This window comes from Skermanella rosea (assembly GCF_016806835.2).
Classification (GTDB): Bacteria; Pseudomonadota; Alphaproteobacteria; order Azospirillales; family Azospirillaceae; genus Skermanella; species Skermanella rosea.
On record NZ_CP086111.1, the window covers coordinates 1,031,456 to 1,088,206 of the forward strand.

Below are 56,751 nucleotides of genomic sequence, written 5' to 3' on the forward strand. Positions count from 1 at the left end.
TGGACGGTCGCGGCCGCCGGCGACGGCTTCCGGTTCGAGGGACCCGGCCGACGCGCCGACCTGCCGCTGCCGGCCCTGCCGGGCGCCCACCAGATCGTCAATGCCGGGGTGGCGCTGGCCTGCCTCTACCATCTGCCCGGCCCCCGGGTGCCCGACGCGGCGGTGGTGCGCGGACTGGCGGAGGTCTCCTGGCCCGGCCGGCTCCAGCGGCTGACGCGCGGCCCCCTGGTCGACCGGCTGCCCCCGGGATGGGAACTGTGGCTGGACGGCGGGCACAATGATTCCGCCGGCGAGGTCCTGGGCGCCCAGGCAGGCCGCTGGGCCACGACCGATGGCCTTCCCCTCAACCTGATCTTCGGCATGCTGGCGACCAAGGAGCCGGCCGACTTCCTGCGGCCGCTCGCTCCCCACGCGCCGCTGCTCCGCGCGGTCGCCGTTCCGGGCGAGGAGGCCTCCCTCCCTCCCCAGGCCGCGGCGGAGGCCGCGCGCGCCGCCGGCGTCGCCGACGCCAAGCCGGCCGCCGGCGTGGAGGAGGCCCTGGCCGAACTCATGGCGCGCGCCGCCGGGCCGACCCGGGTGATGATCTGCGGCTCCCTCTACCTCGCCGGCGCGGTCCTCGCCCGCCATGGATAGTTAACCACTGGTGAAGCCGTTCACTGCGCGGCGCCGCCGCCGCGGTTAGCTTCCCCTCCATGCACAGGCCAACGCCCAGCCATGGAGACCGGACATGAACAGCCCCTTCGCCCGCAGCCTCGCCGCCACCGCCGCAATCCTGCTCGCCCCGGCCTTGGCTTCGCCGGGCCACGGCGCCGAGGTCAGGATGTTCGACCGCCCGCCCACCGTTTCCGAGGTCCAGGAACTTCTCAGCGCCCCGGCGCCCCGCTACCGCAGCATCGAGATCGTCGGCGCCGCCGGCAAGGCGGTCCAGAACGCGGCCCCGGCGCCGGCCCCCGCCGCCTACTCGCCGCCGGTATCGGCACCGGTTCCGGAACCGGTCGTGGCATCCGCCCAGCAGGTCGTCCCGGCCGTCGCCGAAGCCCCTGTCCCCCGGGCCGAGGTCGCGGCGGGTCCGCCGGCTCCGTCCGCCCGCGACGTGGACGAGAAGGCCTTCGGCTTCCGCATCAACTTCGCCTTCGACTCCGCCGTCATCCCGGCCGAGTCCTTCGAATACATCGACACGGTCGGCCAGGTCATGCAGGACTCGCCGGAACTCCGCATCAAGGTCGAAGGGCACACCGACGCCTCCGGCAGCGACGCCTACAACCAGGCCCTCTCGGAGAAGCGGGCCCGCGCCGTCGCCGAGTACCTGGCCGCGAAGCACCGGATCCCCGGTTCCCGCATCCAGGCCGTCGGCATGGGCGAGGGCCACCCCCTCACCGGGAACGCCTATGACCGGACGAACCGCCGGGTCCAGTTCGCCCGCCTGGACTGAGATACCCGACCGGGCAGGATCGACCTATCCAGAAGACTCCCGACCCCAAGGGCATTTTAACTTTGTTCGCTCCTGTCCGACAATCGGACCAGCGCCCGCAAGGATCGACAGGAATCCGCCGCAGGAGTTGAAATGATCAATCGAGCTGCCGCACTCCTTCTCGCCTGCGTCGCTGCCGCGCCCGCCCTGGCCCAGGATGCCGGCCACGGTGCCGGTCATCACGACGCGGCCCCCGCGGTCCAGCCCGCCGCGCCGGCGAAGCGGATGCCCGCCCCCAAGGATGCCCGGGCCTACATCATCTGGCCGCCCAACGGCGCCGTGATCGAGGGCGGCAAGCTGTGGGTCCGCATGGGGCTCCAGAACTACGGCGTGGCCCCCGCCGGGGTGCGTCGGGACAATACCGGGCACCACCACCTGATCATCGACCGCGACCTGCCGCCGCTCGACGAGCCCATTCCCAACGACCGCAACCACCTGCATTTCGGCGGCGGCCAGACCGAGGCCCGCCTGGAGCTGCCGCCCGGCCAGCACACGCTCCAGACGCTGCTGGGCGATGCCGACCACGTGCCGCACGACCCGCCGGTGACGTCCAACAGGATCACGATCACGGTACGCTGAAAACCGGAAAGGCTCGCCATGAGATCGAACGCCCTGGTCGCCGTCATCGCATTAGGCCTGGTTTCCCTCATCGCCGTCACAGCCACCGCCGCGGAACGCCGACCGGCGCCCAAGGACGCCTATGCCTATATCGGGTGGCCCAACGACGGCGAGGTCGTGACCGGCCGCTTCAAGGTCTGGCTGGGCCTGCGCAACTTCGGCGTGGCGCCCTCGGGCATCGACCGTCCCAACACCGGGCACCACCACCTGATCATCGACCGGGACCTGCCGCCGCTGGACGAGCCGATCCCGAACGACCGGAACCATGTCCATCTCGGCGGCGGCCAGACGGAGACCTATCTGGAGTTGCCGCCCGGACGCCACACCATCCAGCTCCTCATGGGCGACTTCGACCATGTGCCGCACGACCCGCCCGTGACGTCCAAGCGGATCACCATCACGGTCCGCTGAAGGCTCCGTCCCGCAGCAGCCAGACGCGGACGGGAGTGCTCTTGCCGCGGAGCGCGATCTCGCCGACCGGCAGGCCCGCGATGCCGGGGCCGGCAGCCTGCCAGGTGGCCTCGCCGACGATCACCTGGCACCAGGGCGAGGTCGTCTCCGCCACTTCCTTGGCGTGGGCCTCCAGCCGGGCGGCGGTGTTGGCCGTGTCGCCCAGCAGCGAGTATTCCCGGTGCCGCTCCCCTCCCAGGCTGCCGACCACCAGGGGGCCGGTATGGATGCCGATCCGGATGATCACGGGCGGCAGCCCTTCCTCCCGCCAGGACCGGTTCAGGCCCTCCAGCTCGCGGCCCATGGCCAGGGCGCAGCCCATGGCGCGCGCCGCGTCGGCGTCGATCTCGGCCTGGGTGGTACGGGCGACCGGCGCGCCGAACACGGCCAGGACGGCGTCGCCGATGAAGCGCAGCACCACCCCGTCATGCTCCCCGACCAGCCGGGTCATGGCCTCCAGATAGGTGTCGAGCCAGCGGATCAACGCCTCGGGCGGCAGCGCCTCGCAGATCGTAGTGAAGCCCCGGATGTCCGAGAACAGGACCGTGGCGGTGAGCTGCTGGGGCTTCGGCCGCCCTCCCGCCATGAAGGTCGCCCGCTCCCGCCACATCTCCTCCGCGACCGGCTGGGAGACATGGGTGGCGAACAGCCGCATCAGGGTGCGCCGGTCCGCCCGTTCGCGGAGCGACCGGTGCGCCGCCATGCCGCCGATTCCCCCGGCCAGCGCCAGCGACGGGGCGAGCAGGGGGACCAGGGGCCCGCCCGCGGCGAACAGGGTGGCGGCCCCCGCCCACAGGGCCGCCGTCAGCGCGGCACCCGACGCGGCGAGCAGCCAGACCGGCAGCCCGGCCATGGCCAGCGCCACTCCGGCGGCGGCCAGCGCCAGGGTCAGCGCGCCTTCCCAGCCGGACGGCAGCCGCCCGCCGGCGCGCCTCTCCAGCATCTGGGCCAGGACATGGGCCTGGATCTCCACTCCAGGCATGCTGGCGCCGGTCCTGGACAGGGGCGTCCGATGGCGGTCCGTTCCCGACAGCACGGTGCCGACCAGGATCACCTTGCCGGCCAGCCAGCCCGGCGGCAGCAGGTGGACCAGTTCCGCCGGGTAGATCGGGAAGGGCGGCGTCGCGTCGTCCGGCCCGGCGCGCCAAGCGATTCGGAAAGGCTCGGCGGGCGGCTCCGCGCCCAGGGCGAGCGCCAGCCGCGCCGGGAAGCTGGGCGTCCCATCCTCCGCCGCCGGGACATGCCAGCGGACGGACCCGTCCAGCCTGTCCTTCGCCAAGTTGGCGTAGCCGTGCGGGATGCCGGACAGGAACGCGCTCAGGAAGGCGTGCTGCCGCTCGGTCAGGGTGGTCTTCTCCAGCGCCGAGATCGCCACCACCGGGACGCCGGGCTCGGCCAGCCGCCGGCGCAGGGCCTCGTCAAGCTCCGGCAGCGTGGGCTGGTCGAACAGGATGTCGATGCCGATGGCCCGCACGCCCGCCGCCTTGAGCCGGCCGACCAGGTCCGCCAGGAACCCGCGGTCCACCGGCGAGCGGCAGGCCAGCGCCGCGAAACTGTCCTCTCCCAGGGCCACCATGGCGATGCCGGCGTGCTGGGGCTCGGCGGGGGCGAAATGACCGATCAGCAGGTCGCCGAAGCTCTCGTCCGCCAGCTTCAGCGGCGGCGCGATCCGGACCAGCAGGAAGGAGGCGGCCGCGATGGCCAGGATGATCGCACCCGTGATCCAGGGCGGCGACAATCCCGCGGGCAGGGCACGGAACCGGCCTGCCGGCCCCCCGGCGCCAAGTCCGCGATCGGGCGTTCCGACCTCCTGCAAGCGACCTCACTCGACCCGCAGCACGATCTGGGCGACCACCAGCCGGGTCCGCTTGAGCCCGTCGAGTGTGGCTTCCAGCCGCTCGACCGCGTCGCCGTCCATCGGGCGGAACGCCTGCGCTTCGGCGGACAGCGAGGGCGGCAGGTCCTGGTCGGCGGCGAAGCACCGGACCTCGCCGTCGCCGCCCAGCTCCGACGCCGACAGGGGGAGCGGCATCCTGTCGCCCGGGAAGGTCAAGGGCGCGTGGCCTTTGACCAGCGATCCGTCGGACTGGTACGAGGGGAAGATCGGGATCAGGTCGTTCCGACGCCGCAAGTAGCAATACAGGTGCGCATCCCGGTTGGTCTGGAGCACCAGGCGGATCTGGTCGCCGCGCCGGTATGTCGGATAGAGCCCGCGGTCGGACGACAGGTACAGGTCCAGCGGGGCCAGCGCCTCGCCCATGGCGGTCAGCACGTACTCCGCCTGCCGGTTGCAGCCGGCCCGGACGAGGGCCACCGCCAGCGCGCCGACGTCGCCGGCCGCCGCCTCCCGGTCCTCGATCAGCCGGAGCACCAGCGCGTTGCTCCGGGTCCGGTCGCCGCTCGTCGCCAGCATCCGCGCCCCGTCGGCCAGCGGCGCCCGTGCCGGCCAGGGCTGCACCTCCATGCCCTCCGGCCAGGAGATCACCGTTTCCTCGCCGTCGGCGGCGTGCAGGATCGCCCGCTCGAAGGCCGGGTCCGCCGGCTTCCGGAGCTCCGGCGGCTGGCCGGCGGCGGCGCACCAGGTTCCCGGCAGCGACAGGTCGATCGGGGCCAGCCCGCCGGCCTGTCCGCCCGGGGCGGGATCGACGGAACGGGCGGCGCCCAGGTCGTTCTGGGCGAACCGGTCGCCGCCGAACAGGCCGGACAGGCGGCCCTGGACCGGCGTGCCGCCGGACAGCCGGTCCAGCGGTCCGTCATAGGGTCCCTTGACGGTGATCGTCCGGCCGCTGGCAAACAGGAACAGGGCGCTGGTCCCTTCCGGCAGAAGGACCGGCGCCCCGTCCTCGACCACCTGGCCCACGGTGAAGCCCGGGACGGTGGCGGAGACGACGATGGCCTGGTCGGCCGCGGCGGTTCCGGCGGCGGCGCAGAGCGAGAATGCCAGGGCCAGCCAGCCCGGCGGCCGCTTGGTTCGGGGGTGTCGGATCAGCATGGTAACCTCCGTGAATATCGCCCCATGCTGGCCGCTTCCCTGCATGCCCGCAGTAAACCAGGCGACACTTTCGCCCGGATTCAGTTCAGGTCGCGGGCGATCCGGAACCCGTTGGCAAGGTACCGGACGTCCTGGTCGTAGCTGAAGCGCCCGGTGACCGACAGAGAGTCCGCGTCGTTCCGCCAGGACCCGCCGCGCAGGACCCGCTTGCGGCAGTCGCCCTGGGTCCAGGCGCCGCCGTCGGCGGGGGCTCCCCGGTAGTCCTTGTTCCAGCAGTCGGCCACCCACTCGGCGACCCCGCCGTTCATGTCGTAGAGGCCCAGCGGGTTGGGCTTGAAGCTGCCCACCGGCAGGGGAGTCATCCGCTCGTACATGCCGCCGCAGTTCTCGCAGTTGGCGTTCGCCACGCCGACCGCGTCGCCCCACCAGTAGCGCCCGGCGGTGCCGCCGCGGGCGGCGTATTCCCACTCGGCCTCGCTGGGCAGGCGGTATCTCTGGCCGGTCTTCTTGGACAGCCAGATCGTATAGGCGAGGGCGTCGCGCCAGTGGACGTTATGGACCGGCGTCTCGTCGGTGGCGCCGGCCATGCGCGGCATGTCGCTGCATCCGCCGCCCTGGACGCAGGCGCGCCATTCCCCCACCGTGACCTCGAACATACCCAGGGCGAAGGGCTTGCTCAGGCTCACCTTGTGGCTCGGCTGCTCGCTGGGATCGCCGCGCGCGGACCCCATGGTGAAGCTGCCGGCCGGCAGGCGGACCATGATCGGGCATTCCGGGCAATCCTGGAAGCTGTTGGACTGGCCCTTGTTGCGGGTCGCCGGGGAGGCCGGCGGCTCGGCCGCCGCCAGTTGCCCGGCGGGTTTCGCCGGTTCCGGCTTCGGGGGCTCCTGCTTCGGCGGCTCCGCCGCCTTGGCCGGTTCCGGCTTGGCGGGCGCCGGCTTGGGCGGCTCGGCCGCGGCCATTTCCGACTTCGCCGGAGCGGCCGGCGCCGCGGCGGGGGGAGTGGGCTTGGCGGGGGCCAGGGCCGCCACCCGGTCGCGGGCCAGCGGCGCGTTCCTGCTGTCCGGGAAGAGCTGTAGGTAGGCGGCGAAGTCGGCCGCCTGGCCGCGCGTCCGGACCTGCTGCCACAGGACGTCTGCAAGCTCCTGCCCGGCCGGGGGCGTGCCGGCGGTGTCCAGCTCGATGCGGACCGAGGCGGTGGCCTTGCCGCCACGCCCGTCGTCCGCCAGGATCGCGAAGCTGCCGGCCTGGCCGGGAGCCGCCTGCCCGGGATCGTAGGTCAGGCCGGCGATGTCCGCGGCGGTCAGCTTCTCGCCCACGCGCACCGGCTGCGTCCCCTTGCGGACCGAGCCGCGGGACGGCACGGCCGCGACCGTCATCGTCAGCGCGTCGCCGTCCGGGTCGGTCGGCGCCTCGAGCCCTAGCTGCGGCAGCGCCATCCGGAAAGTGCTCTCGCCGGCGACCACCGGCGGGCGGTTCGACTGGTTGACCGTGATGGCGATCCTGCCGGGGGTGGTCCCGCCCTTGTTGTCCATGACGGTGAAGTCGAAGTTGCCGGCGGGGCCGACCGCGCCGACATCCGGCTTGTAGGTGACCTGCGACAGCTGCGCGATGCTGAGATAGTCGCCGATCAGCACCAGCCTTTCGCCGAGCCGGACCTGCCCGAACGCCGGAAGGCCCGAGACCTGGGCGAACACCTCGTCGCCGTCCGGATCCGCGATGCGGCCGATGCCGAGCTTGACGGCGTCCGACGTGTCGCCGATGACGATGGGCTTCAGGGCCGGCAGCTCCGGGTTCCGGTTCGGCGGGGTCGGGTTGAAATAGAACGCCGTGGCGCCCAGCGACCCGAAGATGAACGGCTCCTGCCGGCCCTGGGTGGCCTCCATGACGTTGTCGCGGACCCGGCGGAAGAACAGGCCCAGCTCCAGGCCCGGCACGTTCAGGTTCTGCAGGAGCGCCATGGTGTAGGGGCTGTGCTGGCCGGTGCCGTCCTCCGCCAGGGCGTCGGCCCGCGTCGCCAAGGCCACCAGCGTGTCGCTCGGGGTGTCGTCGACCCGGGACAGGCCGGCCGAAACGTCACGCTCCCGCAGCGCCCCGGCATTGCTCCGCGACAGCCGGTCGGCGAACGGGTTGTTCCGGCAGGCGTCCAGGATCAGCACTCCCAGCTTCCGCGCCTGGGCCAGTTCCCCCAGGATCAGGTTGAGCGGCATCGCCTCGTACACAAGGTCGCGCTCGCGCTCCAGCCGGGCGTCCGAGGGCAGCAGGTAGTTCTGGCCGCGCACCTGGAGGCCGTGGCCGGCATAGAAGATCACCGCCACGTCGGCCTCGGCGGCGCGGATGCCGAAATCGCGGAGGTGACTGGAAAAGCCCCGGTTGTCCAGGTCATAGGCTTCCTGGACCTCGAACTTCAGGTTCTTCAGGGCTGCGGCGATCGCGCGGGCATCGTTGGACGGATTGGGCAGGGCCGGGGCGAACTGGTAGGCGCCGATGCCGATCACCAGCGCGATGCGCTTGTCCGCATCGGCAGCGCGTGCCGGTCCCGCGCCGGACGGAACGGAGCAGGACAGGGCGATGACCAGCAGGCCAAGGAACCGCAGAACTCTCATCGGAGAAACGTCCCCACTGTCGCATTGTCCGCCGCCCGGCCGGGGCCTCGGGCCTGGCCGGCTGCGGCAGCCGACGGCAACATCCTTGATTTATTATAACCCCCCAATGCCGCTCCGGGACAAGCAGGAAATATAAGTATTCCGGGCGCCCGGCCAAACCGATCGGGTAGTAAGCTTTAGTGACGACTCGTTCTAGTCTTCATTGCAAGGGTATGTCCTCATGAGGATCCGTGCCGTTTTCTTGCCTGCCGTTGTGGGCGGGGTGAAGGCGTTCACAGACGACAGGAGCGCGGCGGCCTAGTGTACCGGACCGACATGGCGGACTCTCCGCCGGTCACTATCCCTCGGGGAGGTGCTTCTCAATGCGGACACCGACGGCAATCCTGATCGCCGGGGCTTTCCTGGCCTTATCCACGCCGGGCGGCGCCGGGGCGAAGGAGCTGAACCAGCGGACCCATCTGGAACCGCGGTTCAACGGCAAGATCCAGATGGAGATCGCCAAGAGCTGGCGCCGGCGCGGCGAACTCCAGGACCAGGACTTCACCCAGGGCACGACCCAGGGCGGCAAGCTGTCCTGCGGCAGCCAGGCCGTGGGCAACGTCTATGTTCCCCGGGGCGCCACGGCCCCGCGCGAGGTCGTCACGATCATCACCGGCGACGTGATCAACAACGTGGGACGCGGCGGATGCTGACCGGCTTTCCCTCCGCGATCCCCCTGTTCCGGCCGATCGCCCTGAGCCTTGCCCTGTCGGCGCTCGCGGTCGGCGTCGCGGCCGCTACCGTGGTCAAGGAGGGAGGGCCGCAGCTGGGGGCAAGGTCCGGCGGGGCCGTCCCGTTGGCCCCGGACGGCGCCGTCCGCCTGCAATGCTGGCAGCAGGGCAGCCGCATCATCGACGAGGGCGACCTGCGGGATGCGGCGGTGAACTATTTCGACGCGTCCAACAGCCTGCGCTTCCGCCGCGGCTCCGCGCCCGGCCGCATGGTGATGCTGCTGAGCCCCGCGCCGGAGACCACCTGCCTCCTGATCGAGGACGGCGAGTAGGCGACGGCGCAAGCCCGTTCATTCCTGGAGGAATATGATGATGAACCGGTACCGGCTGGCCACCGTCATGATGGCCTTCGCCCTGGCGGCGGGTCCCGCCTCGGCGCGGGATCGCGCGACGATCGACGAGAGCTTCGGCGCGGGCGCGCTCGACCTCCGCGGACTGGCGGCCCGCGTGCATGTCCGCCTCCATGATTCGGGTACCATCCGGCTCAGGGCGACCGGCCCCGCGTCCTGGATCGACGACCTGTCGCGGTATGCCAAGGACGGCGCGCTGGTGGTCACCGCCGCGCCGGTCCAGGGCTTCGGGGCCGGGTCGGCGGTGACCATCGCGACCGGCTTCGGCGCGCGGGCGGTCACCCGGGTCGGCGGCCTCACCATCAGGTCGGAGGGCACCGGCGACGGCGACCTGCCGGAGGTGGAACTGTGGGTTCCGGCGGGAACCCCGATGACCGCGACCGGGGCGGTCGGGGAGTGGGATATCGCCGACCTGAGGGCGCCGCTCGCGATCGAGGTCACCGCCGGGCAGGCCGCCGCAGGCGCCGTCACCGACGCCACGGTCAGGATCCTCGGCAGCGGCGCCGTGACGGTCGCCAGGGTGGACGGAGACCTGACAGCCGATCTCTCTGGCGCCGGCGATATCACCGTCGGCGGCGGCCGGGTGGACATGCTGACGGCCTCCATCGCCGGAACCGGCACCATCCGGGTCCAGGCTCCGGCGGACCGCGCCGATCTCAGCATCTCCGGTATCGGAACCATCGACGCCGACCGGATCGCGCGCAAGCCGTCGGTGCGGGTCAGCGGGGTCGGGACTGTCCGGACCGGCCTCAGGTGAGCGGCATCTTCAGCCGGAAATCACGGTAAAGCCGGTATTAACCATGATGGCGGTAGTGTCCCCGGACCAGCCGGAACAGCTTCCGGCACGCGTCCAGAGCACGAGACGTCATGACGATTTCCCCGGTTCCCCCGATCCCCCAGCATCCCCGTGCCGCGACCGTCCATCGCGGCATCCGCGGGCTCTACGCGGCCTTCTGGCGTCATGCGGAAGGCAGCAGGTCGCTGGTCGTCACATTCCTGAGCCTGCTGTTCCTGGCCCAGGCGGTGCGGCTGGCGATCCCCTATTTCTTCGGCGCGGCGGTCAATTCGCTCCAGGCGGCGGGCACCGCCGGAACCCAGGACGTGACGCTCGCCGGGTGGAACATGGCCCTGATGTTCGGCGCCTGCGTGCTCGGCTGGGCGATGCACGGGCCGGGGCGGGTGCTGGAACGCTTCATGGCGGTGCGCATCCGCGAGCGGTTCGCCGACTCGCTCTATGCCAAGGCGGTGTCACTGCCGCTCCGCTGGCACGAACGCCACCATTCCGGTGATACGATCCAGCGCATGGCGAAGGCGACGCAGGCGCTGTTCGGCTTCTCGCAGCACCAGTTCATCTATCTCCAGAATTCGGTCAGCCTGATCGGCCCGCTGGTGGCACTTTGCCTCGTGTCGGCCTGGACCGGGGCGGCGGCCGTGCTGGGCTATGCCCTGATCTTCGCGATCCTGGTCCGGTTCGACCGGATCATGGTCTTCCTGCTGAACGAGGAGAACCGGTTCGAGCGGCGCTACACCGCGGAGCTGATCGACTGCCTGGGCAACATCTCCACGGTCCTGACCCTCCGCCTCCAGGCGGCCACCCGCTCGGCGGTGGCTGCCCGGCTGACCTCCGTGTTCGCGCCGCTCCGCCGGAGCATCCTGTTCAACGAGGCGAAGTGGTGCGCGATCGACCTGCTCAACAACGCGATCCGCTGCGGTCTGGTGGCGCTCTATGCATGGCTCGCCTGGCGGAGCGACGGCGTGATCCTGCTCGGCACCGCCGTCATGGTCCACCAGTACTCCCAGCAGATCGGGAACGTCGTCGGCTCCATGGCGACCAACTGGCAGGACCTGGTGCGCTACCAGGCCGACATCGGCAGCGCGGACGAGATCCTGTCGGCCGAGAGCCGCCGGTCGGCCTCGGCCCTGCCGGTCCCGGCCGACTGGCGGGAGATCCGGATCGACGGCCTGACCTTCAGCCACGCCGCGCGCCACGAGGACCGGCCGACGCTGCGCGACGTCTCCCTGGTGCTGAAGCGCGGCGGCCGGATCGCCCTCATCGGCGAGAGCGGATCGGGCAAGAGCACCCTGCTGCGGGTCCTCGCCGGCCTCTACGAGGCGGACCGCGTGTCCATCGCCTTCGACGGCGAGGCCCGGCCCGACCTGGGCGACCTCGGCCCGGTCGCGACGCTGGTGCCCCAGGATCCGGAGATCTTCGAGGGATCGGTCGCCCAGAACATCACCATGGGTATCGCCTATCCGGCCGCCTCGGTCGAGCGGGCCTGCAGCCTCGCCTGCCTCGGCCCGGTGATCGACCGGCTTCCCGGGGGTCTCGCCACCGAGATCACCGAGCGCGGGCTGAACCTGTCGGGCGGGCAGAAGCAGCGGCTGGCGCTGGCGCGCGGCATCCTGGCGTCGCGCGACAGTTCGCTGATCATGCTGGACGAACCGACCAGCAGCATGGATCCGGCCACCGAGGCGCGGATCTACGACAACCTGCTGGCCGAGTTCCCCGACGCCTGCATCGCGTCCTCGATCCACCGGCTGCACCTGCTGACGCGCTTCGACACCATCGTCTGGATGGCCGACGGCGCGGTGGTCGACCTGGGATCGCTGGACGCGCTGCTGGAGCGTCAACCGGCTTTCCGCGTGCTATGGGAAAGCTACGCGGGAACCCGGGCCGGAAGCGGCCCGGCGGACTGCGGCCCGGCCGGTCACTCCGGGCTGGTGCTGGCCGCCTGACCGTTCCTGGCGGCCTGGCGCGAGCGGCGCCATTCGGTCCAGCGCCGCTCGCCGCGGATCATCAAGGCCGAGGTCGGGCGGCGCAGGAACGGCACGTCCAGGGCGAGCAGGAGCACGCCCAGGGGAACCATCCAGAAGCCCAGGATCGGCAGGAAGCCCACCAGGCCGCCGAGGATGAAGAGGACGCCGGCCGGTATCCGGATCCAGCGGGCGTCGGGCTTGCGCAGGCCGCCGACCGGCCGGGCGATCCAGCCGGGCAGGCGGCGTTGAAGGCGCTCGAAACTGCGGTCGAGCCGCCGTTGGTCTGAGTTGATCATGATGCGCCCTGAACTGGGGTGCCGCGGGCCGTTTTTGAAGACCCGACCCTAACAGGTCACCGGTGCCACGGTTCCTGACATTCCGGTTTGCCCCCGCCCGCCGGCGCAGCTAGATAGCCGGCAGGCGGGGCAGGGGGTCGTTCATGCAGCCGGACATCATCGACGCCGCTCGCGGCCTGATCGCCGCCAAGCGGTACCGGGCGGCGCGCCGCCTGCTCGCCTCCCGGCCCGACCTGCCGCCCCGCGGCTTGGCCCTGCTCGGGACGGCCCATCTCGGCATGAAGGATTTCCAGCCGGCGCTGCTCCACCTGCGCCGCGCCGCCGAGCTCGATCCCGACGACATCGGGATCCGCGTCCAGCTCGCGCGGGCCTGCACCGCCGCCGGCCTGCCCCATGTCGCGGTCGCCCTGATGGAGCCGCTGGCGACGGCGCCGCCGGTCCTCGCCGACGCGTGGGAGGCGCTGGCCGCGGCCTACCGGCTGGATGCCCGCTATGCGGACGCCGTCCGCCTGTCGGTTCGGGCCGCTTCGGCCGGCGGGCAGACCGGGCAATTGCTGTACGAGGAGGCCATGTGCCGCCACGCGCTGGGCGACCCCGCCGCGGCGCTGGCCGCCTGGGACAGGCTGCTGGACCGCCAGCCCGGCCTCGCGGCCGGCTGGTTCCAGAGCCATGCCGCGGCGCTCCAGGCCCTGTCGCTCGACGACGCGGTCGACCGCCTGCGCCGGGCGACCGCCTGCCACGGCGCCAACGGCAAATACTGGGCCTTCCTGGCCGCCTATGCGCTGCTCGACGGCAGGGACGGCGATGCCGTCGCGATCCTGGACGGGCCGCTCCGCGACCGCCCGCATCACCATGCGCCGGTGGACGGTGTCCGCGCGCTGCTGCCGCGCCTCGCCGCCGATTTCCGCCTGTTCGGCTGCGGCGCCGACCTGCTCCGGCACGGCGTCGGCCTCGCGGCTGGCGAGGGGCTGGTGCTGGAGTTCGGCGTCCGTCGCGGAACCTCGATCGGCCATATCGCCGAGGCCGCCGGCCAGGAAGTCCACGGTTTCGACTCGTTCGAGGGGCTGCCGGAGGACTGGGGCAGCCAGCGCCGGGGCAGCTTCACCACCGGCCTGGAACTGCCACCCGTGGGAAGCAACGTAAAGCTTCACGCCGGCTGGTTCGACGACACCCTGCCGCCGTTCCTGGCCGCCCATGGCGCGCCCGTGCGCTTCGCCAACATCGACTGCGACATCTACTCCTCGACCCGCACCGTCCTGACGGCGCTGGCCGGCCGGCTGGCGCCGGGCACGATCCTGGTGTTCGACGAGTTCATCGGGAACCGCACCTGGCGCGAGCACGAGTACAGGGCGTTCATGGAGTGCGTTGCGGAAACGGGCATCGGATACGAGTACGCCGCCGCCTGCCCGTTTACCGGGCAGGTCGCGGTGCGGGTGCTGTGAGGGAGGGGACGCCGGGCCGGGCAGGGCGGGTCACCGGAACAGCCTTTTCAGCAAGGCGTGCATCGGCAGATAGACGGCGACCGGCAGCAGCAGCATGTAAAGCCCGAGGTAGGGCAACGGGTCCATGAACCGCTGCGGGTCCTCGCCGGGGCCGAAGACCCAATTGACGTTGTCGTCCGGGGAGGTCAGCAGCCAGGTCGCCGGCAGCACGATCCAGGCCAGCAGGGTCTGCGCCGGCAGGGCGCGCGGCTCGTAGCCCTGACGGACCAGCATCCAGACCAGGATGGGCGGCAGGAACAGGTGGAACAGCGACAGGGCACGCAGGTAGAGCGGATACTCGTCGTCGAACATGTAGCCGGCCAGGTCGACCAGCGTGCCGCCCGTGAGGAAATCGATCGTCCAGACCATCTCCAGGGGCAGCACCCCGACCGCCATCATGGAGAAGAGCAGCCTGTTGCCGGTCCACAGACAGGTCACGACGGAGAACAGGGCGATGTCCGAGAACCACAGGAAGTTGCCCGGTCCGTACTCGCGCCAATAGACCGGCACCAACACGATCACGAACAGCGTGCAGGGCAGCCGCAACCAGAGAGGATAGACCGTCCTGCCCGATGCCGTGGCGGCCGCCGGTGCCCCGGTGGCCGGTGCCGCGCTCATCCAGCCGTCCGGTCGGTCGCCCGGGATCGGCGGTCCTCCTCGAGATCGTAGGCGGCGGAGGCGACCTTCCTGGCGCCCCGGGGGGAAACGGCGCTCAGGACGCCGACGGTCGTCAGACCGACCAGAAAAATGAACCCCAGACCTTTTCCGAATACGCTGAGCATCTTTTACTTCCTTTCCGTTCATTCGTGATTGCGTTGTCTTGTCTTCGGGCAGACGCCGGCCCTGCCTTGAAGCGTCATCGACCGCCGGCATCCCGACCCGCATCGATGCTCCCGGCCTGCCCGTAATCCGGAGCTTCGTCGAAGTCGCCCCGCGTCAGGGTGACCCGGACATGGCCCGTGTCGAAGTCGGCCTCGGCCTCCGACCAGGGGATGGCCACCTCCCGACCGCCCAAACCCAGGAAGCCGCCGCTGGCAACGATCAGGTGCTCGATGCCGCCGGAAAGACTGAGCAGGAAATTGCTGATCCTGCCCAGCACCTCGCCATCCGCGCCGATCACGCTTCGGCCGATCAGGTCGTTCGCGCTAACGATGCCGGATTCCGCCCCGATGCCGTCGGCGCTGCCGTCTCGCCCGGCCTGGATCCGCTCGCGATGCGCCCCTGCGTCCATGCCGCCCTGCGCGGAAATCACCAAAGGGGGCGCCAGCGCGAGGGCGAGCGCGGCCGTCAACGGCGTCATCCGCAATGCGGATGGTCGCATGCTTTCCTTCCCCGCGGCGTTTCCCGTCATCCGCGTGTCCACAGGAACGACCGGAGCCGCTTGGCGATGCCGAATTCCGGATCGGGCTCCGGAGGCGGCATCTTGCGTATGGAGCGGTGGAGGCTTTCGGCTACCGACAAGGCCTCGTCCCTGGGCAGATCGCTCGCCATCACATACATCAGCGGACCGTCGAGCCAGTAGGCGACCCGAACATCATTGCGCGTTTCGGTCTCGATGTCGGGATCCGGGTCGGGAAGGCGGGGCTGGACCTGAAGGGTCAGCCGCCGGCCCTGGTCGTCCTGGTATGACAGTTGGGCGGCCTGGGAACGGTTGGTCGTCGCGGTTACCTGGCTGCCGACCAGGCTGAACCGGTAGCGGCTCAGATCCGGGATCTGCAGATCGACCATGCTCGCCTGCTCGATCCACTGGATCGGGCGCAGCACCGGCTCCGACGGCGCCAGATGCCCCGCTACCGCAGCCTTCCGCACGTCCGCATGCGCCAGCGAGGCGCTTTCGCGAAGGACCTGGGTCGAGACCTCGTGGCGGGGAATCAGCACCGCCGCCGACCATCCCAGTACGCACCCTAGGAGAAGAGTTGCCGCAAGCGGCGGCATACGGCTGACCAGGCCGGGAAACCGGGACGGCCGTTTCGGCTTGAACGCCGATGACAGCCGGCTGGGCAGGGGTTCTTCCGCCACGGGTCCGAAGATCGCCCGCATGGCATCGTTCTGCAGCCGGCAACGCCTGACCCACTCGGCCTTGGCGGGGTGCAGCGCCAGGTATGCTTCGACTGCGCGCCGCCGCGGCGGGTCGAGCAGGTCGTCGATGTAGGCGTGCAGGTCGAGGTCGCGGATATCGTCGTAGTCATCCATCACTTCACCCTCCTCAGGGTGACGGGGCTCACGGCGGCGGGACGCGTCTCTTCGAGGTTCAAGGACTGGAGCGCTTCGCGGGCGCGCGACATGCGCGAACGCACCGTGCCGATGGGGACATCCAGGACGCAGGCGGCCTCCTCGTAGCTCAGGCCCTCGAGTACGACCAGCAGAAGCGTTTCGCGCTGGGGGGCGGGAAGATCATCGAGGGCCCGTGCCATCTCCTGGAGCTGCATATGCCCGAACTGGCGGGCCGGCTGGGTGACGCTGATGTCCTCCAGCGGGGTGGTCTCGGGCGTTCTGCGGTGATGCCTGATCAGGTTGATATGGACATTGTACAGGATCCTGAGCAGCCATCCCCGTATGCTTCCGACCTGCCGCCAGAGATGCTGCTTGCGCAGGGCCCGCTCCAGGCATTCCTGCACGAGGTCGTCGGCACGGTCACGGTCCCTGACCAGGGCCCGGGCGTATCGGCGCAGGCCGGGAACCTCACGGGCGATCAGCCATTCGGTGTCGTCCATGATCCTGCCTCGCGTCCTTGCTGAAATCGACCCCGTGTCCTGCAGGAAGAGACGCCCGGTCCGGCGGTGGAGTTCCAAAATAAATCCGTCTTGCCGTTACCCTCGACGATCTTTCAGGCGCCGCATTCGCGCAGAATGACCTGAAGTGGATCGGCCGTGCCCGACTCCTGAACTGATTCCACGCATCGATCATCCGGCGATTTTTCAAGGAACCGTTCTTCGGTCATGGGTGTCCTTACCCTCGACGCCGTCCCAAGGCGACGGAACCGGATGCCGTGAGGCCGGTGCAGCAAGGAGAAACTCATGAACGACGATCGGACCGAAGGGTCGATGAAGAAGATGCAGGGCGAGATCAAGGAAGGGGCCGGCAACCTGACCGGAGACAGCAAGCTCCAGTCCGAGGGCAAGGCGGACAAGGCCGAAGGCAAGATCCGGAAAGCGGTCGGCGGCATCAAGGACGCCGTCACCGGCAAGGACAGCGCCGGCCGCTGAGCCACGCAAGAATATCGTGCCGGAGCGCGATCCCCTGGATCGGGCCTCGGTCACCGGAAATCACAGGAGCCTTTTCATGCTCAAGTTCATCGGCGGCACGGTAGGTGTCATCTTCCTTATCGGCCTGCTGGTCGTGATCGGTCTCCTTGCGCTGATCTTCTAGTCCGCCGGACGATAGCCGGGCCTGGTCGCCGCGATCCGGCCTTCAACCTGGTTTCCAGGTGGCCGGGGCGCGGCCCGGACCCGACCCGATCGATAGCCTGCGATCCCTTTCAGGCCTTCAGCCGAGGCTCTGTCGCGTCCGGAAGCGGACGCGACAGGAGAGTCAAGTCGACGCGGCGGCCGGGGCCGCCTGACGGGTCGACAGGCGGGCGAACTCGAGGAACGCCCGCATCGCCGCACTGCTGTGCCGCTTGTTCGGATAGTACAGGAACCAGCTCGGCAGTTGCGGGCTCCAGTCCGCCAGGATCTCGATGAGTTTCCCGTCCTGGATCGGCGCACGGGCGTAGTCCTCGAACACGTGCGCAATACCTTGCCCGGCAATGGCGGCCTGGAGTTCCTGGTGCGCCGAACTCAAGGTCAGCCGTCCTTCCGGCGCGATCTCGACGGTTTCGCCGTTCTTTCCGAACGCCCAAGTGGCAAGGGTCCCGCCGGGATAGCGGCGGCGGATACAGTCGTGGCCGATGAGATCGGACGGAACGGTCGGCCTCCCGCGTTCGCGCAGATAGCCCGGAGAAGCGACGATCGCATAGCGGAGAGGTCGTCCGAGCGGTACCGCGATCATGTCCTGGGCCAATTGCTTTCCGAACCGGACGCCGGCGTCGAATCCCTGCTCGACGATGTCAACGATCGCGGCGTCGCTGACGATCTCGACCTTGACCTCGGGATGCGCCTTCATGAATGCGAAGGCGAGCGGGCACAGGACGTGGTCGACCGCGGGTCCCGGCGCGTTGATGCGCAGCGTCCCGGACGGTTGCTCTCGCAATTCGTCAAGCTCGGCGAGGGCCGAGCGGATCTCATCCAGGGCTGGGCGCAGCCGCTTCAGCAGGCGTTCGCCTGCTTCCGTGACGGCGATGCTGCGTGTCGTCCGGTTCAGGAGGCGGATGCCGAGCGCCTGCTCGAGCGCTCCCATCGTTTGGCTCATCACCGACGAGGAGACGCCGCGTTCGGCGGCGGCGGCGCGAAAGCCGCCGGCTCGAACGATCAGCGCGAACGTCTCCAGATGATCGAGCCGTATGGTCACGATTGATTGCCTCAGCGGATCAGGTTGTTCGCATTTGATCACCTTATCAAAACAATGGGGGAGTGTCACCTTCGCGACCGGACCATGGGACCTGGCCGACAGCCCCGACATCAAGGATCACGATGCTTACGATCAACCGACGCAAGATCATGCTGACTGCTGTCGCCGGCGCGTCCGGGACGCTTCTCGGCAACCTTCATCCCGGAGCGGCCTTCGCCCAGCCGGCGACGTCCGCTCCGGCCGGGAATGCCGGCCATTATCGCTTTCGGGTCGGCGACATCACCGCGACCGTGCTCAGCGACGGCCTCATCGGCGGCCCGCCGAAGGTCTATGCTGGCGACGCGCCGGAAGGCGAGTTGGAAGAGGTCCTGCGGCGGGCCTTCCTCCCGACCGACCACATGACCCTCAACTTGAACACCCTGCTTCTGGAGATCGGCGGACGCCGCATCCTTCTTGAGGCCGGTGCGGGCAGCACCATGGGACCGAACGGCGGCCGCCTGTTCGAAAATCTTCGTGCGATTGGGCTCTCGGCCGACGACATCGACCTTGTCGTGGTCTCCCACGCCCATCCCGACCACGTCGGTAATCTGCGGACTCCCGATGGCGGCCGGGCGTTTCCGCGGGCGAGCGTCATGATGCCGAGGGCGGATTGGGCGTTCTTCGTCGAAAACGAGCCGGATCTGTCGTACATGCCGGTGCCCGAGGAGTTCCGACGGCGGTTTGCGGCCGACATCAAGCGAAGCGTACAGCCGGTCACCCAGGATATCGAGCTTTACGAAGCCGGCGCGGAACTCCTGCCGGGCCTGACCACGATCGCCGCCACCGGCCATACGCCAGGCATGGCGACGTTCCTTGTTCATTCCGGCGGGGACCAACTCCTTCTGACAGCCGATCTCGCGTACCACCCCGTGGTCAACATAGACCGGAACTGGCGTCCCGGACCGGATCGCGATCAGGAGGCGGCCGCGGCAGCACGCCGGCGCATCTTCGATCAGGCAGCGGTCGATCGGATGCTCGTCCTCGGCTTTCACTACCCTTTCCCCGGTCTCGGACGAATCCTGCGCACCGATACGGGTTATGCATGGATCCCCGCCGGCTGGCAGTTCTGACCCTGTGCCGGAAGGGCTGAACCGGGTGCAGTGCCAGATCCCGTACGGATGCCGAGACGCGCCCCTTGGCATGCCTTCCCAGCGTTGCCGGCGCGCCGCTCCGGCCGCCTGGGCGATCCCGGGCAAACCTGACTGAGAATCCATGAAGAGGCTGGTGGGCGCGACAGGGATTGAACCTGTGACCCCTCCCGTGTGAAGGGAGTGCTCTCCCGCTGAGCTACGCGCCCGCCTGTGCGGCGGAGGCCCTATTTATTGGGGTCGGAAGGCTATGTCAAGCATCGGAAATGCCGGAGGCAAAATTGCACGGACGATGCCGCGCCCTAAATGGGTCGTGCATGTTCGATCCATGGAAGGGCCCCGGCGCCATGCCGACATCATTGCGATCCATCCCGGCCGTCGTGCTGGTCGGCGGAGCCGTGGCGGCGCTGGCCCCCTCGGCAGCGGCGGCCGAGAAGGTCCGGCTCGGCTACGCGATCTATGCCGGGGGCTTCGAAGTCCTTCAGGCGTCGATCCTGCTCGATGTCGGGCGCGACGGTTACGAGGTCGAGGTCAGCGCCGAGACCCAGGGGCTGATCGGCACCTTCTTTCCCTGGCGGAACCTGTCGCGTTCCGTCGGGCTCATCCGGGAAGGGGAGGCGGAGCCCCGGTCGCACCGGCAGAGCGGAACCTGGCGGGGGCGGGAGCGGGCGGTCAGCCTGGATTACGACGGTAGCGGCGGCGTCACCGCCGACGTCCGGCCGCCCGACGATCCGGCCGAGCGCGATCCCGTGCCGCCGGAGATGGTGCCGGGTACCACCGATCCCCTGTCGGCGGTGCTCTCGGTGGCGACCGGCGTCGCTTCGGGGCGCGGTTGCACCGGGACGGTCCCGGTGTTCGACGGCCGCCGCCGCTACGACTTGAATTTCCGCACGGTCGGGAACCGCCAGCTGGTCCCCAACCGCTATTCCGTCTTCAGCGGCTCCGCGGTCCATTGCGAAGTCACCTCGACGGTGCTGGCGGGCCGGTGGAAGCAGGACGGCGTGATAACCGAGCAGGAGAAACGGGCGCCCATCGCGCTGATGCTGGCGCCCGTGGTGGAAGGACTGCCGCCGGTCCCGGTCCGGCTGGAGGGCGAGAGCCGGTTCGGCGACGTCATCATGCATCTCACTTCGGCCGACACCGTGCCTCAGTGACACCGGGCCTCAGTGACACCGGGCCTCAGTGATAGCCGGCGTCCTCGCCGATCTTGCCGCGGAAGACGTAGTAGGAATAGATCGTGTAGCAGACGATCGTCGGGATCAGGAAGGCCATGCCGACCAGCAGGAATTCCTGGGTTTCCGGCGGCGAGGCCGCGTCCCAGATGCTGATGTTGGGCGGGATCACGTTCGGCCACAGGCTGACCGCCAGCCCGGCGAAGGACAGGATGAACAGTCCCATGGACAGGGCGAACGGCTGGACCTCGTTCCGCTTGTTGATCGCCCGCCAGTACAGCAGGCCCAGGGCCGCCGTCAGGATCGGGACCGGCGACAGGTAGAGGATGTTGGGCCAGGAGAACCAGCGGTCCGCGATGGTCTGGTTCGCCAGCGGCGTCCAGATGCTGACCAGCCCGATGAACCCGATCACCGCCAGGAACAGCGGCTTGGACAGCTTGTACGCCCATTCCTGCAGCGGTCCCTCCGTCCGCCAGATCAGCCAGGTGCAGCCGAGCAGGGCATAGCCGGCCACCAGCGCCACCCCGGTCAGCAGGCTGAAGATCGAGAACCAGTCGAACATGCCGCCGACATAGGCGCGGTTCTCCACGTCGAAGCCCTGGATGAAGGCGCCGAGCGCCATGCCCTGGACGAAGGTCGCCACCAGCGATCCGAAATGGAAGCTGGCATCCCACAGGTAGCGGCTGCTCTTCGCCTTGAAGCGGAATTCGAACGCGACGCCGCGGAAGATCAGGGCGATCAGCATGGCCAGCAGCGGCAGGTACAGCGCCGGCAGGATCACCGCATAGGCCAGGGGGAACGCCGCGAACAGGCCGGCGCCTCCCAGGATCAGCCAGGTCTCGTTGAAGTCCCAGACCGGGGCCACCGTGTTCATCATCACGTCGCGATCGACGTCACGCCCGGCGAAGGGGAAGAGGATGCCCAACCCCAGGTCGAATCCGTCCATCAGGACATACATGATGATCGCAAAGGCGACGATGCCGGTCCAGATCAGGGTGAGGTCCTGCCACCATTCCATGTCGCTTACTCCGCCGGTTCGATTCGTTCGTCAGGCACCGACATCGGCCGCTTCGGGCGTCCGGCTTCCTGGCGAGCCTGGTGGGTGGTTTCCTCGTGGCGCGGATGCGGGCCGATCTGCAGCAGGCGCAGGATGTAATATGTCCCGGCGGTGAAGATCAGGGCGTAGGTCACCAGGAAGGTCACCAGCGACGTCAGCGCGGCGCCGGTGGTCAGCGACGGGGTCACGCCGTCGGCGGTCCGCACCAGCCCCTGGACCATCCAGGGCTGGCGCCCGATCTCCGTGGTGAACCAGCCGGCCAGGATCGCGACGAAGCCGGCCGGTGTCATGGCCACGCAGATCCAGTGGAACCAGGGCGAGTCGTACAGTCGGCGCCGCCAGCTCAGGAAGACGAAGCCGATCGCCACGAACAGCATCAGGAAGCCGATCCCGACCATGATCCGGAAGGTCCAGAAGACGATCGGCACGTAGGGCCGGTCCTGGGGCGCGAATTCCTTCAGCCCCGGGACGGCGCCTTCCAGCTCGTGCGTCAGGATCAGGCTGGACAGGTAGGGTATGCCGATCTCGTAATGGTTCTCCTCGGCCTCCATGTCTGGCCAGGCGAACAGGATCAGCGGCGCCCCCTCGCCGCCCTCCCAGTGGCCCTCCATCGCCGCGATCTTGGCCGGCTGCACCTCCAGCGTCTTCAGGCCGTGCAGGTCGCCCAGCAGGATCTGCAACGGCGCCAGGATCGCGATCAGGCCCAGCGACATGCCGAAGCTGATCCGGGTGTATTCCGCGAAGCGGCCCTTGATGATGTACCAGGCGCTGATCCCGGCGATCACGAACGAGGTGGTCAGGAACGCGGCCGTCACCATGTGGGCGAGGCGGTACGGGAAGGACGGGTTGAACACCACCTCCCACCAGCTCGTCACGAAGAACCGGCCGTCGCGGATCTCGAACCCGGCCGGGGTATGCAGCCAGCTGTTCGACGACAGGATCCAGAAGGACGAGATGATGGTGCCGATCGCCACCATGCTGGCCGCGAAGAAATGCATGCCGCGCGGCACCTTGTTGCGGCCGAACAGCAGGATGCCGAGGAAGGCCGCCTCCAGGAAGAAGGCGGTGACCACCTCGTACTGGATCAGCGGCCCCAGCACGTTGCCGGTGATGTCCGACCAGCGGCTCCAGTTCGTGCCGAACTGGTAAGACATCACGATGCCCGACACCACGCCCATGCCGAACGAGATCGCGAAGATCTTCGTCCAGAACTCGGACAGCTGACGATAGACGTCGCGTCCGGTCTTCAGCCAAAGACCTTCGAGGACCATGATCCAGTTCGCGAGACCAATGGTGAAGGCTGGAAAAAGGATATGAAAAGATATCGTGAAAGCAAATTGAATGCGCGACAACATCAACGGATCGATGTCCATTGTCCGCTCCCGTCCTCTGTCCTACAGGCTCCGGAACAGGAATTTTCTGATTCCGGTTCCGGCACGACGAAGTTTGGAGCTTAGCCGCGCGTTAACCAGTGCGACGACTTGGCATCCCTCTTTCGGACCTTCAATGGGTTCGGGGCGGATATGTTGCCGGGCCGGCGCTTGCGAAATCAGCGAGCGGCTAACCCGTCCAGTACGGCGGGAAGCTCGGCGAAGTGGTCGATGATCGCGTCGGCGCCCATCTCGACCGTGGGGATGTGGGGATAGCCGTAGCTGACCGCGACCACCGGGATGCCGGCGCCCCGGGCCGCCGCGACGTCGTTGTGGTTGTCGCCGACCATGACCGCGGCGCCGTCGGTCACGCCGAGCCGGTCCATGATCCAGGTGACATGGCCGCCGTCGGGCTTGCGCACCGGCAGCGTGTCGCCCCCGGCGACCGATCCGAAGAAGCGGCCCAGATCGAGATGGACCAGGACCTCGCGGGTGACGCGTTCGGGCTTGTTGGTGCAGAGCCCCAGCTTCAGCCCGCGCGTCAGCAACAGGTCCAGCGTCTCCGGCACGCCGGGAAAGATCGAGTCGGGGGAGGCGGGCTCTTTCTCGTAGAATTCCAGGAAATCGGCGTAGATCGCCGGCGCCCTGTCCGGGTCGAGACTGGTTCCGGTCGCCTCGAAGACCCGGCGCAGCAGGACCGGGGCGCCGTCGCCGACCATGACGCGGATCTGCTCCACGGTGATGGGGGGGCGGTCGTACTTGTCCAGCAGCTTGTTGACCGCGGCCGTGATGTCGGTCGCGCTGTCGATCAGGGTGCCGTCCAGGTCGAAGATCACGGCTTGTAGTCGAGGCATGCGGCTGTTCCCCAATATCCTGCATTGATGGTCGTTCCGGCCGGTTCCCTGATCGAGGGCTTTGGCGGAGGCCGGAGGTGTGGCACAAGGAGGTCCGACCCTCCCGTGAACGCGGATCAGACGATAACAGCACCATGACATCGACGCACCATACCGAAACCCGCCGTCCGCTCGCCTGCATCGTCCTCGCGGCCGGCAAGGGCACCCGCATGAAGTCGGACCTGCCGAAAGTGCTGCACAAGGTGGCGGGCCGCTCGATGGTCGGCCACGTGGTCGCCGCGGCGTCGGCCCTGGCCCCCGAACGGATCGTCGTCGTGGTCGGTCCGGGGATGGAGGATGTCGCGGCCGAGGTGGCGCCCCACGCCACGGTCGTCCAGGAAAGCCAGCGCGGCACCGCCGACGCGGTCATGGCCGCCCGGCCGCTGGTCGAGGGGTTCGACGGGGACGTGCTGGTCGTCTACGGCGACACCCCGCTGGTGACGCCCGCGACTCTCTCGCGGATGATCGAGGCGCGTCACGGCGCCTCCGGCGGTCCGGCGGTCGTCGTCCTGGGCATGCGTCCCGACGATCCCGGTGCCTACGGCCGGCTCATGCAGGGGACCGATGGCGGCCTGGAGGCGATCGTCGAGTATCTCGACGCGACCGAGGACCAGCGGGCGGTGACCCTGTGCAATGCCGGGCTGATGGCGTTCGACGGCCGGCGCCTGTTCGCCCTGCTGGACGCCATCGGCAACGACAACGCCAAGGGGGAGTTCTACCTGACCGACGCGGTCGCGGTCGCGCGGGCCGCCGGGCACGCCTGCCGGGTCGTCGAGGCCTCGGCCGAGGAGGTGGTCGGCGTCAATTCCCGCGCCGAGCTGGCGGCCGTAGAGCGGCTGATGCAGCATCGCCTGCGGGCCGCCGCCATGGCCGGGGGTGCCACGCTGGCGGATCCCGAGACGGTCTATTTCAGCCATGACACGCGGCTCGGGCGCGACGTGACGGTCGGGCAGAACGTCGTTTTCGGCCCCGGCGTCGAGGTCGGCGACCGGGTCGAGATCCGCCCCTTCTGCCACCTGGAGGAGGTGCGCGTGGCGAGCGGCGCCCTGATCGGCCCCTATGCGCGGCTGCGCCCGGGTGCCGACATCGGGCCGGACGTGCATATCGGCAATTTCGTCGAGGTGAAGAACGCCCGCATCGACCGGGGCGCCAAGGTCAACCACCTGACCTATATCGGCGATGCCAGCGTGGGCGCGAAGGCCAATATCGGCGCGGGCACGATCACCTGCAACTATGACGGCTTCTTCAAGAGCCATACCGAGATCGGGGCCGGCGCCTTCATCGGCTCCAACTCGGCGCTGGTGGCCCCGGTGACGATCGGCGCCGGCGCCATCGTCGGGGCCGGCAGCGTGGTCACCCGGGACGTTCCGGCCGACGCGCTGACGGTGGAGCGGTCCAAGCAGAGCGTCCATGAAGGCTGGGCGGCGGGTTTCCGCACCCGCAGGGCGGCGGAGAAGGCCGCCAAGTCGAAGTAGGGAAGGGGGCGGGCCCGCGCTGGAATGGGGGCGCCGCGAAGCCTATAGTACCCCCGATGCAACGGGGACGGACCATGGGCTATCTGGCGCTCGACCGGTACAGGAACATCGAGGCGGACCTGTCGGCCTTCTGCGACCGCTGGAAGGTGGCCGAACTTCCCCTGCTCGACCTTCCCGAGCAGGAGCGCTCGGACCCGGATGCCGAACTGGACGTCCTGGTCACCATGCGGCCGGACGCGGAGTGGACGTTGTTCGACATCGTCCACATGCAGGACGAGCTTTCCGGGATCTTCGGCCGTTCGGCCCATTTCCATAGCTGGACGGGTTTGCTGGAACACGGCAATCAGCCGAGGATCCGGCTGTTTCGCGAAGCGGCACATCCCCTTTATGTCGCCGGCTGACCGCATCGCCGTCGGCGATATCCGGGATGCCTGCAGCCGGGTCACCGCGTTCGTCGGGACCATGGACGGTCAGGACTTCATCGCCGATTTGAAATCCCAGTCGGCGGTCGCCTATCGGCTGATCGTGATCGGCGAGGCCACGAAGCGCCTTTCGAAGGCCTTCAGGCTTGCCAATCCTCCGGTGGATCGGCGCGCGATGGCCGGCATGAGGGATATACTGGTCCACGATTATCATAAGCTGGACGTTTCCATCCTGTGGCGGTCAGCCTCCCTAAGCGTCCCGGCGCTCTGCCTTGCCGTCTCCCGCCTGCTCGACGGCCCATAGGGCCTGGCTTCGTACCGCGTGGCGCTCCGGCAGAGCGCCGCCACGCGCAGGGCTGGGCAGGGAGGGCACTGTCCGCCACATAGACGTTATGCCTCCATGCGGTTCGACGGTCCCGTCGTCCCGGCAAAGATCAATCAGGAAGACTCAAGCACCAAGGAGACCACCGATGAGCGCCATGACTGAAACCGCGGCAACGCTCGGCCTCAAGGATGCCGGGCTGCTGCGCGGCCAGTGCTATGTCGACGGTCAGTGGATCGATGCCGACAGCGGCAAGACCATCGACGTCACCAACCCCGCGAACGGCAGGAAGCTCGGCACCGTCCCGGCCATGGGCGCGGCCGAGACGCGGCGCGCGATCGAGGCCGCCGGCCGGGCCTATCCCGCGTGGCGCGCCAAGACCGCCAAGGAGCGCTCCAAGATCCTGCGGACCTGGTTCGACCTGATGATGGCGAACCAGGAGGACCTCGCCCGGATCATGACCGCGGAGCAGGGCAAGCCGATCGCCGAGTCGCGGGGCGAGATCGCCTATGCCGCCTCCTTCATCGAGTGGTTCGCCGAGGAGGCGAAGCGGGTCTACGGCGATACCATCCCGGCGCACCTCGCCGGCCGCCGGATCGTGGTGACCAAGGAGCCGGTCGGCGTCTGCGCCGCCATCACGCCGTGGAACTTCCCGGCCGCCATGATCACCCGCAAGGCCGGCCCCGCGCTGGCCGCCGGCGCCCCGATCGTGATCAAGCCGGCCACGGCGACGCCTTATTCGGCCTTCGCCATGGCCGTCCTGGCCGAGCGGGCCGGGGTTCCGGCCGGCATCCTGAGCGTCCTGACGGGGTCGGCCAAGGAGATCGGCGGCGAGATGACGACCAACCCGATCGTGCGCAAGCTGACCTTCACCGGCTCCACCGAGATCGGCAAGCAGCTGATGTCCCAGTGCGCCGGGACGGTGAAGAAGGTCTCGCTGGAGCTTGGCGGCAACGCGCCCTTCATCGTGTTCGACGACGCCGACCTGGACGAGGCGGTCAAGGGCGCCATCGCGTCCAAGTACCGCAACACCGGGCAGACCTGCGTCTGCGCCAACCGGCTGCTGGTGCAGAACGGCATCTACGACGCCTTCGCCGCCAAGCTGGCGGAAGCCGTCAAGGCGCTGAAGGTGGCCGACGGCCTGACCGAGGGTGCCCAGCAGGGTCCGCTGATCGACATGGCGGCGATCGAGAAGGTCGAGGACCATATCCGCGACGCCCTGTCCAAGGGCGCCCGGATCGTCGTCGGCGGCGAGCGCCACCCGCTCGGCGGCACCTTCTTCCAGCCGACCGTCCTGGCCGACGTCACCACCGAGATGAAGGTCACCCGCGAGGAGACCTTCGGGCCGGTGGCGCCGCTGTTCCGCTTCGACACGGAGGAAGAGGCGGTAAGGATGGCGAACGACACCGAGTACGGGCTGGCGGCCTATTTCTACAGCCGTGACGTCGGCCGGATCTGGCGGGTCGCCGAAGGGCTGGAATACGGCATCGTCGGCATCAACGAGGGTATCATCTCCACCGAAGTCGCGCCGTTCGGCGGCATGAAGGAGAGCGGAGTCGGCCGGGAAGGGTCGAAATACGGCATGGAGGAGTACCTGGAGATCAAATATCTCTGCATGGGCGGCGTCGACAACGCCTGACCCCGGCATTTCAGCGGGGCCGCGGAGCCGTTCCGTGGCCCCGGAGCGACAGATGGGCGGCGTTCCTGGGCGTACCGAACGATTTTGCATGACCGGGCACCCCGTTCCGGTCTATTCCAAAAGGTTCGAACCTGTCGCGGTGGAGTGTATCCAAGATCCATACGCCACCACCGCGGGACGGTCCCAACAAAGGACGTAAAAGTGCCGCCGCCTAGACACAATCGCCCCTCTTTCCGAAGTCAGAACCGCGCCCCCGGCCTTGATGGCGGCAACCCCGAGAGGGTTCGCGGCGACGCCATGACGAAGCACGCGCGCTATCTGGACCTGGCGCAGGACGCCAAGGCCGCGGGTGACGAGATCACCGCCCAGGGCCACCTGCAATATGCCGAACACTGGTACCGCACCGCCATGGCGGACCGCCGGCCGCCCGAACCGGTCGAGGACTCGGCGGTCGACGACGGACAGCCGATGGATCCGGGGCCTGGAGGCCAGGGTCCGGGCGGTCCGGGCAACATGGATCGGAAGCCGCGCCGGCGCGGCCAGCGCACCGGCCCTCTTCGCCGCCGCCCGCCGCCTCCGGAGGGTTGAAGAACCCGGCGATCCTTCCAACTGGAGCCGAACGGAAGCCTGCCTTGAGCGGCGGGCTCCGCTCGACCCATGTCGCAGGGATGCCATGAAACGTTCTTCGCCCCCCGCCGCCCTGACCGGACTGGCCGTCGGCGGCGCCACGGCAGCCGCCGGGGAGGCGCCCCGGTGACCTTCTCGATCGTCGCCCGTTGCCCCCGCAGCGGTGAAGTGGGTGTCGCGGCCGTCACCGGGATGCCCGGCGTGGGCAAGCTGCTGACCCACGCCGCGCCCGGAGCCGGGGCGGTGGCCACCCAAGGCTGGATCAATCCCTACCTGGGGTTGGACGGGTTGGCCCTGCTGCGCGCCGGCCGGCATGGTGCGCGGCAGGCGCTGGATGCGGTCATCGCCAGGGACGAGGACCGGGATTACCGGCAGGTCGCGGTGATCGACGGTGCGGGGGCCACGGCGGTCTGGACCGGGGCGAAATGCGAGGACCATGCCGGCAGCCTGGAAGGTGACGGGTTCTCGGTCCAGGGCAACCTGCTTACCGGTCCGGACACTCTGCGGGCCTGTGCCGAGGCTTTCGAAGCCGACCGCGACGCCGATCTGGCCTTGCGCCTGCTCCTTGGCCTCGAGGCGGGCGAGCGGGCCGGAGGCGACCGGCGGGGCGCGCAGTCGGCGACGATCTACGTCTTCGCGGCCGAGGAGTATCCGCTGTGGGACATCCGCATCGATTTCCATCGCGAGCCGCTGAAGGAACTCCGCAAGGTCTTCGACCGGTTCGCGACGGAACTCGTCCCCCAGATACGCGGCATGCCGAGGCGCGGCAACTCGCACGGCCGCCAAAGCCACCGGGGCCATGACGGCCTGAGCTAGGGTCAGGGGGTATCGTCGACCGCGACCAGGATGCCGACGCAGCGGTTGAGCGGTTCGGAGATGCCGTCGCTTGTCGGCATCGGCACCTTGGTCTCGCCCATGCCGACGGTCTCGATCAGCCCGCCCGGAACGCCGGCCTGCTCCAGCAGCCTGGCGACCGATCCGGCGCGCGCGAGGGCGAGTTCCTGGTTGAAGGCGGTCGGGCCGACCGTGTCGGTATAGCCGACGACCTTGATCGACCGGACCCGCAGGTCCGAGATGAACCGGCTGGCCGTCAGGGTCTTGCGCTCGCCGCCGGGGGTCAGGCTGGCGCTTCCCGGGTTGAAATGGACCTCCTGGATCTTGAACAGCATCTGGCTCAGGTCCGGGTGGGCGTCGGCGCGCGCCTGGGTCGGCACCACGGAAGGGTCGGAGGGCAGCCGCTCGGCCGGGGCCATCGCGGCCACCTGCCGGATCGGGGCGTCAGCCGTCCCCTGGTCTGCCGGGGGCTTGCGCGCGGGCGGGGGCGCCGTCTCGTCCCGTCGGGCGGCAGCCGACGCCCGCTCGGGCTTGCGCGGCGGCACGGCCGTTGCCGTCTCGGGCGCCGGGGGGCCGGCGGCGGGCTTGGTCGGCGGCACCTTCGCCGCGGGTGCGCTTCTCGACGGCGGCGAACCGGCGGCCGGTTCCGCGGGCGCGCCGGCCGCTGCCTCGGACTGCGCATCCGGGACGGGATCCGGCGCGGGAGCTGCCTCGGGCGGGGGTTCGGAACCGGGTGCCGGTTCGGCAAGGGTGGTCCGCGCCTCTTCGCCGTCGTCCGACTCCATCGGTGGAATCGACTCCCCGCCGGCGGCAGGCTCGTTGCCCGTCGGCCCCGCGACCGGAGCCGGCTGGTCGGCCGCTTCCGTTCCGTCCCCCGTTTCGGCCGTGGTCTCCGGCTCGGCGGGGGGCGCTTCGGCCTCTTCCGGCATCGGCACCGGAGCTTCGGCTGCCGGTTCCCGGGAGGGGCTTGCCGGTTGGTTCTCCGTGATCGAGTCCTGCGGTCCGGCGGAGCTTTCCTTGTTTTCCCGCTCCCCGTCGCACGCCGCCAAGGCAAAGGTGAGCACAAGACCAATCAAGCAGGCGTTACGCTGCTTCCTCCACGAATTCATTGTCAGGCCCCGTTCCCCGAAATTCTGCGAACGGACCGTAGCCAGCGGATTCGATGTTTCGCCTGTGGCAATTCGCGGACGCAGGCACCTTGTGGCCACAGTGTGTCGCAACACGCACAGTTCTTCTATCCTGGTCTCGACGGATGGTTTGTTCTAATCCTTCTGTGCGGATTACGACCGGCGCCTTTTGAGATCGCGCACCAGGAAACGCGCCGGATGGAGTGCCGCCATGAGGACGCCGGCCGCGTCGGCCGCGACCGGCCAGGGGCCGCCGCAGATCTGCGCCGCCAGCAGCTCGCCTGCCAGCGGGGCGGTGACCAGCCCGCGTGCCCCGAGTCCCGCCATGACCCAGAGGCCCGGGTGATGGACGGCGTCGGGAAAGCTCCGCTCCGGGCGCCCCCGTCTCAGGCCGGCGAAATCGTCGACGAAGCGGTCCCGGTCCACCACCGGGCCGACCAGCGGAAGATGGTCGGCGGTCATGGCCCGCAGCGAGGCTCGGCCCGCCGGCGTGCCCGCCCCCTCGAACAGTCCGGGAAACAGGGCGTCGGCCTCGGCGAGGTTGCGGGCGTCGTCGGCGGCGTCCGGCTCCTGCGGCGATGCCGGTACCCGGTCTTCGACCGTGTCGAAGGTGGCACCGACCAGATGTCCGCCCTGCCGCGCCGGGAGGAGATAGCCGCCGTGGCTGATCACGCAGCGCAGGGGGGCGCTGCGCGGTGTGGCCGGCACGACGGTGATCTGACCGCGGCGCGGCGACAGGGGCAGCCAGGCGGATTGCGGGAAGGCGCGGGCATCCAGGCTGTTCGCCAGCACCACCGCGTCGGCGGGTTCCAGGGCGATGCCGTCGGCGCCGGTCGCTTGCCAGAAGCGCCCGTCATGGACGAGTTCCGCTATCCCGGTGTCCAGCCGGACCGAGGCGGTCCCGTCGAGCAGCGCCCGCGCGAAGGAGGCCGGATCGACCCAGCCGGCCTCGGGGAACCACAGGGCACCGTACCGGACCGGTATGCCGGCAAGCTCGCTCGCCTCGTCGGGCCCGACCGCGCGCACCATGCCCGCAGGCAGGATCGGTGCCCGCAAGGCCGCTTCCTGGCGTTCCGCCTGCCGGTGGTCCGTGGCGAGCTGGAGCACTCCGCAGGCCGAACGCCCGACCGGAGGTCCCAGCCGGGCAAGCTCGCGGAGCCCGTGAAGATAGGCTTCCGCATGGAAGGTCCGTTCGGGCGAGCGGCCGGCGACCAGCCGGGGCATATGGATGCCGGCCGGGTTGCCCGACGCCTCCGCGGCGACTTGGCCGCGCCGTTCCGCCAGCGTGACCCGCCACCCTCGCCGCGCCAGCGCCGATGCCGCGGCCGCGCCGGCGATGCCGCCCCCCACCACCAGCGCCCGGCCGGGCGCCGCTGCGGGGGGCGGAGGCCTGAACCAGGGGGGAGCTCCCGTCATTCCGGGTGGTGCAGGGTGACCTGTCGGCCGAACGTCCGGAACCCGCGCGGCGTGGCATCCTCGGCGAGGCTGCGCACCATGCCGTCGGGGTCGTCCACGATGAAGCCCGCCAGGATCTCGACGCCGTAGCTGAACAGCCGGGGCGTCAGCGGCGTGCCCGGCCCGGCGAGCGCCACCCGCGACCCGCGGGCCAGGTCGAGCAGCCGGGGCAGGGACCTGTTCGCCAGCGTCGACGCGGTGATGACGGCCGCGGCGCAGCCGGGCAGCAGGAAATCCGCCGCCGCGGCGGGATACTCGCCGGCGGCGGGCTGGGCATCGATCACGAGCGCGTGGGGCATGCGGCGGGCGATGTCCGGGAAGGCGCCGATGCAGACGACGCGGCCTTCCTCGGCGGCGAAGGCGTCCAGCCCGTTGCCGCCGCCCACGTCCAGGTCGGGCCTGTTGTAATGGGCGTTCAGCGAGGCCAGGCCCACCGCCGCCTCGAACAGGTCGGTCGATTGCACCAGCCCGGCGAGGTCCCGCAAGCCCCGTTCCGCATAGGCTTCGAGCGGCCGCCCCGCCTGGTCGGCCCCGCGCGGCAGCCGCGCCAGGCCGCAGGCATCCGGTCCCTCGACCAGCAGCCAGTGGGCGCTACGGACGATGCGGCCGACCGGCCCGTCCGGCACGCCGAGCAGGAGGTCCTGGTAGAGCCGCTGACCGCCCCACCATTCCCACAACGCCGCCGGGTCGGGGCGCAAAAGGTCGCAGTGGCCGCCGCAGAATTCCAGCCATTCGCCGACCAGCCGCCCGGCGACCGAGGTCAGTACCGGCAGCCCCTCGGCCATGGCCCACAGCAGTTCGTCGGCGAGCCCGCCGCCGTCCTTCTCGAGCGCGCCGAACTTGTTGACGACGACGAGGTCGGGCTTGCCGTCCAGGGCCGACCGCAGCCGGGATCCCGCCTCGGCGATCCCGGCCGGATCGACCCGGCACGAGGTCGAACCCGCGCCGAGTTCCTGGGAGATGCGGATGGCCTCGCCGCTGGCCATGTCGACCAGCTCCATGGCGCACGCGCAGGCGTCGCCAGCGTCCAGGTTCCTCTGGATCAGGCCGGCGACCCTGAAACCGCGGCTCTGCAGTTCGCCGGCGAAGTCGCCCAGCAGCGTGTCCGTCATGGCCTTCGGGCCATGGATGACGGCACCGGGCTTCAGTGCCGGCATCGTGACTGGCACCATGTCCAACCTCCCGACTGTCTCGATCCGCTCCGGGGGAGCGGCGCGGGAGTGTAGGTCATGGCGGCGGCGGTGTCACCGGCTGCGCCGATGCACCGGCCGCGGCCCGTGTCGTTACATCTGTTCCTTCTGCGCGCCGGACGACGGCCGCGCGGGCCCAAGCACCGGCTCGTCGCCGAGCGGGGCTGCCTGGACCGCCGAGAACTGGCCCTTGCCGTCGAGCGACGGACCCTGGGTGAAGCGGCCGGCCGGTGGCGGCGTGCCGTCCTTGTCGGTGCCGAAGAAGGAATAGCTGAACTCCTGCTTCTCAAGGCTCTGGTCGAAGCTGTTCGGGATCGGCAGCGCCGCGGGTCCGCCCAACTCCTCGATGACCGCCAGCCATTGCTGCTGGTGCATGGTGTCGCGGGCGATCAGGAAGCTCAGCATGTCCTTCATGCCGGGATCGTGCGCCGCGTTGTAGAGCCTGACGGCAAGCGTCCGCCCGGTCGCTTCCGCCGTGACGTTGGCGAACATGTCGCCGGCCAGGTTGCCGCTGGCATAGACATGCGAGCAGTCGAACGGGGCGCCGTCGGAATTGCCGGGGAATGCGGCCAGGCCGGTCGACAGCAGGTGCTTGTGGAGCATCCCTTCGACCATGTGGCGCGGGCGTTCGCCGCCCATGACGGCGTTGACCACGGGGTTGGATTCGGATGCGGTCTCCTGAAGCGACAGCGGCGCGGACTCCAGGTTCAGGGCCACGGCGGTCGCCAGCATCTCGATGTGGCCGATCTCCTCGGTCGCGGTATGCAGGAGCATGTCGCGATACTTGGTGTTCGGGCCGCGCGCTCCCCAGGCCTGGAAGAAGTACTGCAGGCAGACCCGGAGCTCGCCTTCGATGCCGCCGATCGCCTGCTGGAGTTGGCGCGCGAACAGCGGATCGGGCGTCTCGACGCGGACCGGATACTGAAGCCGCTTGTCGTGATAGTACATGGGAAGAACCTCCGTCCTTTTGGGAAGACGTTTCCGGCAACAGGACGGAGGCCCGACCGTTTTCGATAAAATCGCCGCTACCCCCTTTGCGTGCGATTTAGTCTCATTCAAGAAAGGCCGGCGGGACCGGCGGGCATCAGCCGGCGCGCAGACGGTTCGGCGCGGTGTGGATCATCACGTTGCCGACATCGGCCAGCACCTCCTTCAGGCGGGCCACCATCTTGAGGCCGTCGGCTTCCCTGGCGGCGACGGCGCAGACGACCAGGCGGTCCTGCGCGCTGCCCTCGATCAGGATATGGTCGGCGTGATAGACGCCCGGGCTCTGGGCGATCAGCCCGCTGCCCTTCAATCGGCTGTTCAGTTCGTCGAAGGTAAGGGTGGCGGGTCCGGCGGCGGTTTCGGTTCTGCTCATGGCGTGCCTTGTGCTCCGATCCTCAGAAATACGGCCCGCGGGCGATCCCGACGCAGCCGGTGGATGGATGATAGTGCGTTGCAGCAAAACCGTGAGGTGAGCTTTCGCGGATATCCGTAACCTTTGGCGGGATCCATCCGGGCTACGCCGCAATCCTGCCGCCCCTTTCTCCGGCGCGGCATGGCGCCTCACTCCGCCGGGGCGGGGGACTCCGGCCGGCGGGGCTGGCCGCGGACGCGGCGGGTCGTCCATTCCCGCATGCTCTGGATCACGACGTAGAGCATGGGTATGACGAACAGGCCAAGGCTCGATGCCGCGATCATGCCGCCGAACACCGCCGTGGAGACGCCGCGCCGGCTCGCCGCCGCGGCGCCGACGGCCGTCACGAGCGGGATCAGGCCGAAGATGAACGCGAGGCTGGTCATGATCACCGCCCGGAAGCGGAGCCGCGCCCCTTCCCGGGCGGCGTCCCGGATCGAGGCGCCGGCCTCGCGCTGCTCCTTGGCGAACTCGACGATCAGGATCGCGTTCTTGCTGGCGAGCGCGATCAGCACCACGATGCCGATCTGGGCATAGACGTCGTTCGCCAGCCCCGTCGCCATCAGCGCCAGCATGGCGCCGCACAAGCCGACCGAGACCGAGAGGAGGACCGCGATCGGGATCGTCCAGCTCTCGTACAGGGCCACCAGGAACAGGTAGGCGAACAGGACGGCCAAAGCCAGGATGATGGGCGTCTGTCCCGCCGCTTCCTGCTCCTGGAGCGAGATGCCCGACCAGGCGAAGGAGAAGCCCGGAGGCAGGGTGCGGTCCGCGACCGACGCCATGGCGGACAGCGCGCCGCCGGAGCTGTATCCCGGCGCCGGCGATCCCTGGATGGCGACGCTGCGGTAGTTGTTGTAACGGTTGATCGCCTGCGGACCCAGCTGGAACCGGACCGAGGCGAGGCTGCGGAGCGGCACCATGGCCCCGTCGGCGCTCCGGACATGGATGCGCCAGAGGTCTTCCACCTGGTCGCGGTCCTTTGCCTCGGCCTGGACGTTGACCTGCCAGGTGCGGCCGAACCGGTTGAAGTCGTTGACGTAGAAGCCGCCCAGCGTGGTCTGGAGCGCGTTGTAGACGTCGCTGACCTGGACCCCAAGCGCCTGCGCCTTTTCCCGGTCGACCTCGACGAACAGGCGCCGGGTGTCCACCCGGTACGTCGTGAAGACCTGAGCCAGGGCGGGATCCTGGTTGGCCGCGACCACCAGCCCGCCGGCGGCCGCCGCGAGCTGGGCCGGCTCGCCGCCGGTCAGGTCCTGGAGCCGGAAGTCGAACCCTGCGGTGTTGCCGAGGCCCGAGATCGGCGGCAGGTTGAAGGCCAGGATCTGGGCGTTGGGCACGGTCGCCGTGCGCTGCCGGATCTGGGCCAGCACGTCGAAGGCGGTGGTCCCCGCCTCGGTCCGCTCCTCGAACGGGTCGAGCAGCACCACCATGAAGGCGGCGTTGCCGGCCTGGAGGCTGTCGAGCAGGCTGAAGCCCGCCACTGCGGTGACGCTGCGCACGCCGGGGATGTCGCGGACAAGGCCTTCCACGTCGCGCACCACGACCTGCGTGCGGTTTAGCGCCGCGTTCTGCGGCAGCCGCAGTTCCATGAACAGGGCGCCCTGATCCTCGTCCGGCAGGAAACCCGCGGGCACGATGGCGGAGAGGCCGAAATAGCCGCCGAACGCCGCCGCGACCACGACCAGCGACAGGATCGCCATTCGCACCAGCCGGTTGACCAGGCGGGAATAGCCGTTCCGGACATTGTCGATGCGATCCTGGATCCAGCCCATGATCCGCCCGTGCTTCTCGTGGGGCTTCAGCAGCAGCGCGCAGAGCGCGGGGCTGAGGGTCAGGGCGTTGATCGCCGACAGGAGCATCGCGACCGAGACGGTCAGCGCGAACTGGGCGTAGAGCGAGCCGGTGATGCCGGGGATGAAGCCTACGGGGATGAAGACGGACAGCAGGACCAGCGTGATCGCGATGATCGCCGGGGTGATCTGGCCCATCGCCTTGCGGGTCGCCTCCGGCGCCGGCAGGTTCTCGTCGCGCATCACGCGCTCGACGTTCTCCACCACCACGATCGCGTCGTCCACCACGATGCCGATCGCCAGCACCATGGCGAACAGGGAGATCGTGTTGGCCGACTGGCCGAACATCAGCAGGAACGCGAAGGTGCCGATCAGGGCCACCGGCACCGCCAGCATCGGGATGATCGTCGCCCGCCAGTTCCCCAGGAACACGAAGACGACCACCAGGACCAGCACGAAGGCCTCGACCAGCGTGGTGACCACTTCCTCGATGGAGGCGGTCACGAACACTGTCGTGTCGTAGGTCACCTCGTAGTGGACGCCCTCGGGGAAGCGCTCCTCCAGCCGGTCCAGCACCCGCAGCACCTCCTGGGCGGTGGTGACGGCATTGGCCCCCGGCGCCTGATAGATGCCCAGCACGGCCGCCGGCCGGCCGTTGGACGTGCCGGCGGAGGAGTAGGACCGGGCGGCCAGCTCGACCCGCGCCACGTCGCTGAGCCGCAGCAGCGATCCGTCCGCGTCGGCCCGGAGGACGATGTTCTCGAATTGCGCGACCTCGGTGAGCCGGCCCGCCGCCTGGAGCGAGAACTCCAGTTGCTGCCCGCTCGGCTGCGGCTGGGCGCCGAGCTGTCCGACCGCGGCCTGGACGTTCTGGGACCGGATCGCGGCGACCACGTCATTGGGCGACAGGCCGAAGCTGGTCAGGCGGTCGGTCTCCAGCCAGACCCGCATGCTGTAGTCATACTCGCTGAACAGCCGCGCCTCGCCCACGCCGGACACGCGGGAGATCTCGTCCAGCAGGTTGATCCGGGCGTAGTTGTTCAGGAACAGCTCGTCATACTCGGGCGATTCCGACACCAGGCTGATCAGCTGGAGGAAGGCGGAGGACTGCTGGCGCACCTGGACGCCCTGGCGCGCGACCTCTTCGGGCAGCGACGCCTCGGCCAGGCGCACCCGGTTCTGGACATTGACCGTGTTGATGTCCGGGTCCGTGCCGACGGCGAAGGTGACGGTCAGCGTGTAGCTGCCGTCGTTACCGCTGGTCGAACTCATGTAGATCATGTCCTGGACGCCGTTCACCTGGCTCTCGATCGGCTGGGCGATCGTCGCCTCCACCGTCTCGGCGTTGGCGCCGGGATAGAGCGTCGTGACGCTGACCTGGGGCGGCACGATGTCGGGGAACTGCGCGACGGGTATGCGGGTGAGGGCCAGCAGGCCCGCCAGGACGATCACGATGGAGATGACCATCGCCAGGCGGGGCCGGTCGATGAAGACGGAGGAGAGCATGGATCACGCCCCCTGGTCGGCGTCGACCGGGCTGGGATCCACGGGTGCGCCGGGACGGACCTGCTGGATGCCCTGGATGACCACCCGGTCGCCCTCCTTCAGGCCGGACCGGACGACGACCCGGCCCTGGTCCAGGGTCTCGCCGGTTTCCACCCGCTGGATCCGCACCATGTTCTCGCCGTCCACGCCCAGCACGAAGTTGCCCTGCTGGTCGGCCTGGACGGCGGCCTGGGGGATCGTGATGGCCAACTCGGGTTCGTCCGGCTGGATCAGGACGCGGACGAACTGGCCGTCGCGCAGCAGGCCCTCGGGGTTGGGCACCTCGGCGCGGACCGGCACCGTGTCCGTCTGCTGGCTGACCGTGATTCCGACGAAATTCACCGTGCCCTGGTGCTGGTACTCGCTGCCGTCGGGCAGCAGCACCCGGACGACGAAGCGGTTGGGGTCCAGTCCCCGGGATCCCGCCGCCCGTTGGGCTTCGAGCAGGGTGCGCTGGCTGACCTGGAACAGGACATGGATGGGATCCTGGGTCACCAGCTCGGCCAGGGCGCCCGATTCCGGGCTGACCAGGTCCCCGACGTCGAACAGGGCCTGTCCAATCCGCCCGGCGATCGGCGCCCTGATCTCGGTATAGCCGAGGTCGATTTCCGCCTGGCGCAGCGCCGCCCTCGCCTGGAGCACGCCGGCCTCGGCGGTGCGGGCGGCGGCCTGCCGCTCATCCACGGTGGCTTCCGGGATGTTGTTGCGCTGGACCAGTTCCTGGGCGCGGCGGAGCTGGACGGTCGCGTTCTCCTGCTCGGCCTCGGCGCGGGCCAGGTCGGCGCGGCGCTGCTCGACGACCGCTTCGTAGAGCTGAGGTTCGATCCGGAACAGCGGCGTGCCCTGTTCGACGGTCTGGCCCTCGCGGAACAGCCGCTCCTCCAGGAAGCCGGTGACACGCGCCCTCAGTTCAACCCGCTGGATCGCCTCGATCCGGCCGACGAAGGTCTCGCCCAGGGTCACGGGCTCGGGCCTGACCTCGAAGACGCCGACGGGAACCGCCTGCTGCGGTTGCTGCGGGGCACCGCCCTGCTGCTGCTCGCCGCCGTCGCCGCAGGCGGCGAGCAGCAGCAGGCCGGCACCGGCCAGGAGAGGGGCGAGGACGACCCGGACGACGCCCCGGCGGCGCGGTCCGCCATTCGGGGCACGCGCATCGGGCGGCGGCGGCGGCGGTAGGAAAATCATCGCCTGGGCTCCATGGCAGGCAGGGGCGTCGCGGATTCGCGACGGCCCTCGACACGGTTCCCAAACGCCTGAAACCCCTCCTTGTTCAAGCCTGCGGGGAGTCCTGCCGCTATTCGCGGGGCGCCACCGCCGACAGGACGACGCGGGCGCGGATCACCAGCTTTTCCGACACGTTCATCGGTGACTCCTCCGGCATTCCGTCGGCCATCGGCGCCGCCATGGCCATGGCGGGACCCGCCTCGCGCGTCTTGCGGGCGTAGACCGGGACGGGCGCCTCGGCGAAATCGATGTTGCCCATGCGGAACGAGCGCCCGGGGAAACTCTGCTCCAGCGCCTTGAGCTCGGCTGCCGCCCTGCCGTAGATCTCCGTCCGGAGGCGTGCCCGCACCGCTTCGGTCTCCGCCAGGGTGGGGGTGAACTCGATCGTCCCGATGCGGAGCTGAAGGCCGGGGCGGCTCGCCTGCCGGGCCTTGTCGGCCAGCCCGCCCAGCGCGTTTTCCGGCAGGCGTGCCTCGATCACGGCGCGCCGCCGCTCCAGCCCGGCCTGGTCGGTCGATCGGTCGAACCGGGTGATGCGCCACTGCGCATCCGGCACCAGCGCGCTCACCGCCTTCAGCAGGTCGTCCCGCTGGCTGTCGGAACCGGTTCCCGCGGATCCGGCCGCCGCGGCATCCGCGACGATCTCGACGCGGGCGGTATCGGTCCCGACCCAGTCCTCCGCGGTCAGGTCGAGAACGACCTGGTCCATCACGGGAGGGACGACGACCTGCGCCCGGGCGGGGGTCCAGGCGGGGGCGGTCAGCGCCAGGGACAGGCAGACGGCGAGCGGGGTTGGAACGCGCAGCATCGGCTGATCTCTCCGTTCGGTTTGGAATGCTCGGGCCGATGGATGGTCCGGAGGCTCAGAAATCCAGGTCGGCGTAATGGGCCGGCGGCGGATTGCCGGGCAGGCTGTCGGACAGCAGCGGCCGGAAGCTGCGGCGCGACTTGATCCGCGAATACCAGAGACGGGCTTCCGGGTGGTCGTCCCACGGCACGTCGCCCAGGTAATCGACGGCGGAGAGGTGCGCGCCGGCCGCGATGTCCGCCAGGCTGAAGGTATCGCCGGCCAGCCAGTTCCGCCGTTCCGCCAGATAGGCTATGTAGTCGAGGTGGTAATGGATGTTCTGGAGCCCGGCGCGGATCGCCGGGGCGTGGGGATAGCCCCAGCCGAGATAGCGCTTGATCAGCTTCTCGCCCACCAGGTTGTCGGTCACCTCGGTGTTGAACTTGCCGTCGAACCAGGAGACCAGCCGGCGCGTCTCCGCGCGCTCGACCGGGGTGCACCCGATCAGCGGCTTTTCCGAATAGGCTTCGTCAAGATACTCGCAGATGGCGATATGGTCCGCCAGCACCGTCCCGTCGTCCTCGACCAGCACGGGCACGTCGCCCGCCGGGTTCATCGCCAGGAACTCGGGACGGCGGTCCGATATCTTCTCGACCTGCAATTCGAAGTCGAGGCCCTTCTCGCCCAGCGCGATACGCACTTTGCGTGAGAACGGAGAGAGCCAGAAGTGATAAAGGGTTCGCATGGGGCGGGCACCATAACGCAAGCGTTCCGCCAAACATAGGGGTCGGTTGGCGGCATATGCCCATTGGAGATATCAGGTGGCGGCGATCAGGCGCGGGTGGATCACCCTGAAGGCCGGCAGGCGTATGGTCACGGTGGTCCCGACGCCCGGCTGGCTCTTCAGTTCGAGCGTTCCGCCGTGCAGGTTGACCAGCGACCGGGTGATGGGCAGGCCCAGGCCGGTCCCCGATTCGCCGGCCATGTAGGCGTTCCGGGTCTGGCCGAACGGCTCCAGCACCTTTTCCATCTGGTCGGCGGCAATGCCGATTCCCGTGTCGCGCACGGTCATGACGATGTCGCCGTCCTGCTCCTCGCGGCCGGTCACCTCGATCTCGCCGCCGCGCTCGGTGAACTTCACCGCGTTGGTCAGCAGGTTGATCAGGATCTGCTTCAGCGCGCGCTCGTCGCCCATGACGGGCGGCAGGCGGTCGATCGCGGTCTTCAGCGTCAGGTCCTTGCGCAGCGCCCGTTCGCGGACCAGCCGGATCACCGGGTCGATGATCCGGGTCAGGTCGACATGCTCCTCTTCCAGCTCGTACCGGCCGGCCTCGATCTTGGACAGGTCCAGGATGTCGTTGATCAGGCTCAGCAGGTGGCGGGCGCTGTCCAGGACGTTGCGGTTGTACTCGGTATAGCGGGGCGATCCGAGCGGGCCGAAATACTCCTGGTCCATGATCTCGGAGAAGCCCAGGATCGCGTTCAGCGGCGTGCGCAGCTCGTGGCTCATATGGGCCAGGAATTCCGACTTGGCCCGGCTGGCCGCCTCGGCCAGCCCTCTCGTCTCCTCCGCCTCCCGCCGGGCCTGGTCCAGCTTGCGGGCCAGCACCGACAGGTCGGCCGCCTGGCGCTCCAGCCGGTCGCGGGCCTGGAAGATCTCCTGCTCGCGGCGCTTCTGCTCGCTGATGTCCAGCAGCACGCCGACCGACATGCGGTGGCCGTCGGCGACATACTCGTCGACCGCCAGATAGGCCGGGAAGGTGCGGCCGTCGCGGGTGCGCGCCGTGACCTCCCGGGCGACGCCCAGGATCGGCTGGGTTCCGGCGGCCGAGGGGACGGGCGGGATCAGCGTGTCGATCGTCAGCCCCTTGGCCTCGGCCGCCCGGTAGCCGAACAGGTGCTCGGCGGCCGGGTTGAAGAGCTGGATCCTGCCGTGCTCGTCATGGACCAGGATGCCGGTCACCGCCACGTCCAGGACGGCGCGCAGCCGCGCCTTGCTGTCCGCCAGGGCGCGCTCGTTCTCCCGCAGTTCCGTGACGTCCTGGATGATGCCGAACAGCCTCGTCGTCTGCTCGCCCTTGGGCTGCTCCCCGCCGACGCGGCTCCGGGTGAATTCCTCGCGGACATGCCGCTCGGTGCCGTCGGGACGGATGATCCGGTACTCGCGCGTGCAGTCCGGCCCGTCCGCGAGGTCCGCGTCGTTGAGGCGGGACCGGTCGTCCGGGTGGATCGACGAGCGCCAGCTCTCCAGGGTCGGCGGCAAGTCCGGGTCGCGTCCCCAGATCTCGTAGAGCGTGTCGGACCAGACCACGCCGCCGGTCCCGAGATCGATCGTCCACCAGCCGATCCCGGCGATCCGCTGGGCCTGCCGCAGGCGGCGCTCGCTCTCGCGCAGCCTTTCCTCCTGCCGCTCGCGGTCGGTGACGTCGTTGGCCGCCACCATGAGGAAAAGCTGCCCCGACGCGTCGGAGAAGCCGCCGACCGTGATCAGGACGCGGCGGATGCGGCCGTCGGAGTGGCGCAGCTTCAGGATCTGGGGCGGCAGCTGGTCGCCGGGATGGCCGAACCGCAGCAGGTCGTGCGCCCGGTTGCGTTCGTCGGGGGGAAACACCTCGACGAAGGGGCGCTGCACCAGCTGCCGCTCGGGGATGCCGCACAGCGTGCCGTAGGCCGCGTTGGCGCGGACCACCCTGCCGTCGGCGTCGACCATGCAGAAGCCGGTTCCCGCCGCGTCGTAGGTCGCCGACAGCAGGCCGTGGGCGAGCACCTGCCGGCGGTACTGCCCCAGCATCAGGACCACGACCGTGGTGAACCCCGCGAGCACGACGCCGGTGATCAGCGCGTTCTGGATCAGGTCGCGGGTCCAGTCCGCCAGGACGTCGGTCTTGGCTAGCCCCACCGCCACGAACAGCGGCAACGTGCCGACGCGCTGGTAGGCCAGGACCCGCTCCTGTTCGTCGAAGCAGCATTTGACGTCGACCGATGCGGGCAGCTGGGGCTGAGAGTTGCGGATGGTGTTCAGCAGCGAACCGTCGGGCAGCTTGCGGCCGATCAGGTTCTCCCGGAACGGGTGGGAGGTGATGATGGTCCCGTTCTCGTGCATCAGGAACAGGATGCCGTGCGTTCCCGCCGCCATCGAGTCGAAGAAGCGCCGCGAGATGTCCGGCTTGACCGCCGCCGCCGCCACCCCGGCGAAGGCGCCGTCGCGGGGCCGGCTGATCCGGCGGCTCATCGAGAAATAAAGGTCGGTTCCCCCGCCGTCCATGGATGGGGCGCCGACGAACAGGCTGGGTCCGGAAGTGTCCTTGTGGGCCTGGAAGAAATCGTTCCGGGAGCTGTCCATCGGCTCCACCGGATAGCGGCGGGAGTGGATGCGGACGATGCCGTTCGGATCGATGATCAGCATGTGCCGGATCTGCGCCAGCTCGCTGCCGATGCTGCTCGCCTCCAGCGTCGCCAGATAGTCCCAGTCGCTCCACGAATCGCCCAGGCGGGTGATGTCCAGTTCGCTGAAATGCTCGACCGCGCTGCGCAGGGCGATGTCGTTGATCTCGAACATGCGAAGCGTGTGCTCCGTCGCGAGATTGGCGAGCGCGCGGGACTTCTCCGCGGCCTGCATCAGCGCGTCGGACCTGGTCGTCCACTCGTTGTATCCGAGCATCGCTACCACTACGAAGAGCAGAAGCGCATAGATCCTCAGGAAAATGGTCGGCGTTACGCGCTGTTGGGTCACGGGAATTCCAGGATTGGAGTCGCCGATACGGTGACCTTTCCGGTCATTGGACCCGTTTCATAGCACGAAAGGATTATTAAATGCCACGCATTAGGATTGCGACCTAATGGTGAGGCTATTTTTGATAGAGAACGTAAGGATCGTCCGCCGGCAAGGTTGCGGAAGCCGCGACCCAGCCGTTGCGCTCGTAAAAGGCGCGGGCGCCCTGGTTGGCCGCGAGGCATTTCAGGCGGGCAGGGCGGAACAGATGGGAGCAGGCGCGCTCCAGGAGGATGGTCCCGACGCCGCGGTGCTGCCAGCGGGGATCGACGAACAGGTTGTGGACGAAATTCTCCGGACGGTAGATCGAGGCGAATCCGACGACGACTCCGCCGACTTCCGCTACCCAGACCTCCTCCTCCTCGATCGCCCTGTGATAGTCCTCCAGGACGAAGGATCCGGCCGGCTGCCAGTGGAAAGCGGACCGGCGGGAAGCCAGGTAGATTTCAGCGCAACGCTGCCCGTCCATCCCGTTGGCCGGCCGGACGGAGATCTCCATTCCCGCGCACTCAGGCATGACGTCGGCCCCCCTGCGTCTCCACCCCCTCCTGACCGGAAACAGTCGGGAGAGTGGTTTATTCGCGGTAACCTTAGCCAACGCGCCGGGCGGGCGATAGGCCGGCCCCGCCGGGCCGGCCCTCATGCGACATATAGCGCCGGGATGCGCCTTCCCGGTCAGTCCGCCGCCTGGGGTGCCCGCACGGGCACGTCCAGCCGGTGGACCATCTCCTTGGGCACGACCTGCCAGAAGTTGTCGCGCACCAGATGCCAGTCGTTGAGCAGGCGCTCGGCGAACTTGCTCTGGGTCTCGGCGACATGCTCCGCGATCAGGTCGCGCAGCATCGCCTCGTAGTGGGGCACCTCGATCCGCTGGAAGATCACGCTCTCCTCGTTGACCTTGCGGGAGAAGCTGCCGTCCTCGTCGTAGATGAAGGCCATGCCCCCGGTCATGCCGGCCCCGAAATTCTCGCCGACGCTGCCCAGGATCACCGCGAGGCCGCCGGTCATGTACTCGCAGCCGTTGGAGCCGCAGCCTTCCACCACCACCTTGGCGCCCGAGTTGCGGACCGCGAAGCGCTCGCCGGCCTGGCCCGCGGCGAACAGCTTGCCCGCCGTGGCGCCGTACAGCACCGTGTTGCCGATGATGGTATTCTCGTTGGTCTTCAGCGGGCTGCTCGTGGTCGGCCGGACGGTGATGGTGCCGCCCGACAGGCCCTTGCCGACATAGTCGTTGCTGTCGCCCAGCACCTCCAGCTTCATGCCCTGTACCGCGAAGGCGCCGAGCGACTGCCCGCACGAGCCGCGCAGGCGGACCGTGACGTGGCCGGGCTGGAGCCCGGTCATGCCGAACTTGCGCGTGATCATGGCCGACAGGCGGGTGCCGATGGCCCGGTGCGTGTTCCGCACATTGTAGGCCAGCTGCATCTTCTCGCCCTCCTCGAACAGCGGGCGGGCGTCGGCGATCATGCGGGCGTCCAGCGTGTCCGGCACCTCGTTGCGGCCCTGCATGGTGCAGTAGCGGGCACTGTCGCCCGGATCGGCCTGGGCCAGCAGCGGGTTGAGGTCGAGGTCGTCCAGGTGGGCGCCGCCGCGGCTGACCTGGTGCAGCAGGTCGGTCCGGCCGATCACCTCGTTCAGGGTGCGGAACCCGAGCTGGGCCAGGATCTCGCGGACCTCCTCCGCCAGGAAGCTGAACAGGTTGACGACGCGCTCCGGCGTGCCGACGAACTTCTTGCGCAGCTCCTCGTCCTGGACGCAGACGCCGACCGGGCAGGTGTTGCTGTGGCACTGCCGGACCATGATGCAGCCCATGGCGATCAGGCTGGCGGTGCCGACGCCGTACTCCTCGGCGCCCAGCATCGCGGCGATCACGATGTCGCGGCCGGTCTTCAGGCCGCCGTCGGTGCGCAGCCGGACCCGGTGGCGCAGCCGGTTCAGGGTCAGCACCTGGTGGACCTCGCTCAGGCCCATCTCCCACGGCACGCCGGCATACTTGATCGAGGTCTGCGGGCTGGCGCCGGTCCCGCCGACATGGCCGGAGACCAGGATCACGTCGGCGTTGGCCTTGGCCACGCCGGCCGCGATGGTGCCGATGCCGGACCGCGACACCAGCTTGACGCAGACCTTGGCGTCCGGGTTGATCTGCTTCAGGTCATAGATGAGCTGCGCCAGGTCCTCGATCGAGTAGATGTCATGGTGCGGCGGCGGGCTGATCAGCATGACGCCCGGCGTGGAATGCCGCAGGCGGGCGATCATCTCGGTCACCTTGAAGCCGGGCAGCTGCCCGCCTTCGCCGGGCTTGGCGCCCTGGGCAACCTTGATCTCGATCTCGCGGCACTGGTTCAGGTACTCGGCGGTGACGCCGAACCGGCCCGAGGCGACCTGCTTGATCGCCGAGTTCCAGTTGTCGCCGTTCTTGTCCGGCTTGAACCGCGCCGGGTCCTCGCCGCCCTCGCCGCTGTCCGACTTGGCGCCGATCCGGTTCATCGCGACGTTCAGCGTGCCGTGCGCCTCGGGCGACAGGGCGCCGAGCGACATCGCGGGCGTGATGAACCGCTTGCGGAGCGAGGTGATGCTCTCGACCTCGTCGACCGAGATGGCCTCGCGGGTCGAGCGGAAATCCAGCAGGTCGCGGATCTGGATCGGCGGGCGCTTGTTGGTCGCCTCGGTGTACTTCTTGAAGGTCGCGTAGCTGTCGGTCGCGACCGCCTGCTGCAGCATGTGGATCAATCCTGCTTCCCAGGCGTGCCGCTCGCCGTTGCGGCGGTACTTGTAGAAGCCGCCGATCGGCAGGGCGATCACGTCCTCCGAGAAGGCGATGGCGTGCTGCTCCAGCACCTTCTTCTGGATGCCGGCGAGGCCGATGCCCGAGATGCGGCTGACCATGCCGGGGAAATGCTCCGCGACCAGCGCGCGGCTGAGGCCGACCGCCTCGAAGTTGCAGCCGCCGCGGTACGAGCTGATGATCGAGATGCCCATCTTGGACATGATCTTCAGCAGGCCCTCGTCGATCGCCTTCTTGAAGCGGTACAGGCACTGCTCCAGCGTCAGGTCGCCGAACAGGCCGCGGCGGTGCCGGTCGGCGATCGCCTCCTGGGACAGGTAGGCGTTCACCGTCGTGCCGCCGACGCCGATCAGCACGGCGAAGTAATGCACGTCCATGCACTCGGAAGTGCGTACGTTCAGCGACGTGAAGGTGCGGAGCTGCTGGCGTACGAGGTGGGTGTGCACCGCGCCCGTCGCCAGGATCATCGGCATCGGCGCGCGGGTGGCGCTGACCTGCTCGTCCGACAGGATGACGTGGGTGGCGCCGCCGCGCACCGCGTCCTCCGACTCCTGGCGGATGCGGCGGAGCGCGTCGCGCAGCGCGTTGGGGCCGGCGGTGACGTCGAAGGTGCAGTCGATCTCCGCCGCGGTCTCGCCCATGTAGTCCCGCATGGCGCGGAACTCGGCGGTCGTCAGCACGGGGCTTTCGAGCTGGAGCAGGCTGCACTGCGTCGCATCCTCCTCCAGTATGTTGCCCAGGTTGCCCAGCCGCGTGCGCAGGCTCATCACCCGGCGTTCGCGCAGGCTGTCGATCGGCGGGTTGGTGACCTGGCTGAAGTTCTGGCGGAAGAAGTGGTGCAGGCCGCGGTACTTGTCCGACAGGACCGCCATCGGGCTGTCGTCGCCCATGGAGCCGATCGCTTCCTTGGCCTCGTCCACCATCGGGTGGAGGACGGTTTCCAGGTCCTCCATCGTGATGCCGACCGCGAGCTGGCGGCGGCGCAACTCGTCCTTGGCCAGCACGGCGGATTCCGCCGGGGCCGCCTTCACGAGGCTGTCCAGCTCGGTGATGTTGCCGACCCACTTGTCGTAGGGGCGCTGGGAGGCGAGATAATCCTTGATCTCGCGGTCGTGGTACAGCTTGCCCTCGGCCAGGTCGACCGCGATCATCTGCCCGGGTCCGAGCCGGCCCTTCTCGACGACGGTGCTCTCGTCCACCTTGACCATGCCGGTCTCCGACCCGGCGATCAGCAGGCCATCGGCGGTGATGGTGTAGCGCATCGGGCGCAGGCCGTTGCGGTCCATGCCGCCGACCGCCCAGCGGCCATCGGTCATGGCGAGCGCCGCCGGCCCGTCCCACGGCTCCATGACGGCGTTGATGTAGCCGTAGAGCGCGCGGTGGGACGCGGGCATGCTGTCGCCGGCGGCGAGCGCCTCCGGGATCAGCATGGTCTTTGTCATCGGCGCGGACCGGCCGGCCCGGGCGACCACCTCGAACACGGCGTCGAGCGCGCCGCTGTCCGACGAGCCGATCGGGATCACCGGCTTCAGGTCGTTGACGTAAGGCCCGAAACGCTCGTGGTCCATGCGCGTCTCGTGCGCCTTCATCCAGTTCACGTTGCCCTTCAGCGTGTTGATCTCGCCGTTGTGGGCGAGCATGCGGAACGGCTGGGCCAGCGGCCAGGTCGGGAACGTGTTGGTCGAATAGCGCTGGTGGTAGATCGCGACGTTGGAGACGAAGCGCTCGTCCAGCAGGTCGGGATAGAAGGAGGTCAGCTGTTCCGCCAGGAACATGCCCTTGTAGACGATCGAGCGGGACGACAGCGTGCAGATGTAGAAGTCGTTGATCTGCTCGGCCCGGACGGCGGTCTCGATCCGGCGGCGGATGATGTAGAGCTCCAGCTCGAACCGGTCGTCGGTCTCGCCCTTGGCGTTGCCGATGATGATCTGCTCGATCTCGGGCCGGGTCGCGTTGGCCTTCTCGCCGATGATGTCGACGTTCACCGGGACCTGGCGCCAGCCATAGATATAGTAGCCGAAATTCAGGATCTCGGTCTCGACGATGCACCGGCAGCGCTCCTGCGCTTCCAGCGACAGGCGCGGCAGGAACACCTGGCCGACCGCGAGCGGCCGGTCCGGCGGGATGTGGCCGATCAGCTTGACGTAGTCGTGGAAGAACTGCTGCGGCACCTGGACATGGATGCCGGCGCCGTCGCCGGTCTTGCCGTCGGCGTCCACGGCACCCCGGTGCCACACGGCCTTGAGCGCCTCGATACCCTTTTCCACCACCGACCGCCGCGGCTTGCCGTCGATCGCCGCGATCATGCCGACGCCGCAGGCGTCGTGCTCGTCGGCGGGATCATAGGCATGGACCGCAGTCAGGGCCTCGACGTTCGCCCGGTACTCGGCAACGAACTGCTCGCCCTGGTTCGGGATTTCACGGGTCATGGGGCGGTTCCTTTCTTGGTCCGACGTCTCTTGGTCCAACGTCGAGGGACATGGCATCGAGGGGGCGGCCGTCACTCGGCCGCGACGGCGGCGGATGCGCCGGCCTCGGCCTTCTGCATCAGGTAGGCGTGCATGTGCTCGGCGACGTCGCGGCCGTCGCGGATCGCCCACACGACCAAGCTGGCGCCGCGCACGATGTCGCCGGCGGCGAAGACGCCGTCCAGGCTGGTCATCATGGTGCGGAAATTCACCGTCACGGTGCCCCAGCGGCTGACCTTCAGGCCGGTCTCGCCGAACAGGGTCGGCAGGTCCTCCGGATCGAAGCCCAGCGCCTTGATCACCAGGTCGGCGTCCAGCGTGTAGGAGGAGCCGTCGATCACCTGCGGGATCTGCCGGCCGCTGGCGTCGGCGACGCCGAGATGGATGCGGTGCGCGCGGACGCCGGTCACGACGCCGTCCTTGCCCTCGAATGCCTCCGGGGCGGACTGCCAGACGAACTCGACGCCCTCCTCCTCGGCGTTGCGGACCTCGCGCTGGGAGCCCGGCATGTTGGCGCGGTTGCGGCGGTACAGGCACTTGACCGATTTGGCGCCCTGGCGGACCGCCGTGCGGACGCAGTCCATGGCGGTGTCGCCGCCGCCGATCACGACGACGTCCTTGCCCGCCGCGTTCAGCGCGCCGCTGTCATAGTCGGGAACCGCGTCGCCCAGGCCCTGGCGGTTGCTGGTCGTCAGGTATTGCAGCGCGGGCACGATGTTGCCCAGGTCGGAGCCGGGGACCGTCAGGTCGCGCGCCTTGTACACGCCGGTCGCGATCAGCACGGCGTCGTGCTTCGCCCGCAGCTCGGCCAGCGTGGCGTCGCGGCCGACCTCGAAATCGGTGTGGAAGATGACGCCCTCGTCGACCAGCAGCTGGACCCGGCGGCTGACCACGTGCTTCTCCAGCTTGAAGCCGGGAATGCCGTACATCATCAGGCCGCCGATCCGGTCGTAGCGGTCGTAGACGTGGACCTCGTACCCCTTGATGCGCAGCTGCTCGGCCGCCGACATGCCGCCGGGGCCGCCGCCGATGATGGCGACGGACTGCCCGCGCTCGCGGAGCGGCAGGCGCGGCTTGACCCAGCCCCGCTCCCACGCGGTGTCGTTGATGTATTTCTCGATCGATCCGATGGTGACCGTGCCGTGGGTCGACTGCTCGATCGTGCAGTTGCCCTCGCACAGGCGGTCCTGCGGGCAGATGCGGCCGCAGATCTCCGGCAGGTTGCTGGTCGCCGACGACAGTTCGTAGGCCTCTTCCAGCCGTCCCTCGGCGGTGAGCTTCAGCCAGTCAGGGATGTTGTTGTGGAGCGGGCAGTGGACCTGGCAGAACGGCACGCCGCACTGGGAACACCGGCCGGACTGTTCCTCGGCACCTTCCTGGTCGAACTCGCCATAGATCTCGTTGAAGTCGTGCCTGCGCGTCGCTGCATCCCGTTTGTCGGGCATGCGCTGGTCGGTGCGGACGAACTGCAACATCTTCTGCGCCATGGCGAACAATCCTTCAGCTCAGCCCCTCGGGACGTCAAAGGCTTAATCGGGCCCCCGGTCGCATCCAAAGGGTCACGGCCACATCGGCGTAACCGCGGGGAGGTGGAAACAAACTTGTCCAGACTATGCCGGGTGCAGCCGATATACGTCATATTCATAGGCCTTTCCAGCAAAAAACAGCGGATAGGTCATGATCATTGACTAATTTGCCGGAGCCACCCCGGTTTGTCTGAAATTTGTGCAGGCCGCCTTCTCGGTTAGGTGTCAAATAGGTCCGAAATGGGACTATAGCCCAAGACCGCCAGCATCCTCGCGCCTTTACGCAACCGGTGACGCGGTGCATCAACACGCCAGGATAGGCAAAAAAAATGCGGGCTGGGAAGCCCGCATTTCCGAAGCGCCGGAACAGGACGGCCGGGATCAGGCGGTATAGCCGCCCGCGCGCTGCGAATAGCGCCCGCCGACGCGGAACCGGTCCAGGTATGTCGGGATGATGACCTCCGCCGCGGTCGGGTCGATGCCCAGGTCGTGGATCGTCGCCGCGCCCGGCGAGACCACGTTGTCCGACTTCAGCAGTTCCACCTGGTCGACCGTCAGCATGGGCTTGGGCAGCTTGCCGAGGATCCTTCCCTGGAGTTCCGCCATGGACCAGGAAATCGGGACCAGGAAACGCTTGCGCCGCGTCTCCGCCAGCACGAGCTCCATGAGCCGCCGGAACGTGTAGACCCGCGGACCGCCCAGCTCGTAGGTCTTGCCCTGGGCCTCCGGCAGCTCCAGGGCCTTCATGATCGCCTCGGCGACGTCGCCGACATAGACCGGCTGGAACCTGGTGTGGCCGCCGCCGATCAGCGGCAGGGCGGGGAAGATCCGGGCCATCGCCGCGAAGCGGTTGAAGAAATCGTCCTCCGGCCCGAAGACGATGCTGGGCCGCAGGATCGTCGCTTCGGGGAACGCCTCCAGCACCGCCTGCTCCCCTGCCGCCTTGGTCCGGGCATAGGCCGAGGCGGAGTTGGCGTCGGCCCCGATCGCCGAGATCTGGACGAAGCGCCGGGCGCCGGCCGCCTTGGCGGCGCGCGCGATGCGGCCCGGCGCGTCGGCCTGCGTGCCCTGGAAAGTGTTGGAGCCGGATTCGTAGAGGATGCCGATCAGGTTGATCACGATGTCGGCGCCCTGCACGGCGGCCGCGACCGAGGCGTCGTCGTTGATGTTGGTCGCGATCGGGATGATCTGGCCCACCGCGCCGTTCATGCGCAGGAAATTGGCTGTGCTCGGGTGGCGGGTCGCGACCCGGATCACCGTGCCGGTCTTCGCCAGCCGCTTGATCAGGTGGCGGCCGATGAACCCGGACCCGCCGAAAACCGTGGCTACCCGATACCGAAAGGACATCGATTTCTCCAAGCCTGAAATTGCCGGCGCCCCCTCTTCCGGCGCTGGGACCAGCGTCGCGGGGCTGTTGGGCAGTGCTTATAACGAAAGCGGGCGCGCGGAGCCAGCGCCGCGGCACCGGTGCGGCAGCGACGCCGCGCCGCCTCTCCCCGCCCGGGCCGGGAGGGCGTGAAAAAGCATTTGACAGCATGCCGGCCGGGCCATATATCCCGGTTCCACAACGCCCAGGTGGCGGAATTGGTAGACGCGCAGGTTTCAGGTACCTGTGGCAGAAATGTCGTGGAAGTTCGAGTCTTCTCCTGGGCACCAATTCCTCGGTAACGGCCGCTAGATCGCAGGCACCTTATCTCTACAAGGTGCACGTGGATCGAAGCGGCCGTTCCCGCTTCCGGGATGGACTGCAGTGCCCATAGAGCTTTACGACGGCGATCTCCCCGACGATTACGATTTCGGCGCCAGCGTCGCCATCGATACCGAAACCATGGGGTTGAACCCCGTCCGGGACCGCCTGTGCCTGGTCCAGCTCTCGGCCGGCGACGGCAACTGCCACATGGTGCAGTTCCGCCAGGGTCGATATGACGCGCCCAACCTGAAGCGGCTGCTGACCGACCCGGGCGTCACCAAGCTGTTTCACTTCGCCCGGTTTGACATCGCCGTCCTGCAAGCCTACCTGGGAGTCGTGTGCGAGCCGGTCTATTGCACCAAGATCGCTTCCAGGCTGGTGCGCACCTTCACCGATCGCCACGGATTGAAGGACCTATGCAAGGACCTGCTGGGCGTGGAGTTGTCGAAGCAGCAGCAATCCTCGGACTGGGGTGCCGCCGACCTGACGCCCGAACAGCTGAAATACGCGGCATCCGACGTGCTTCACCTGCACGAACTCCGCGGCAGGCTGGACGCCATGCTGGAGCGCGAGGGGCGCACCGGACTGGCGGCCGAATGCTTCCGGTTCCTGCCGACCCGCGCTGCGCTGGATCTCGGCGGCTGGGCGGACCAGGACATCTTCGCCCATTGACCCCTCGCCGGCGGCGGTGCCGCCGGGCCGGAGATGCACAGCATCCAGGCAGGATGTCATCGTCTGCGGCACTTTAGCGAGACCGCGGATTTGACCCGGTTCCGGGCGGTGGGCATACTGTCTTCGCCCAGGCCGGATCGGACCGGGCGCTTTCGCGCCCCTGGGACGAAATTCACCCGACGAGTGCAACCCGACGGGAATTTGCCCGAACAGACTTGGGAGTTAGCCAGCCTTGGACCATTCGACCGACCCCGACAGGACGCTCGCGCAGACGGCGCCGGTCGACGTGTTGCTCGACGGCGACATCGCGGTGGCCGGGCGGGTCCTTCGCCTGGAGGCGGAGGCGCTGATCGACCTCGCGGCGGGCCTTGACGCCAGCTTCGGCCGCGCGGTCGGGCTGCTCGGGCGCATCACGGGCCGCGTCGTGGTCACCGGCATGGGCAAGAGCGGGCATGTGGCGCGCAAGATCGCGGCGACGCTCGCCTCCACCGGGACGCCGGCGCTGTGGGTCCACCCCGGCGAGGCGAGCCACGGCGACCTGGGAATGATCGGGAAGGACGACGCGGTGATCGCGCTGTCCAACTCGGGCGACACGGCCGAGCTGGCGGACATCGTCGCCTATGCCAAGCGATTCCGCATCCCGCTGATCGGCATCACCCGGCGGGCGCACTCGTCGCTGGCCGAGCAGTCCGACGTGGCGCTGATCCTGCCGTCCAGCCCGGAGGCCTGTCCCCTCGGCCTGGCCCCGACCACGTCGACCACCATGATGATGGCGCTCGGCGACGCCCTGGCCGTGGCCCTGCTGGAGCGCCGCGGCTTTTCCGCCGCCGACTTCAAGGTGTTCCATCCCGGGGGCCAGCTCGGCCGGCAGCTGCTGCGCGTCACCGAGCTGATGCACAAGGGGGCGGAACTGCCGCTGGCGCCGATCGACATCCGGGTCTGCGACGCGATCCTGGTGATGACCGCCAAGAGCTTCGGCTGCGTCGGCCTGACCGGCCCCGACGGCCGGCTGGCCGGGATCATCACCGACGGCGACCTGCGGCGCCACATGAACCCCGACCTGCTGGGCCGTCCCGCCGCGTCCGTCATGACCGCCGATCCCAAGACGATCAGGCCGTCGGCGCTGGCCGGGGAGGCATTGGGCATCATGAACGCCATGGCGATCACCAGCCTGTTCGTCACCGACGACGGCCGGCCGGTCGGCATCATCCACATCCATGATTGCCTGCGGGCCGGTGTGGCCTGACGCCATGGTCCATCCCACTCCCGGCAGCCCCGGGGATCCCCGGGGCCGCGATCTCCGGGAAGCCTCCCCCCCGAACCCCCAGACGGACGGGCCCCAGGCGGACCACATGACGGCGCGCATGCGCCGGATCGGCCGGGCCGGCGGCGCCTATTCCTTCTTCGTCAGGTTCATGAAGGTGGTGCTGCCGCTGCTCGCCTTCGGCCTGATCGCCCTGCTGGCGGCGTGGCCCCGCATCCAGGGCGTCGAGCAGTCGGCCCAGCGGCGCGACTCCGGCGAACTCGAGATGATGCGGGCGCTCTATGTCGGAACCGACAGCCAGAACCGGCCGTTCTCGGTGACCGCCGACCGGGCCGTGCAGTCGACCAGCGAGCCCGGCGTGCTCGACCTCGTGCGGCCCCAGGCGGAGCTGACCCTCCAGGACGGCACCTGGGTCGCGCTTAAGGCGGACCGGGGGCGCTACAACGACCAGACCGGCAAGCTCCTGCTGCTCGGCAACGCCAACCTGTTCCACGACAGGGGCTACGAGTTCAAGACGGACGAGGCCCATGTCGACGTCAATGCCGGGAACGCCTGGGGCGACCTGCCGGTGACCGGCCAGGGGCCGTTCGGCGAACTGTTCGCCCAGGGCTTCCGCCTGTTCGACAGCGGCCAGACCATCGTCTTCACGGGTCATGCGCGGCTCAACCTGGCGCCCGGCCTGTCCGGTTCCAGCGCGCTTCCCGGCTCGGGCGCTCCTTCCGCCGAATCTCCGGCCGCACAACCCCCGGTTACCGAACCCCCGGCCGGCGCTTCCCCGGTTACCGGGGCGGGCGACCCGGTCATCCCCGATGCGCCGCCCCGCGTCGCCGAGCGGGCGCCCCAAGAACAGTCCATTCCGGAGCAGGTCGAGCGATGAACACGTGGTTTCGCAAATTGGTCCTTGCTTCGGGAGTCCTCGCTTCGGCGGCATTCCTCGGCATCTTGCCGGCCCTGGCGCAGGGGGTCGGCGGCACCGGCGGGGACGGGCTTCCCATCGCGGTCGACGCCGACCAGGCCATCGAATGGCACCAGGAACAGAAAGCCTATGTCGCGCGCGGCAACGCGGTCGCGAAGCGCGGCGACGTCACCATCGAGGGCGACACGCTGGTGGCCTACTACCGCGACATCCCGTCCGGCGGGACCGAGATCTTCCGGCTGGCGGCCGACGGCAAGGTCCATATCTTCTCGCCGGAGCAGAACGTCTACGGCGACCGCGCCGTCTACGACGTGGACAAGCAGGTCGCGGTCGTCACCGGGTCCGACCTCAAGCTCGTCACCCCGACCGACGTGGTGACCGCCCGGGACAGCCTGGAATACTGGGAGGCGCAGAAGCTCGCCGTCGCCCGCGGCGACGCCGTGGCGGTGCGCGAAGCCAACCGGGTGCGGGCCGACGTCCTGGTCGGGCTGTTCGCCGAGGGGCCCGACGGGACGCTGGAAATGACCCGCATCGACGCCCAGGGGAATGTCGTGATTACGACTCCCACCGATGTGGCGCGGGGCCGGGAGGGCGTCTATAACCTCAAGACCAACATAGCGACCCTGACCGGTGACGTGCGCCTGACCCGGGGTGACAACCACCTGAACGGCCAGACCGCCGAGGTGAACATGAACACGGGAGTGAGCCGCCTGCTCAGCACCGGGAACCGCACCGGCGAACGCGTCCGCGGCCTGTTCGTCCCCGGCCAGCAGCCGGGCGGCGCCCAGCCCGCACCCGCGCCTGCCCAGCCAGGATCCGCCCAACCAGAACCCGGAGGCACCGGCAATTGAGTATCCGGGAGTTCAGGAAGCCGGATCGTTCCGAAATCAGCGCCCCGTCCCCCCGGCCGGCGCTTCGGCCCGACGGCGGGCCGGCACCGCGCCTGGTCGCTGACAACCAAGGGCTTAGGGCGAGCAATCTCGGCAAGCATTACAAGAAGCGGCCGGTGCTGCGCGACGTCAGCGTCACGGTCCAGCGCGGCGAGGCCGTGGGACTGCTGGGGCCGAACGGCGCCGGCAAGACGACCTGCTTCTACATCATCACCGGCCTCATCTCGCCCGATTACGGCACCATCAGCCTGGACGGGCAGGACATCACGACCCTGCCCATGTACCGGCGGGCGCGCCTGGGCATCGGCTACCTGCCGCAGGAAGCGTCGATCTTCCGGGGATTGTCGGTCGAGAACAATATCCGCGCCGTGCTGGAGGTGGTCGAGTCGGACCGGGAAGCGCGCGAAGCCATGCTCGACGAGCTGCTGGCGGAATTCTCGATCTCCCACCTGCGCCGCACGCCGGCCCTGGCGCTGTCCGGCGGCGAACGCCGCCGCGTCGAGATCGCCCGCGCGCTCGCGTCCCAGCCGCATTTCATCCTGCTGGACGAGCCGCTGGCCGGAATCGACCCGATCGCGGTCAACGACATCCGCGAACTGGTGACCCATCTGCGCGACAGGGGTATCGGCGTACTCATAACTGATCACAATGTAAGAGAAACGCTCGATATCGTCGATCGGGCATACATTTTGCACGATGGTATGGTACTGATGGAGGGCGAGCCGTCGGAGATCGTGGCGCACAAGGACGTGCGCAGGGTCTATCTCGGCGAAAGGTTCAGCCTCTAACGACCTTCCTGGTACCATGGCGCTTACACAACGTCTCGATCTCAGACAGACCCAGTCACTCGTCATGACCCCGCAGCTGCAGCAGGCGATCAAGCTGCTGCAGCTCTCCAACATGGAGCTGTCGGATTATGTCGACCGGGAGATCGAGCAGAACCCCCTGCTGGAGCGCGACGAGGCGGAGTTCGGCGGCGGCCAGGCCAACGGCGACGGCACCGGGGCGCAGGGCGGGGCGGGCGAGGGGGCCCGCGAAGGCGGCATCGACCAGGCGGAGCCGGCGCCGGC

General features: G+C 69.0%; 52 protein-coding genes and 2 tRNA genes (2 of these 54 only partly in view). 26 read left to right on the forward strand and 28 right to left on the reverse strand.

Going from position 1 to position 56,751, the window contains the following annotated elements; translation table 11 throughout:
* The 4 genes from JL101_RS04815 to JL101_RS04830 form a co-directional block, all read left to right on the forward strand.
* Positions 1-633, forward strand: the final stretch of a protein-coding gene (locus JL101_RS04815; protein ID WP_456115340.1) for a bifunctional folylpolyglutamate synthase/dihydrofolate synthase. It extends 723 nt beyond the left edge of the window; 633 of the gene's 1,356 nt are visible here — the last part of the coding sequence; its start codon lies off the left edge, out of view; it ends in the stop codon at positions 631-633.
* 94 nt (positions 634-727) lie between these two features.
* Positions 728-1,432: an OmpA family protein gene (locus JL101_RS04820; RefSeq protein WP_323374712.1), complete on the forward strand. Its 705-nt coding sequence runs from the start codon at positions 728-730 to the stop codon at positions 1,430-1,432.
* Positions 1,433-1,564: 132 nt separating this feature from the next.
* Entirely contained in the window at positions 1,565-2,050 is a 486-nt protein-coding gene (locus tag JL101_RS04825; protein WP_203099498.1) for a DUF4399 domain-containing protein, read from the forward strand.
* Between the two features lie 18 nt (positions 2,051-2,068).
* Complete coding sequence (locus JL101_RS04830) at positions 2,069-2,500, forward strand: DUF4399 domain-containing protein (protein ID WP_203099499.1); 432 nt, start codon at positions 2,069-2,071, stop codon at positions 2,498-2,500.
* Here the strand turns inward: JL101_RS04830 and JL101_RS04835 are convergent.
* The 3 genes from JL101_RS04835 to JL101_RS04845 all read right to left on the reverse strand — a co-directional run bounded on the left by JL101_RS04835 (position 2,487) and on the right by JL101_RS04845 (position 8,137).
* Entirely contained in the window at positions 2,487-4,355 is a 1,869-nt protein-coding gene (locus JL101_RS04835; protein ID WP_203099500.1) for an adenylate/guanylate cyclase domain-containing protein, read from the reverse strand. The genes JL101_RS04830 and JL101_RS04835 overlap by 14 nt on opposite strands.
* A gap of 6 nt (positions 4,356-4,361) precedes the next feature.
* Positions 4,362-5,531, reverse strand: a complete 1,170-nt coding sequence (locus JL101_RS04840; RefSeq protein WP_203099501.1) for a DUF4384 domain-containing protein — start codon at positions 5,529-5,531, stop codon at positions 4,362-4,364.
* Between the two features lie 80 nt (positions 5,532-5,611).
* Positions 5,612-8,137, reverse strand: coding sequence for an SUMF1/EgtB/PvdO family nonheme iron enzyme (locus tag JL101_RS04845; protein ID WP_203099502.1), 2,526 nt, complete (start codon positions 8,135-8,137; stop codon positions 5,612-5,614).
* A gap of 362 nt (positions 8,138-8,499) precedes the next feature.
* Here JL101_RS04845 and JL101_RS04850 point away from each other — a divergent pair, with 362 nt between their 5' ends.
* The 4 genes from JL101_RS04850 to JL101_RS04865 all read left to right on the forward strand — a co-directional run bounded on the left by JL101_RS04850 (position 8,500) and on the right by JL101_RS04865 (position 11,993).
* Positions 8,500-8,829 carry a hypothetical protein gene (locus JL101_RS04850; RefSeq protein ID WP_203099503.1) on the forward strand — a complete coding sequence of 110 codons (330 nt, stop codon included), beginning with the start codon at positions 8,500-8,502 and terminating at the stop codon, positions 8,827-8,829.
* Positions 8,823-9,179, forward strand: coding sequence for a hypothetical protein (locus JL101_RS04855; RefSeq protein WP_203099504.1), 357 nt, complete (start codon positions 8,823-8,825; stop codon positions 9,177-9,179). Before JL101_RS04850 ends, JL101_RS04855 begins: the two co-directional genes overlap by 7 nt.
* A gap of 34 nt (positions 9,180-9,213) precedes the next feature.
* Positions 9,214-10,014 carry a head GIN domain-containing protein gene (locus JL101_RS04860; protein ID WP_203099505.1) on the forward strand — a complete coding sequence of 267 codons (801 nt, stop codon included), beginning with the start codon at positions 9,214-9,216 and terminating at the stop codon, positions 10,012-10,014.
* A 110-nt stretch (positions 10,015-10,124) separates the two neighbouring features.
* A complete protein-coding gene (locus JL101_RS04865) occupies positions 10,125-11,993 on the forward strand; it encodes an ABC transporter ATP-binding protein (RefSeq protein ID WP_203099506.1) in 1,869 nt (622 codons plus the stop codon).
* On the opposite strand, the gene JL101_RS04870 is transcribed toward JL101_RS04865, so the two are convergent.
* Positions 11,966-12,310: a hypothetical protein gene (locus JL101_RS04870; RefSeq protein WP_203099507.1), complete on the reverse strand. Its 345-nt coding sequence runs from the start codon at positions 12,308-12,310 to the stop codon at positions 11,966-11,968. The two genes, JL101_RS04865 and JL101_RS04870, sit on opposite strands and share 28 nt — an antisense overlap.
* Positions 12,311-12,453: 143 nt before the next feature.
* On the opposite strand from JL101_RS04870, the gene JL101_RS04875 reads away from it, so the two are divergent.
* Positions 12,454-13,752, forward strand: coding sequence for a class I SAM-dependent methyltransferase (locus tag JL101_RS04875; protein ID WP_203099508.1), 1,299 nt, complete (start codon positions 12,454-12,456; stop codon positions 13,750-13,752).
* Positions 13,753-13,782: 30 nt separating this feature from the next.
* On the opposite strand, the gene JL101_RS04880 is transcribed toward JL101_RS04875, so the two are convergent.
* The 5 genes from JL101_RS04880 to JL101_RS04900 all read right to left on the reverse strand — a co-directional run bounded on the left by JL101_RS04880 (position 13,783) and on the right by JL101_RS04900 (position 16,505).
* Positions 13,783-14,409, reverse strand: coding sequence for a hypothetical protein (locus JL101_RS04880; RefSeq protein ID WP_203099509.1), 627 nt, complete (start codon positions 14,407-14,409; stop codon positions 13,783-13,785).
* Positions 14,406-14,573: a hypothetical protein gene (locus JL101_RS04885; RefSeq protein ID WP_203099510.1), complete on the reverse strand. Its 168-nt coding sequence runs from the start codon at positions 14,571-14,573 to the stop codon at positions 14,406-14,408. The genes JL101_RS04880 and JL101_RS04885 overlap by 4 nt, the downstream gene beginning before the upstream one ends.
* A 74-nt stretch (positions 14,574-14,647) precedes the next feature.
* Complete coding sequence (locus JL101_RS04890) at positions 14,648-15,142, reverse strand: PRC-barrel domain-containing protein (RefSeq protein ID WP_203099511.1); 495 nt, start codon at positions 15,140-15,142, stop codon at positions 14,648-14,650.
* On the reverse strand, positions 15,139-15,984 hold the full coding sequence (locus tag JL101_RS04895; protein ID WP_203099512.1) for an anti-sigma factor family protein: 846 nt from the start codon (positions 15,982-15,984) through the stop codon (positions 15,139-15,141). Before JL101_RS04895 ends, JL101_RS04890 begins: the two co-directional genes overlap by 4 nt.
* Positions 15,984-16,505: an RNA polymerase sigma factor gene (locus JL101_RS04900; protein ID WP_203099513.1), complete on the reverse strand. Its 522-nt coding sequence runs from the start codon at positions 16,503-16,505 to the stop codon at positions 15,984-15,986. The genes JL101_RS04895 and JL101_RS04900 overlap by 1 nt, the downstream gene beginning before the upstream one ends.
* 303 nt (positions 16,506-16,808) lie before the next feature.
* On the opposite strand from JL101_RS04900, the gene JL101_RS04905 reads away from it, so the two are divergent.
* Together JL101_RS04905 and JL101_RS04910 are read left to right on the forward strand one after the other, a co-directional pair.
* Complete coding sequence (locus JL101_RS04905) at positions 16,809-16,997, forward strand: CsbD family protein (protein ID WP_203099514.1); 189 nt, start codon at positions 16,809-16,811, stop codon at positions 16,995-16,997.
* A gap of 16 nt (positions 16,998-17,013) precedes the next feature.
* On the forward strand, positions 17,014-17,160 hold the full coding sequence (locus JL101_RS04910; RefSeq protein WP_203099515.1) for a small membrane protein YohP: 147 nt from the start codon (positions 17,014-17,016) through the stop codon (positions 17,158-17,160).
* A gap of 162 nt (positions 17,161-17,322) precedes the next feature.
* Here the strand turns inward: JL101_RS04910 and JL101_RS04915 are convergent, their stop codons facing one another.
* Positions 17,323-18,240, reverse strand: coding sequence for a LysR substrate-binding domain-containing protein (locus JL101_RS04915; RefSeq protein WP_228435286.1), 918 nt, complete (start codon positions 18,238-18,240; stop codon positions 17,323-17,325).
* A gap of 122 nt (positions 18,241-18,362) precedes the next feature.
* On the opposite strand from JL101_RS04915, the gene JL101_RS04920 reads away from it, so the two are divergent.
* Positions 18,363-19,349 carry an MBL fold metallo-hydrolase gene (locus JL101_RS04920; RefSeq protein ID WP_228435287.1) on the forward strand — a complete coding sequence of 329 codons (987 nt, stop codon included), beginning with the start codon at positions 18,363-18,365 and terminating at the stop codon, positions 19,347-19,349.
* A 152-nt stretch (positions 19,350-19,501) separates the two neighbouring features.
* On the opposite strand, the gene JL101_RS04925 is transcribed toward JL101_RS04920, so the two are convergent.
* A tRNA-Val gene (locus tag JL101_RS04925) sits at positions 19,502-19,576 on the reverse strand.
* Positions 19,577-19,714: 138 nt separating this feature from the next.
* On the opposite strand from JL101_RS04925, the gene JL101_RS04930 reads away from it, so the two are divergent.
* Complete coding sequence (locus JL101_RS04930) at positions 19,715-20,521, forward strand: DUF3108 domain-containing protein (protein ID WP_203099516.1); 807 nt, start codon at positions 19,715-19,717, stop codon at positions 20,519-20,521.
* Between the two features lie 25 nt (positions 20,522-20,546).
* Here the strand turns inward: JL101_RS04930 and cydB are convergent, their stop codons facing one another.
* From cydB to gph, 3 genes are all read right to left on the reverse strand, one after another.
* The gene (cydB, locus tag JL101_RS04935) at positions 20,547-21,557 is read right to left on the reverse strand and encodes a cytochrome d ubiquinol oxidase subunit II (RefSeq protein WP_203099517.1); all 1,011 of its coding nucleotides are present in this window, start codon (positions 21,555-21,557) and stop codon (positions 20,547-20,549) included.
* 5 nt (positions 21,558-21,562) lie between these two features.
* Positions 21,563-22,969, reverse strand: a complete 1,407-nt coding sequence (locus JL101_RS04940; RefSeq protein WP_203099518.1) for a cytochrome ubiquinol oxidase subunit I — start codon at positions 22,967-22,969, stop codon at positions 21,563-21,565.
* Between the two features lie 176 nt (positions 22,970-23,145).
* Positions 23,146-23,820, reverse strand: a complete 675-nt coding sequence (gph, locus tag JL101_RS04945) for a phosphoglycolate phosphatase (RefSeq protein WP_203099519.1) — start codon at positions 23,818-23,820, stop codon at positions 23,146-23,148.
* 134 nt (positions 23,821-23,954) lie between these two features.
* On the opposite strand from gph, the gene glmU reads away from it, so the two are divergent.
* From glmU to JL101_RS04975, 6 genes are all read left to right on the forward strand, one after another.
* Positions 23,955-25,334 (forward strand): bifunctional UDP-N-acetylglucosamine diphosphorylase/glucosamine-1-phosphate N-acetyltransferase GlmU, encoded by a 1,380-nt coding sequence (glmU, locus tag JL101_RS04950; RefSeq protein ID WP_203099520.1) that lies wholly within the window; start codon positions 23,955-23,957, stop codon positions 25,332-25,334.
* Between the two features lie 74 nt (positions 25,335-25,408).
* On the forward strand, positions 25,409-25,735 hold the full coding sequence (locus JL101_RS04955) for a hypothetical protein (RefSeq protein WP_228435288.1): 327 nt from the start codon (positions 25,409-25,411) through the stop codon (positions 25,733-25,735).
* Positions 25,722-26,060 carry a HepT-like ribonuclease domain-containing protein gene (locus tag JL101_RS04960; protein WP_203099522.1) on the forward strand — a complete coding sequence of 113 codons (339 nt, stop codon included), beginning with the start codon at positions 25,722-25,724 and terminating at the stop codon, positions 26,058-26,060. The genes JL101_RS04955 and JL101_RS04960 overlap by 14 nt, the downstream gene beginning before the upstream one ends.
* 166 nt (positions 26,061-26,226) lie before the next feature.
* Positions 26,227-27,717, forward strand: coding sequence for an NADP-dependent succinate-semialdehyde dehydrogenase (gabD, locus tag JL101_RS04965; RefSeq protein ID WP_456115341.1), 1,491 nt, complete (start codon positions 26,227-26,229; stop codon positions 27,715-27,717).
* Between the two features lie 201 nt (positions 27,718-27,918).
* Entirely contained in the window at positions 27,919-28,305 is a 387-nt protein-coding gene (locus tag JL101_RS04970) for a DUF4167 domain-containing protein (RefSeq protein WP_201073492.1), read from the forward strand.
* Positions 28,306-28,470: 165 nt separating this feature from the next.
* Positions 28,471-29,160 (forward strand): DUF1028 domain-containing protein, encoded by a 690-nt coding sequence (locus JL101_RS04975; protein WP_203099523.1) that lies wholly within the window; start codon positions 28,471-28,473, stop codon positions 29,158-29,160.
* A gap of 2 nt (positions 29,161-29,162) precedes the next feature.
* Here JL101_RS04975 and JL101_RS04980 read toward each other — a convergent pair whose 3' ends face one another.
* From JL101_RS04980 to JL101_RS05045, 14 genes are all read right to left on the reverse strand, one after another.
* On the reverse strand, positions 29,163-30,107 hold the full coding sequence (locus JL101_RS04980) for an OmpA family protein (RefSeq protein WP_228435467.1): 945 nt from the start codon (positions 30,105-30,107) through the stop codon (positions 29,163-29,165).
* Between the two features lie 351 nt (positions 30,108-30,458).
* Positions 30,459-31,721 (reverse strand): FAD-dependent 5-carboxymethylaminomethyl-2-thiouridine(34) oxidoreductase MnmC, encoded by a 1,263-nt coding sequence (mnmC, locus tag JL101_RS04985; protein ID WP_203099525.1) that lies wholly within the window; start codon positions 31,719-31,721, stop codon positions 30,459-30,461.
* Positions 31,718-32,932 carry a DUF2478 domain-containing protein gene (locus JL101_RS04990; protein ID WP_228435289.1) on the reverse strand — a complete coding sequence of 405 codons (1,215 nt, stop codon included), beginning with the start codon at positions 32,930-32,932 and terminating at the stop codon, positions 31,718-31,720. Before JL101_RS04990 ends, mnmC begins: the two co-directional genes overlap by 4 nt.
* A 111-nt stretch (positions 32,933-33,043) precedes the next feature.
* Entirely contained in the window at positions 33,044-33,898 is an 855-nt protein-coding gene (locus tag JL101_RS04995) for a manganese catalase family protein (RefSeq protein WP_203099527.1), read from the reverse strand.
* Between the two features lie 136 nt (positions 33,899-34,034).
* Complete coding sequence (locus JL101_RS05000) at positions 34,035-34,310, reverse strand: hypothetical protein (RefSeq protein WP_203099528.1); 276 nt, start codon at positions 34,308-34,310, stop codon at positions 34,035-34,037.
* A 188-nt stretch (positions 34,311-34,498) separates the two neighbouring features.
* Entirely contained in the window at positions 34,499-37,648 is a 3,150-nt protein-coding gene (locus JL101_RS05005; protein WP_203099529.1) for an efflux RND transporter permease subunit, read from the reverse strand.
* Positions 37,649-37,651: 3 nt separating this feature from the next.
* Positions 37,652-38,872, reverse strand: coding sequence for an efflux RND transporter periplasmic adaptor subunit (locus JL101_RS05010; protein ID WP_203099530.1), 1,221 nt, complete (start codon positions 38,870-38,872; stop codon positions 37,652-37,654).
* A 109-nt stretch (positions 38,873-38,981) separates the two neighbouring features.
* Positions 38,982-39,719 (reverse strand): hypothetical protein, encoded by a 738-nt coding sequence (locus JL101_RS05015; protein ID WP_203099531.1) that lies wholly within the window; start codon positions 39,717-39,719, stop codon positions 38,982-38,984.
* Between the two features lie 55 nt (positions 39,720-39,774).
* On the reverse strand, positions 39,775-40,443 hold the full coding sequence (locus JL101_RS05020; RefSeq protein ID WP_203099532.1) for a glutathione S-transferase family protein: 669 nt from the start codon (positions 40,441-40,443) through the stop codon (positions 39,775-39,777).
* A 72-nt stretch (positions 40,444-40,515) separates the two neighbouring features.
* Positions 40,516-43,431, reverse strand: a complete 2,916-nt coding sequence (locus JL101_RS05025; RefSeq protein WP_203099533.1) for a PAS domain S-box protein — start codon at positions 43,429-43,431, stop codon at positions 40,516-40,518.
* 115 nt (positions 43,432-43,546) lie between these two features.
* The gene (locus JL101_RS05030; RefSeq protein ID WP_203099534.1) at positions 43,547-43,969 is read right to left on the reverse strand and encodes a GNAT family N-acetyltransferase; all 423 of its coding nucleotides are present in this window, start codon (positions 43,967-43,969) and stop codon (positions 43,547-43,549) included.
* 176 nt (positions 43,970-44,145) lie between these two features.
* Positions 44,146-48,684: a glutamate synthase large subunit gene (gene gltB, locus JL101_RS05035; RefSeq protein ID WP_203099535.1), complete on the reverse strand. Its 4,539-nt coding sequence runs from the start codon at positions 48,682-48,684 to the stop codon at positions 44,146-44,148.
* Between the two features lie 71 nt (positions 48,685-48,755).
* Positions 48,756-50,210 carry an NAD(P)-dependent oxidoreductase gene (locus tag JL101_RS05040; protein WP_203099536.1) on the reverse strand — a complete coding sequence of 485 codons (1,455 nt, stop codon included), beginning with the start codon at positions 50,208-50,210 and terminating at the stop codon, positions 48,756-48,758.
* A 420-nt stretch (positions 50,211-50,630) separates the two neighbouring features.
* Positions 50,631-51,596, reverse strand: coding sequence for a complex I NDUFA9 subunit family protein (locus tag JL101_RS05045; protein ID WP_203099537.1), 966 nt, complete (start codon positions 51,594-51,596; stop codon positions 50,631-50,633).
* 222 nt (positions 51,597-51,818) lie between these two features.
* Between JL101_RS05045 and JL101_RS05050 the strand changes: the two genes are divergently transcribed.
* The 7 genes from JL101_RS05050 to rpoN all read left to right on the forward strand — a co-directional run.
* Positions 51,819-51,905, forward strand: a tRNA-Leu gene (locus JL101_RS05050).
* A 94-nt stretch (positions 51,906-51,999) separates the two neighbouring features.
* Positions 52,000-52,611, forward strand: coding sequence for a ribonuclease D (locus JL101_RS05055; RefSeq protein WP_203099538.1), 612 nt, complete (start codon positions 52,000-52,002; stop codon positions 52,609-52,611).
* A 286-nt stretch (positions 52,612-52,897) separates the two neighbouring features.
* Complete coding sequence (locus tag JL101_RS05060) at positions 52,898-53,857, forward strand: KpsF/GutQ family sugar-phosphate isomerase (RefSeq protein ID WP_203099612.1); 960 nt, start codon at positions 52,898-52,900, stop codon at positions 53,855-53,857.
* Positions 53,858-53,963: 106 nt separating this feature from the next.
* Complete coding sequence (lptC, locus tag JL101_RS05065; protein WP_203099539.1) at positions 53,964-54,752, forward strand: LPS export ABC transporter periplasmic protein LptC; 789 nt, start codon at positions 53,964-53,966, stop codon at positions 54,750-54,752.
* On the forward strand, positions 54,749-55,642 hold the full coding sequence (locus JL101_RS05070; protein ID WP_203099540.1) for an LptA/OstA family protein: 894 nt from the start codon (positions 54,749-54,751) through the stop codon (positions 55,640-55,642). Before lptC ends, JL101_RS05070 begins: the two co-directional genes overlap by 4 nt.
* Positions 55,643-55,734: 92 nt before the next feature.
* Entirely contained in the window at positions 55,735-56,469 is a 735-nt protein-coding gene (gene lptB, locus JL101_RS05075) for an LPS export ABC transporter ATP-binding protein (protein ID WP_211111236.1), read from the forward strand.
* 16 nt (positions 56,470-56,485) lie between these two features.
* On the forward strand, positions 56,486-56,751 hold the 5' end (the start) of the coding sequence (gene rpoN, locus JL101_RS05080; protein WP_203099541.1) for an RNA polymerase factor sigma-54. 1,318 nt of this gene lie beyond the right edge of the window; only the first 266 of its 1,584 coding nucleotides appear in the window; the start codon lies at positions 56,486-56,488; its stop codon lies beyond the right edge, outside the window.

Bases quoted from the DNA above. Each gene is read 5' to 3' on its own strand.
- JL101_RS05015 (WP_203099531.1), bottom strand. From the start codon at position 39,719: ATGCTGCGCGTTCCAACCCCGCTCGCCGTCTGCCTGTCCCTGGCGCTG.
- JL101_RS05030 (WP_203099534.1), bottom strand. From the start codon at position 43,969: ATGGAGATCTCCGTCCGGCCGGCCAACGGGATGGACGGGCAGCGTTGC.
- JL101_RS04990 (WP_228435289.1), bottom strand. From the start codon at position 32,932: ATGGTGCCAGTCACGATGCCGGCACTGAAGCCCGGTGCCGTCATCCAT.
- gltB (WP_203099535.1), bottom strand. From the start codon at position 48,684: ATGACCCGTGAAATCCCGAACCAGGGCGAGCAGTTCGTTGCCGAGTAC.
- JL101_RS04820 (WP_323374712.1), top strand. From the start codon at position 728: ATGAACAGCCCCTTCGCCCGCAGCCTCGCCGCCACCGCCGCAATCCTG.
- JL101_RS04905 (WP_203099514.1), top strand. From the start codon at position 16,809: ATGAACGACGATCGGACCGAAGGGTCGATGAAGAAGATGCAGGGCGAG.
- JL101_RS04870 (WP_203099507.1), bottom strand. From the start codon at position 12,310: ATGATCAACTCAGACCAACGGCGGCTCGACCGCAGTTTCGAGCGCCTT.
- JL101_RS04930 (WP_203099516.1), top strand. From the start codon at position 19,715: ATGCCGACATCATTGCGATCCATCCCGGCCGTCGTGCTGGTCGGCGGA.
- JL101_RS04995 (WP_203099527.1), bottom strand. From the start codon at position 33,898: ATGTACTATCACGACAAGCGGCTTCAGTATCCGGTCCGCGTCGAGACG.
- JL101_RS05010 (WP_203099530.1), bottom strand. From the start codon at position 38,872: ATGATTTTCCTACCGCCGCCGCCGCCGCCCGATGCGCGTGCCCCGAAT.
- JL101_RS04825 (WP_203099498.1), top strand. From the start codon at position 1,565: ATGATCAATCGAGCTGCCGCACTCCTTCTCGCCTGCGTCGCTGCCGCG.
- gph (WP_203099519.1), bottom strand. From the start codon at position 23,820: ATGCCTCGACTACAAGCCGTGATCTTCGACCTGGACGGCACCCTGATC.
- JL101_RS04830 (WP_203099499.1), top strand. From the start codon at position 2,069: ATGAGATCGAACGCCCTGGTCGCCGTCATCGCATTAGGCCTGGTTTCC.
- JL101_RS04875 (WP_203099508.1), top strand. From the start codon at position 12,454: ATGCAGCCGGACATCATCGACGCCGCTCGCGGCCTGATCGCCGCCAAG.
- JL101_RS04980 (WP_228435467.1), bottom strand. From the start codon at position 30,107: ATGCCGGAAGAGGCCGAAGCGCCCCCCGCCGAGCCGGAGACCACGGCC.
- JL101_RS05020 (WP_203099532.1), bottom strand. From the start codon at position 40,443: ATGCGAACCCTTTATCACTTCTGGCTCTCTCCGTTCTCACGCAAAGTG.
- JL101_RS05000 (WP_203099528.1), bottom strand. From the start codon at position 34,310: ATGAGCAGAACCGAAACCGCCGCCGGACCCGCCACCCTTACCTTCGAC.
- JL101_RS04865 (WP_203099506.1), top strand. From the start codon at position 10,125: ATGACGATTTCCCCGGTTCCCCCGATCCCCCAGCATCCCCGTGCCGCG.
- JL101_RS04855 (WP_203099504.1), top strand. From the start codon at position 8,823: ATGCTGACCGGCTTTCCCTCCGCGATCCCCCTGTTCCGGCCGATCGCC.
- JL101_RS05040 (WP_203099536.1), bottom strand. From the start codon at position 50,210: ATGGCGCAGAAGATGTTGCAGTTCGTCCGCACCGACCAGCGCATGCCC.
- glmU (WP_203099520.1), top strand. From the start codon at position 23,955: ATGACATCGACGCACCATACCGAAACCCGCCGTCCGCTCGCCTGCATC.
- JL101_RS04860 (WP_203099505.1), top strand. From the start codon at position 9,214: ATGATGATGAACCGGTACCGGCTGGCCACCGTCATGATGGCCTTCGCC.
- JL101_RS04955 (WP_228435288.1), top strand. From the start codon at position 25,409: ATGGGCTATCTGGCGCTCGACCGGTACAGGAACATCGAGGCGGACCTG.
- JL101_RS04845 (WP_203099502.1), bottom strand. From the start codon at position 8,137: ATGAGAGTTCTGCGGTTCCTTGGCCTGCTGGTCATCGCCCTGTCCTGC.
- JL101_RS04940 (WP_203099518.1), bottom strand. From the start codon at position 22,969: ATGGACATCGATCCGTTGATGTTGTCGCGCATTCAATTTGCTTTCACG.
- JL101_RS04880 (WP_203099509.1), bottom strand. From the start codon at position 14,409: ATGAGCGCGGCACCGGCCACCGGGGCACCGGCGGCCGCCACGGCATCG.
- lptC (WP_203099539.1), top strand. From the start codon at position 53,964: ATGACGGCGCGCATGCGCCGGATCGGCCGGGCCGGCGGCGCCTATTCC.
- JL101_RS04885 (WP_203099510.1), bottom strand. From the start codon at position 14,573: ATGCTCAGCGTATTCGGAAAAGGTCTGGGGTTCATTTTTCTGGTCGGT.
- JL101_RS04840 (WP_203099501.1), bottom strand. From the start codon at position 5,531: ATGCTGATCCGACACCCCCGAACCAAGCGGCCGCCGGGCTGGCTGGCC.
- JL101_RS05045 (WP_203099537.1), bottom strand. From the start codon at position 51,596: ATGTCCTTTCGGTATCGGGTAGCCACGGTTTTCGGCGGGTCCGGGTTC.
- JL101_RS04920 (WP_228435287.1), top strand. From the start codon at position 18,363: ATGCTTACGATCAACCGACGCAAGATCATGCTGACTGCTGTCGCCGGC.
- JL101_RS05005 (WP_203099529.1), bottom strand. From the start codon at position 37,648: ATGCTCTCCTCCGTCTTCATCGACCGGCCCCGCCTGGCGATGGTCATC.
- JL101_RS04895 (WP_203099512.1), bottom strand. From the start codon at position 15,984: ATGGATGACTACGACGATATCCGCGACCTCGACCTGCACGCCTACATC.
- gabD (WP_456115341.1), top strand. From the start codon at position 26,227: ATGAGCGCCATGACTGAAACCGCGGCAACGCTCGGCCTCAAGGATGCC.
- JL101_RS04960 (WP_203099522.1), top strand. From the start codon at position 25,722: ATGTCGCCGGCTGACCGCATCGCCGTCGGCGATATCCGGGATGCCTGC.
- JL101_RS04890 (WP_203099511.1), bottom strand. From the start codon at position 15,142: ATGACGGGAAACGCCGCGGGGAAGGAAAGCATGCGACCATCCGCATTG.
- JL101_RS05070 (WP_203099540.1), top strand. From the start codon at position 54,749: ATGAACACGTGGTTTCGCAAATTGGTCCTTGCTTCGGGAGTCCTCGCT.
- cydB (WP_203099517.1), bottom strand. From the start codon at position 21,557: ATGGAATGGTGGCAGGACCTCACCCTGATCTGGACCGGCATCGTCGCC.
- JL101_RS04900 (WP_203099513.1), bottom strand. From the start codon at position 16,505: ATGGACGACACCGAATGGCTGATCGCCCGTGAGGTTCCCGGCCTGCGC.
- JL101_RS04850 (WP_203099503.1), top strand. From the start codon at position 8,500: ATGCGGACACCGACGGCAATCCTGATCGCCGGGGCTTTCCTGGCCTTA.
- mnmC (WP_203099525.1), bottom strand. From the start codon at position 31,721: ATGACGGGAGCTCCCCCCTGGTTCAGGCCTCCGCCCCCCGCAGCGGCG.